Raw genomic sequence first — 57671 nt, forward strand, 5'->3', positions numbered from 1 at the left:
CGGCAGCATGGCCAGCGCCACGGGCGATGCGGTCGGGCCGATGGCCAGGTCGACCTTGTCGTCGGCATATGCGGTGGCCAGCAGGCTCTTGCCCACGTCCGGCTTGCCCTGGTCGTCCTTTTCGATCACGACGATCTTCTTGCCCGCCACCATCATGGTGCCGCCGGTGGCGTAGCTCAGTCCCATCATCAGGCCGGCCTGCGTCTGCTTGGCGTAGGCCTCCAGCGGGCCGGTCTTGCTGTGGATGTGCGCGATGCGGATCTCGCTCTTGTTGGCCTGTGCCGATGCGAGCGTGGTGCCGAGCGCGGCGGTGCAGGCGAGCGCGATGACCGCGAGGCGGCGGGTGCTTGGTGTCATGTCGTTGTCTCCGGGTTGGAAGAATCGTCACAGCGCTCACAGGGATGCGCCGTGCCTGTGCCTTGCAGGCTTCGTGCCAAGGTTTTACATCTTTGATTTCAAAGCGTTTTTTTCAGCATCAGAATTGAATCGTCCAAACTTTGGACAGCGTCCATTGGTTGAATCGCCTGAATTTCAGACAGATGTCTAAATTTCAGGCGACTCGCTTGGAGCGGCAAGGCGGTCGTACAGGCTGGCGCGTGAAATGCCCAGCAGCTTGGCCGCTGCGGTGCGGTTGCCGCCTGTGTGGGCCAGGGCCCGGGCAATGGCGCGCTGTTCGAGTTCGGCGATTTGCTCGGGCAGCGGCCTGAGCGCCTCGGCGTCGTGCACCGCCACCGCGGCACGGGCCGACGCAGGCGCGGCCACCACCAGCGCGGGCAGCCCCGCTTCCTGCAGCACCGCCCCCACCTGCGTGCCCGCGATGTGGTGCGTGTCGCTGCGCAAGGCCAGTTGCTCCAGCACGTTGCGCAGCTCGCGGATGTTGCCGCGCCAGGCTTGCGCGGCCAGCAGGGCCTGGGCATCGGCCGTGAGTTCGAGCTGCGCGCCGCCGCCGCGCGCGGCGATGTCTTCGCACAGGGCCTCGATCAGCAGCGGGATGTCGTCGCGCCGCTCGCGCAGCGGCGGCACGCGGATCGGCAAGACATTGAGGCGGTAGTAGAGGTCTTCGCGGAAGCTGCCTTCGCGCACCATCTGCAGCAGGTCGCGCGAGGTGGCGGCGACCACGCGCACGTCGAAGCGCACCAGCTTGTTCGAGCCCAGCGGCTCGATCTCGCCCTCCTGCAAGGCGCGCAGCAACTTGACCTGCACCGACATCGGCATGTCCCCCAGTTCGTCGAGGAACAGCGTGCCGCCGTCGGCCAGCTTGAATTTGCCGTCGCGCCCCTTCTTGTCCGCGCCGGTGTAGGCGCCGGGCGCCACGCCAAAGAACTCGGCTTCGAGCAAGGTGTCGGGCACGGCCGCCATGTTCACGCTCACGAACGGGCGGCCGGCGCGCGGCGAAGCGGCATGGATGGCGTGCGCCAGCAGTTCCTTGCCGGTGCCGGTTTCGCCCAGCAGCAGCACCGGGCTGGCCGACTGCGCCGCGCGGCGCGCCTGGCGCTTCACCTCCAGCGCGGCGGCGCTGCTGCCAACGAAGCTGGCAAAGGTGTACTTGGTGCGCCGCTGGCTGGCCAGTTCGCGGCGCGCTTCGCTCAGGTCCTGCTCCAGCCGCGCGAACTTGCTGATGAGGGGTTGCAGTGTGGTCTCGGGGTGGTCGAACAGCACGATGCCCAGCACGCCGATCACCTCGCCCGCGTCGTCGCGCAGCGGGATGCGGCTGACCACGAAGGTGCCCGCGCGGTTGGTGAGCAGGTCGATCAGGATCGGCTTGCCGGTGGCCAGCACCTGGTGCATCTGCGTGTTCTGCACCACGCGCGACACCGGGTGGCCGACGAAGTCTTCCTCGCGCTCGAAACCCAGGGCAGGCAGGAAGCGGCGGTATTGGTCGTTGATCCAGACCACCTTGGCGTCGCGGTCCACCAGCAGCATGCCTTCGCTGGCGTTGGCAAAGAGCTCGAACATCGACCTCGCGGCGAGTTCGAGAATGCTTTGGGCGTCGCGCGGCAGGCTCATGCAGGCATGGTAATGCCAGTGGGTACACCCCCTGCGGCGCTTGGAGGGGGGACGGCATCTTGGGCCGGCAAAGCCGTCCCTCGATGCCTCTGGATCGGGCACGCTCTTCGGAGAGGGAGCGGCGTTGGTTGGGGTCGTTGTTTCGTGCGTCGCGGTCGCGCTTCGTTGCGATGAAAAGCTCAGGTGGACTGCGGTGCGGCCCGGTCGGGCCACAGACGAACCGCAATCGACAACAGAGCCGAGGCCACGCACAGCGCGGTCACCGCGCTCCAGCCCCAGTGGCCGAACAGCGAGGTGCCCAGGGCCGCACCCAGGGCCATGCCGCCGAACATCACCACGAACAGCATGGCGTTGAGGCGACCGCGCGCGGCCGGGTCGGCACCGTAGATGATGGTCTGGTGCGACACCAGCATGCCCTGGAAGCCCAGGTCGAAGCCGATCACGCTCAAGACCACCAGCGCCAGCTGTGCCTCGCGCCCGAGCCAGGGCAGCAAGGCCATGAGCGCGAACGACACGAGCGCCAGCACCGCGCCCACCAGGGCCATGCGGCGCCCGCCGTGGCGGTCGGACAGGCGCCCGAACACCGGTGCGGCCAAGGCCCCGGCCGCGCCCGCCACGCCGAAGGCCCCGGCCGCCGCGCTGCCCAGGTGGAACGGCGCGCCGTGCAGCCAGAGCGCCAGCGTCGACCACACGGCGCTGAAGCCCAGGGCCAGCGCGCCTTGCGCCAGGGCCGCGCGGCGCACCGGCGCATGGCGCTGCCACAGGCCGAGCATCGAACCCATCAGCGCGCGGTAGCTCAAGTTGGTGGTGGGTTGGAAATGGGGCAGCCTGCGCCACAGGGCCACGCCCAGCAGCGCCACCGAGGCCGCGGCCAGTACGAACATGGCGCGCCAGCCCAGGTGCTCGGCCACGAAGCCGCTGACCACGCGCGAGAGCAGGATGCCGAGCAACAGACCGGTCATGACCGAGCCCACCACGCGGCCGCGGTGCGCGTCGGGCGCGAGCGAGGCGGCGGCGGGCACCACGTCCTGCGCGGCCGTGGCCCCCAGGCCGATCACCAGGCTGGCGACCCACAGAAGACCGATGCCCGGTGCCGCAGCGGCGCCCAGCATGGCCGCGACCAGCACCGCGCACTTCACGAGGATGAGCGTGCGCCGGTCGTGCCGATCGCCCAGCGGCGCCATCAGCAGGATGCCCAGCGCGTAGCCCAGTTGCGCGAGCGTGGGCACCAGGCCCAGGGCCTGCGGACTGGCGCCGGTGTCGTCGCCGAGCACGCCCAGCATCGGCTGGCTGTAGTAGATGGAGGCCACGGTGAGGCCAGCGCTCGCGGCCAACAGCAGCACGAGCGGGGTGGACAGGCCTGTTGCATTCGACGGTCTGGCCTCGCTGGCCGATGTATTCGTTGCTTGAATGAGTGACATGGTGGGCGTGGGTGCCTTGGAGATCGATGTCACCGAGTGTGCCTTGGAGAATCGCACGCCGGTAGCCCTGCAGCGTGCAGCTTAGATATACGATCAACGCATGAATAAGCCATCTCCGTGGGCGCGCAGCGCCCCCACAGGCACCGGCGACCGCCTCGAACTCATGCAGACCTTCGTGCGCATCGTCGAGGCCGGCAGCCTGTCCCAGGCCGCCGCGCAGATGCACACCACACAGCCCACCGTGAGCCGCCGCCTGCAGGCCCTGGAGCGCTCGCTCGGGCTGCGCCTGTTGCAGCGCTCCACGCGCGCGATGCGCCTGACCGAAGATGGCGAGCGCTGCTACGAACGTGCCAAGGCCTTGATCGACAGCTGGGACGCGCTGGAAGCCGAGGCGCGCGGCGTGGGCGAACATGCCAAGGGCCGCTTGCGCGTGCTGGTGCCGCACGCCTTCGGCCAGGAGCAACTGGTGCTTCCGCTGACCGAGTTTCTGCGCCAGCACCCGGAGGTGGACGTGGACTGGCTGCTGCGCGACGACGTGCACGACCTGATTGGCGCAGGCATCGATTGCGCGCTGCAGGTGGGCGAGATCCGCGACCCCTCGGTGGTGGCGATCAAGCTGACCGACGTGCCGCGCATCGTGGTGGCCTCCCCTGCCCTGCTCAAGCGCTCACGCCAGCCGCGCGAGGTGGCGGATCTGGCGCAGCTGCCCTGGCTGGCGCTGAGCACCTACTACCGCAACGAGGTCTCGCTCACCCATCTGCGCACGGGCGCGGTGCACCGCTTCGACATCCAGCCGCGCATGAGCACCGACAACCTGTACGCGCTGCGCCAGGCCGCCGTGCTGGGCCTGGGCGTGGGCATCGGGTCGAAGTGGATGATGGAGGCCGATCTGGCCGCCGGCCGGCTGGTGCACCTCATGCCCGAGTGGCAGGCGCCGCACCTGCCCCTGCACCTGATCTATCCGCACGCGCGCTACTACCCCGTGCGGCTGCGGCGCTTCATCGACGCGATGCGCGGGGCCATGCCCTCGGCCTGAGGGCGACGCAGGGGGGGGTGTTCAGAATCCAGCGTTCAGGCTCACCGCCAGACGGCGGCCCTCGTCCACCAGCCAGTTGCCCGCAAGCCCTGCGGCGCGCGAGCGCGTGTCCACCGGCATCACGCGGTCAGCGACGTTGAGCAGCGCGAACTTCAGCGAGAGCGTGCGGTTGAAATCGTAGGAGCCGCCGATGTCGAACGTGGCCGAGCCCGGGCGGCGCAAGGTGCCGTTGGCGAAGTTGCGAAATCCCGCCCAGTACTGCTCGGACATGGCGTTGACCCGCGCGAACAGCGCCAGGGCGTGGCTCGCCTTCCAGTCCACCTGCGCGTTGAGCACGTGCTCGGGCGTGCGGTCCAGCGGCTGTCCCGCCAGCGAACTGCCGTTGAAGGCCGGCTCGCCGCCCGCGCCGCGCTTGGACTTGGTATAGGTGTAGTTGCCCGAGAGTTTCCAGTTCTTCGCCAGCGGCGTGGATGCCGAGAGTTCGATGCCCTTGAGCGTGACCTGCGAGAGGTTGTCGTACACGTAGATGTTGCGCGTGGGCACGCGGGGGTCGGTCACGCCGGTGTCGTAGCTGGTCACCTTGTTCTTGAAGTCGTTGTGGAACAGCGTGGCGCTCACGCTGCTGCCAGCGGCGAAGTCGTGATGCAGGCCGATCTCGGTGTTGGTGCTGGTCTCGGGCTTGAGGTCGGGGTTGCCGCACAAGGTGCCCGGCGGCTGGAAATTGGCCACGGGGCCGCCCGAGGTCATGCAATAGCCGGCCGTGCTCTGGCGGATGGTGGGCGCCTTGAAGCCCTTGGACACGCCGCCGCGCAAGGTAGTGGCCTCGCTGAGCTTGTAGACACCGTGCAGGCGCGGCGTCCATTCGTTGCCGTAGCGCTCGTCGTGGTCCATGCGCACGCCACCGGTCAAGGTGAGGCGGTCGGTGAGGAAGTATTCGTCTTCAGCGTAGAGCGCCCAGTTGTTCAGCGACACCTTGTCCACGTTGGCGGCATAGGTCGAGCCGGGAATGGCGTCCTGGCGCGAGATGCCTTCGAGGTCCACGCGGCTGATCTGCGCGCCGAACTTGAACACGCTGTTGCCCAGGGGCGTGGTCAGGCCGGCGTCGAGCACGGTGTTGGTGAGGTCGGGCGACGCAATGGCCTGCACGCCATTGGTCCAGTCGGTGCGGCTGGCCTGCTCCTGCTGCAGGGCCACGCGGGTGGTCCACTGGCCGGAGCGGCCTTCGTGCGTGAGCGCCCAGTGGTCGCGGTCGTGGCGCGTGCGCAGGCGGTTGCCGTTGGCCGCCAGGGTCTTGCCCGGCGTCTGCTCCCAGGTGTATGCCTGCGTGCCCACTTCGGCACTCACGGTATGGTCGGGACCGATCTTGAAGGTGGCCTTGGCGGTGAGGTTGCGGTCTTCGCTGCCATAGGCGCCCTGGAAACCCGAATTGGGGTAGTACGCGGTGTCTTCCCGGCGCTTGGACACGCCGCCGTAGATCTGCAGGCCCACCACGTCGTGCTTGACGGGTCCGCCGAGCCAGAAGTGGGTGTTGCCGGTATTGCCGAGTTCGGAACGCTCCTGCACCACGCTGCCCACCTCCACGCTGCCGCCCCATTTCTGCGGCACCTTGCGCGTGATGATGTTAATGACGCCCCCCATGGCATCGGAGCCGTAGAGCGAGGACATCGGTCCGCGCACCACCTCGATGCGTTCGATGGCGGCCAACGGCGGCAGCAGGTTGGACTGCACCCCGCCTGTGCCCCGGTTCATGGTCTCGCGCGTGCTCTGGCGTTTGCCATCGACCAGGAACAAGGTGTATTCGCCCGGCATGCCCCGGATGGAGATGTCGTTGTCGCTGGGCGAACCGGCGGAGGTGACCACGCCCTCCAGGCGGCCCACCAGCTCGCGCAGGTTGGTCGCGGGCGAGGCGTCGATGTCTTCACGCGTGATCACGCTGATGCTGGCCGGCGCCTCTTTCACGGCCTGCTCGCGCGCGGTGGCGGTCACCACCACCGTGCCCAGGGTGGGCGTCGAGGCCTCGGGGTTCTGTGCGTGCGCGGTGGCGGACAGCGCGCACAGTAGCGCGAGGAACGTGGGGCGGAACGGAGGAAGGCTGGTCATGGAAAAGTGGGTCTGCATGGGAAGGACGTCAGATGAGAATGCTTTGCATTTACCAGGATCCCCGGATTCTTCCACCCGGCGGGCCTGGCTTGCTTTGCGGCGGCTACGAAGATGTTTGCGCGCGCCACGATCTGCGCGCCGGGCGGGAACTGCCGGCCCCGCGTCAGATCCGGCTGCGCGCGTGCTTGGGCATCAGGCCGAAGCGGCGCTTGTAGGCGGTGGAGAAATTTGCCGCGCTGGTGTAGCCGGCAATGCTGGCCGCCTGCGACACCGTCACGCCCTCGCGCTGCAGGGCGTCGCGCGCCCGCTGCAGGCGGCTGGCGCGGATGAAGTCGAACACCGAGGTGCCATACAACGCACGGAATTGGCGTTGCAAGGTGGTGGCGTTCACGCCGGCGTGGCGCGCGATGTCGTCCATGGAGAGCGCATGCGCTTCTGGCCGCGCGAGAAACTCGCGCAGATCGCTCAGGCGGCGCTGTTCCTGGGGCCGCAAGGCCGTGCCCGCCGCCAGCGCGCCGGGTTGTGCCCCGGCCAGGTGGCCCAGCGCCTCCAGCACCAGCTCCAGCGCGCGCGATTCCAGGTAGATGTTCTGCAACAGCGGGTCGACCATGGGCGGGCGCACCATCTGCTCGGCCAGGGCCACCGCACGCGCGGAGGCCTGCCACTGCGCCATGGCGAGATGCCGGGTGAGAAAGTCCCGCACGCCCTCGCCCGCGTCCATTAGACCGGCCTGCGCGAGCCACTCCCGACCCAACCCCATGGTCACACGTCGGGCGTAGTTGCCCTGGTGCGCCCGCCGCGTGAACACGTCGGGTTCGGCCACGGAAACGGCCAGCGCCTGTGCCGTCGGCCGCCGCCCGCCCGCACTGGAGAGCTGCACGCGGTGCTGGCCATACGACACGTCCACCGACCCCTCCAGCAGCAGCACGATGCGCAGCGCTTCGGTCAGGTCGCCCTGGCCGGTGAAGCCGACCGTATCGCGCACATCGTCGGCATGCACTTCCAGGCCGGGGCGCAGATGGCGTACGCGGCGCAGGTGCTCGGCGAGCGCGCGCGGTGTGCCCTGCTGGGCCGCTTCGGCGGGGGCAATGGGAGTGAAGGAAGACGACACTGGGTGCAGAGGAAAGACGGGGGCGCAGAGGGCGCAACCAGGGCCACCAGTCTAATGACCGCGCCCCTCAAATGCAAATAATTCTCAATAACATGCTATGACCGGTGCGGGCGATGGCTGCCCTCGCCAAACAAGACGGCACTGCGGGCCTGCACCCGAGGAAACCCCAGTTCCTGGCCTTGCTCATTTCTGCAATATTACAAACCACTTGGTCGGTTTGTTAATAGCCAAGACCACCACCCGGAGTGAGACATCACATGCCCAAGAACGACGACACCGCCCTGCGCCACCTGCTGGTCAAAGAACGGTTGCACGAACTGGAAATGGCTTACTGCCGCGGCGTGGACCGCCGCGACGCCGATCTGCTGCGCTCGATCTTTTTCGACGACGCGATTGAGGAACACGGCGAGATGTACCGCGGCAGCGCACAGGCCTTTGTGGACTGGGTGTTCCGCGACTTCATGCCCCGCTACGAGCTCACCACGCACTACGTGCTCAACGAGTGGTACCGCGTGGACGGTGACAAGGCCGAAGGCGAAACGCACCGCCTCTCCTACCACCGCGAGCGCGCGCCCGACGGCAGCGCCACCGAAGCGATCGCGGCCTGCCGCACCTTCAACCGCTACGAATGCCGCGAGGGCGTCTGGAAGATCGCCTTTCGCGCGGTGGTGCGCGACTGGGTGAGCGCGCGTCCGGTGGACGACAAGCTCTACCAGGGCCACTTCGGCATGGAGATCAGCGGCACCGGCGCGAGCGACGCCTCGTACCGCCTGCTCTCGATGTTTCCGCGCAACGAGCGCATGTAGGGAAGCCCCATGAACGTCGGCATCATTGGTACAGGCAACATGGGGCGCACGCTGGGCTGCGGCTGGGCGGTGCAGGGACATGCGGTGTTCTTCGGCGCGCGCGGTGGCGACACCGCACAGCAGGCCGCCGAGCTGGCCCGCGCGGCCGGCGCGCGCGAGGTGCATTTCGGCAGCAACCGCGAGGCCGCCGCCTTCGGCGACGCGCTGTTCTACAGCCCGCGCGACATCGCGCCGCTCGACGTGGTCGGGCCGGACCTCTCGGTGTTCGACGGCAAGGTGGTGATCGACCCGAACAACTGGCCCGTGCCGGCCGGTGGCTTCGACTTCGCGCCCATCGCGCAATCGCTGGCGGAAAAACTGCAGGCCGCGCTGCCGCGCGCACGAGTGGTGAAGTGCTTCAACACCATGGCGCAGGAACTGTTCGAAATGCCGGTGGAGACCTTGCGCGCCCAAGGCGTGTCGGCCTTCATCGCCACCGACGACGAGGGCGCGCGCCGCACCGTCGCGCAACTGGCCAGCGACCTGGGCCTGGCTCCCGTCGACATGGGGCCACTACGCAACGCGCGCCTCGTCGAGCCGCTGGGCGACGTGATCCGCTACCTCATCCTCGGCGCGGGCCTGGGCCCCTGGGCCACGCTGAAGGTGGACGTGCTCGAAGCCGCCGCCACCGGCCGCTTCGGCGGCCGCCGCGCCTCGGCCTGGTGGGCACGCAACAGCGCCGCCGAAACGGCCGACGACACCGCACAACCCACCCACTGAGAAGCGGGCTTTTTCCCCTGACCGACCACCCCACGGAGCCACACCATGACCCCATCACGCCGTCCTTTGCTGCGCGCCCTCGCGGCCGCCGCCCTCCTCGCGCTCACCGCCACTGCCGCGACTTCCACGCTCGCGCAAAACTTCCCCGACAAACCGATCCGCATCGTGGTGCCGTTCAGCCCCGGCGGCGGGCTCGACGCCACCGCGCGCGCCCTGGGCCAGGGGCTGACCAAGCGCCTGGGCCAGCCGGTGATCGTGGAGAACAAGCCCGGTGGCAACGGCGTGATCGCCACCAGCTACGTCGCCAGCGCCAAGCCCGACGGCTACACGCTGTACCTGTGCGTGACCGCGCCCTGGTCCATACTGCCCGCGCTCTACAAGCGCCCGCTCGGCTACGACGCCACCAAGGACTACACCGCCGTCGCACTGGTGGCCGAATTCCAGACCGTGATCTTCGTGAACCCCAAGACCAGGATCACGACGCTCAAGGGCTACATCGACCATGCGCGCGCCAACCCCGGCAAGCTCTCGTATTCCTCGACCGGCACCGCGCAGCCCTACACGCTGGCCACCGAACTGATCAAGTCCAAGGCCGGCATCGACATCCTGCAAGTGCCCTTCCCCGGTGCCGCGCCCGCGATCCAGGCGGTCGTGGCCGGCGACGTCGACTCGGCCATGTTCGACGTCGGCGGCTCCGCGCCCTTCATCAAGGCCGACCGCCTCACGCCGCTGGCCGTGCTGGGCAAGAACCGCGTGCCCTCGCTGCCCGAGGTGCCCACCGTGACCGAAGCCGGTTTGACGGGTGTGGACCTTCCCATGATCTGGATGGGCATCGTCGGCCCCGGCGGCCTGCCCCCGGCCGTGGTGCAGAAGCTCAACACCGAGATCAACGCCGTGCTGCGCAGCGAGGAGATGGCCACCATGCTCGCCGGCCAATCGCTCACGCCGCTGCCCGCCACGCCCGAACAAATGGACACCCAGATCAAGGGGGACGTGCGCGCCTGGGGCGGCCTGATCCGCCAGCTCGGCCTGCAACTGGACTGACCATGAACGCCGACTCCTCGTCCTCCTACGACGTCATCGTCATCGGCGCCGGCATGGCCGGCCACTGCGCCGCCATCGAAGCAGCGCAAAGCGGCGCGCGCACGATCCTGCTGGAAAAAATGCCGACCTATGGCGGCAGCACCGCCATGTGCGGCGGCGCCTTCGCGTTCGCCGGCACGGACGTGCAGAAGCGGCGAGGCATCGCCGACACGCCCGAACTGCTCGAACAAGACCTGATTGCCTGCAGCCACCACGCGGGCGACCCGGCCGTGATGCACGCGTATGCCGAGCACCAGTTCGAGGCCTACCGCTGGCTGGAAAACCTGGGCCTGGTGTTCGACAACGTCACGCTCAACGGTGGCCAGTCGGTGCCGCGCTTGCACAGCCTGGACCCCAAGGCCATGCTGCGCCTGCTGCACCAGAAGCTGGCCGACGCGGGCGGCGCGTTCCGTGCGAATGCGGGCGTCAAGCGCCTGCTCACGCGCGGCGAAGACGCAGAGCGTGAAGTCATCGGCGTCGAGCTGCAGAACGGCGAACCGCTGTGGGCCGAAGGCGGCGTGGTAATCGCCACCGGCGGCTTCTCGCGTTCGCGCGACATGGTGGCGCGCTTCGCCCCGCACCTGGCCGATGCCAAGCCCATGGGTGGCGAAGGCAACACCGGCGACGGCCTGCGCATGGCCTGGGCTCTGGGCGCGGACATGGTCGACATGGGTTTCACCAAAGGCACCTTCGGCGCTCCCGCCGACAAGCCCCTGCCGGGCAAGGAAGCCATCGCGCCGCACCTGGTGCACACCATGTACAAGGGCGGGCTCATCGTGAACCGCCAGGGCGAGCGCTACGTCAACGAATCCGAGTCGTACAAGGTGATCGGCGAAGCCACGCTGAAGCAGCCCGAGCGCATCGGCGTGCAGGTGTTCGACCAAACCATCATGGCGCAATCCGCTCCGTTCCCCACGGTGGACGACTACAACGCAGCGCTCGACGCCGGCCTCATCCAAAAGGCCGACACGCTCGCCGAACTGGCCGCGCGGATGGACCTGCCCACCGAGGCCCTGGAAGACACCGTGGCGCGCTACAACGCCGCCGCGCGGGGCCAGGCACCGGACGACATGGGCCGCGATTGCCTCACGGCCGGCTACGGGCAGGTGCCGCCGGTGGCCGTGGCGCCGTTCCACGCCATCGCCTGCACCACCGGCCTGAACTCCACCTACTGCGGCCTGCACACCGACGCGGGCGCGCGCGTGCTCGACGTGTTCGGCGCCCCCATTCCCGGCCTCTACGCCACCGGCGAGGTGATGGGAGGGCTGCACGGCGCGTCCTACCTCAGCGGCTCGTCGCTGGCCAAGGGCTGCATCTTCGGCCGCCTCGCCGCGCAGGACGCGAAGCGGCGCGCCGGCGCGGCGCTGGCCACCGCTTGAACCCAAGGAACCCCCGATGACCGAAGCAACCGTACTCGACGCACCCAGCGCGCGCTACGACGCGATCCGCAACGTCGACGAACTCGTGCGCGCGATCGACACACTCCACTGCACGCCGGGTTGGGTGCGGCGCGAGCAGCCGCTGTTCTGGCCCGCGCCGCGTTCGACATTCCTGCCTGTGCACTGGCGCTATGCGCAGATCCGCCCGGCCCTGCTCGCGGCCGGCCGCGTCATCGGCACCGACCTGGCCGAGCGGCGCAACTTCGTGCTGCGCAATCCGGTGCCGGGCAATCACTTCGCCACCACTCGCACGCTGGTGGGGGCCTACCAGTCGATCCTGCCAGGCGAACGCGCGCGCTCGCACCGCCACTCGCCGCACGCCCTGCGCGTGATCCTCGAGTCGCACGGGTCTTACTCGGTGGTCAACGGCCGCCAGCATCCGATGGAGAGCGGCGACATCGTGCTGACACCGGGCCACCATTGGCACGGCCACGGGCACGAAGGCAGCGAGCAGGCTTTCTGGTTCGATTGCCTGGACCTGCCCTTGGTGCACCTGCTCGAACCCATGCGCGCGGAAGACCACCCACAGCATTGGGAGCCAAACGCCGTGCGCGAAGACCACTCGCCCATGCGCATCGAATGGGCGGACACGCAGGCGCGGCTCGCGGCGCTGGCCGGCACGCCGGCCGACGCGCATGTCGGCCGCACGCTGGACGTGACCTCGCCCCTCATGCCCACCATCACGATCAAGGTGCACCACTGGGCGTCGGGTTGGCGCGGCGGCGCGTTCCGCCACGCGGCCAACGCCATCCACGTGGTGTTGCGCGGCAAGGGCAACACCACGGTGGACGAGGCCTCGTTCGACTGGTCGTTCGGCGACGTGTTCGTCGCCCCGCTCGGTGCGCGCGTGCGGCACACCGCCGACGAAGAGGCGGTGGTGGTGTCCTTGAGCGACGAGGGATTGATGAGGTTCTGTGGCTTCTACAGCCTGGAGGACGTGAAATGAACGACCCGGTTCTCATCGTGGGCGGAGGCCTCGGCGGCGTCGCCACGGCCCTGGGCCTGGGCCAGCGCGGCCATCGGGTGCGCTTGCTTGAGCAGTCCGCCGAAATCGCGCCCATCGGCTACGGCGTGCAGATCGGCCCCAACGTGTTGCCAGTGCTCGCGCAGCTTGGCGTGGAAGACGAAGTACGCCGCGCGGCCTATCTGCCGGACGATCTGCTCTTGCTGGACGCGGTGACCGGCGAGCGGCTCGTGCGCGTGCCGCTCAAGGGCGAGTCCTTCGAGGCGCGCTTTCCCGCGCCCTACATCTGCATCCACCGCGTCGACCTGCACGAAATCCTGTTGCGCGCGGTGCGCGCCGTGCCCGAGGTGGACCTGAACCAGGCCACCACCGTCACGGGCTATTCGCAGACGGCGCACGGCGTGCAAGTGCACACCGAACAAGGCACGCGCATCGAAGGCCGCGCACTGGTGGCCGCCGATGGCCTGCGCTCGCGGCTGCGCGCGCAGATGCACCCGAGCGACGCGACTCGCGACACCGGCTATGTCGCACACCGCACCATCGTGCCGATGGACCAGGCCCCCGCCAGTCTGCGGCGGCGCCAGGGCGTGACCATGTGGACGGGCGATGGCTTCCACGTTATCTACTACCCGCTGCGCGACCACACGGAGATGAACATCGTCGCCGTGTTCCGCGTACCCGACGGCATGGAGGCCACGGACAACGGCGCCTACCGCACCCACATCGAAACCATTGCCGCGCCATCGCAGGCCGAGGTGCGCGACGTGATCTCGGTGGTCAACCTGGAGCGGCGCTGGGCCATTGGCGACCGCAACCCGCTGCGGGGCTGGGCCGATGGCCGCGTGACGCTGCTGGGCGATGCCGCCCATGCCACCTTGCAATCGCTCGCCCAGGGCGCGGGCATGGCGCTGGAAGACGCGGCCGAACTGTGCGCCCTGATGGACGCGCACGGCAACGATCCGCATCGCGCCTTCGCCTTGTTCGAGCGCCGCCGCTTCGTGCGCACGGCGCGGGTGCAGCTCGAATCGCGCGCGCTCTGGCACACCTACCACTGCGGCGGTGTCGACGCGCAGGTGCGCACGCTGCAGCTACAGGAGCGCAGCACCGAAGACCTCTACCGCTGCTTCGACTGGCTGTGGGCACCCGCCACGGTGCGCGTGCCACAGCCGGCATGACACTTCGTTCCCACTTCAAAAAGTACCGCGAGAAACGCCGATGAAATTCTGCCGATTCGACTACGACTGCCTCGGACTGATCGAGGGCGACGTGGTGCACGACATCACCCCCGCGCTCGACGCGCTGCCGCCGCTGCGCTGGCCGGTGCCGCTGGGCGACCCGCTCATTGCCCACCTGCCCGCGCTCATGGAAGCCGCGCGGCGCGTTCCGCGCAGCGCCAGTCCGCGCCTCCTGTCCCAGGTGAAGCTGCACAGCCCCATCACCAACCCGAGCAAGGTCATGGCCGCGCCGGCCAACTACCGCCTGCACGTGCAGCAAGACACGAAGGACCCCGGCGTCGACCCCGGCGGCACGCACATGAAGGCGCTCGAAGGCGTGGAGCGCCCGGCCGAAAAATACGGCCTGTTCCTCAAGGCCACGTCCGCGATCGCGGGCGCTGCCGAGGGCGTGCAGATCGTGCTGCCCGAGCGGCGCACCGACCACGAACTCGAACTCGCCGTGGTGATCGGCCGCGCGGGCCACGCCATCCGCCGTGAAGAGGCCATGCAGCACGTGGCGGGCTATTGCATCGGCCTGGACATGACGGTGCGCGGCACCGAAGACCGCAGCTTTCGCAAGTCGCCCGACACCTACACCGTGCTCGGCCCCTGCTTCGTCACGGCCGACGAGATCCCCGACCCGCACGCGCTGAGCATGTCGCTCTGGGTCAACGGCGAGCGCCGGCAGCACAGCAGCACCGGCGCGATGACGATCGACATCCCCGACCTCATCGCCATCGCCTCCAGCGTCTACACGCTGCACCCGGGCGACGTGATCCTCACGGGCACGCCCGAAGGCGTGGGCCCGGTGCTCCCCGGCGATGTGGTGCGCGTGGCCTGCGACGGCCTTGGAGAGATGACACTAAGGGTTTCGCACCACCCTTAGCCCCTCTCAGGAATTCGCGCATGCCCAAGACCACCGCCGCACCCGCGACACGCCAACCCCGCCGCACCCAGGCCGAACGCACCCAGGCCACGCAGCGCAAATTGATCGACTGCGCCATCGACCTGCTCAAGGAAAAGCGTTACGCCAGCTTCCGCACGGCCGAGGTGGCCGAGCGGGCCGGCGTATCCAAAGGCGCGCAGACGCACCACTTCCCTTCGAAGGACATGCTGGTGCTGCAGGCGCTCGAAGAGGTCTACAAGGACACGATGGAACGGGCGATGGCGCGCATCGACGCCGCTCGGCAAAACCCGCGCCAGTTGCTGGCGCTGCTGGTGGCCGACAGCCGCGAGTTCTTTCTCGGCGACGATTTCCTGCTCTCGCTCGACCTGATGATGGTCGACCCCGGCTCTTCGCTCGGGGCCGACGTCAAGCGGCTGGCGCAGCAGTACCGCCTGCCGGTCGAACAGGCCTGGCTCGAAGCCTTCGTGGCGGCTGGACACCCGGCGCGCCAGGCCAAGGACGTGGTGCGCCTGTCTTTCGCGGTCGCCCGGGGCTTCGGCATCCGCCAGCTCGTGGCCGGCCCCGACGAGGAATTCGATGCCCTCTTCCAGACCTGGACGCGCATGGCCGAAGCCATGCTGCTGCTCTCATCCCCATCCGGCCCCCCATAGGCCATCGCATTTCAAACCACCGGAGACACCCACCATGACCTACCCACTCCACACGCCCACGGCAACCCGGCGCACTTTGCTGCGCGCCATGGCCGCCGGGCTGGCGGCATCCACCGGCCTGCCGGCACAGGCACAGGGCCAGTCCTTGCTGAAGGTGGTGGTGGGCAGCCCGCCCGGTGCGCTGGGTGACGTGATCGCGCGGCTGGTGGCCCAGAAGCTGGGCGAACAGACCGGCATGGCGAACATGGTCGACAACAAGGCGGGCGCCAGCGGTGCGATCGCGGCCGACGCCGTGGCCAAGTCGGCGGGCGATGGCCACACCCTACTGGTGGCGCCGGACGCGGTGATGGTGGTCAACCCCTTCGTCTTCTCCAAACTCTCCTACGACCCCACGCGCGATTTCCGCTCCGTGGCCTTGCTGGGCAAAGCCACGCTGGTGCTGCTGGTGAGTCCCGCGCTCAAGGTGAAGACCCTGCCCGAGTTCGTTGCCCTCGTGAAGTCGCGCCCCAAGGAGGTGAACTTCGGCACTGGAGGCCCGGGCCATCCCTCGCACATGGCCATGGAGCTCGTGGCCAACCGCCTGGGGTTGCAGATGACCCACGTGCCCTACAAAGGCACCTCGCTGGCGCTGCAGGGGCTCATGGGCGGTGAGGTCAGCGCGGTGATCGTGAGCATGGCAGAGGCCATGCCGCAGGTGAAGGCGGGCAATGTGGTGCCCATCGCCACCAGCGGCCCGGCTGCCAAGGAGGTGTTCCCCGACCTGCCGGAATTCAAGCAATCCCACCCCGACCTGGACATCGCCGTGTGGTTCGGCCTCTTCGCGTCGGCCGCCACACCGCCCGAGCGCGTGGCGCGTTTGAATGCCGAGGTCAACAAGATGCTGGCCCAGCCCGACGTGAAGAAGCGCCTGGGCGAGTTCGGGCTCACCGCCTCCAACAGCGCGCCGGCCGAGCTCGACCAGTTGATGGTCGCCGACCGGGCGCGCTTCGGACCTTTGGTGAAGGCGTTGGGGCTGACAGCGAACTAACGGGCCGCTGAGATATCCCGAGCGGCTCCCTCCCCCGCTGGGCTTTGGTATCTACACATGTTGTGGTGCTTCAAATACGCCCTCACCCCAACCCTCTCCCGCAAGCGGGAGAGGGAGTAAGACCCGCGCTCCGGCTGCTTTGCGTGCACGCCAGAATCGCTTGCCGGCGACCGTACCTTACTCCCTCTCCCGCTTGCGGGAGAGGGTTGGGGTGAGGGGAGCGCCGGAAGTGGTCTTCGCGGTAGGTCGCCGCCAAAACTTGTGTAGATACCAAAGCCCAGCGGGGGGAGGAGCAAATTCGCAGCCACGCCCTTGAACGCACGCCCACCCACCACTCGCCGAGGGCTTGGGGCGCTGGGCCGAGGGCGCCTATGCGCAGGCGAGGAGCGCAGCGCACACAGGTTGCCGCGCGCAGCGCGGTCAAGTTCGCGTGTTTGAGCGCAGCGAGTTTGCGAACTTGCCTGTGTGTGCGAGCACCGCAGCGAACCCCGAAGGGGCTGCGCATCGGCGCCCTCGGCCCAGCGCCCCAAGCTCTCGGCGCGCCCACCAGGACACGCCAGAAACAATCCAGCAACCCGTCAACCCAGCTTCCGCTTCGCCAACAAGCGCGGCACCAGCAACACCAGCACCACCACCACCAGCAGCGTGGCCGACATCGGACGCTGCAGGAACACCATGAAGCTGCCTTCGCCGATGGACAGCGCGTTGCGCATCTGCGCCTCGGCCATGGGGCCGAGGATCAGACCGACGATCACCGGTGCGGTGGGGAAGTCGTAGCGGCGCATCACCACGCCGAGCAGCCCCAGCCCGACCATCAGGAACAGGTCGAACGCGCTCTGGCGCATGCCGTACACCCCCACCGTGGCGAAGATCAGGATGCCGGCGTAGAGCTGCGGGCGCGGAATCTTCAGCAGCTTCACCCACAGGCCCACTAGCGGCAGGTTGAGCACCAGCAGCATCACGTTGCCGATGTAAAGCGAGGCGATCAGCGCCCACACCAGCGCCGAGGAGGTCTGGAACAGCTGCGGGCCGGCGTTGATGCCGTAGTTCTGCAGCGCGCTCAGCAGAATGGCCGCCGTGACCGACGTGGGAATGCCCAGTGTGAGCAAGGGCACCAGCGTACCGGTGACGGCCGCGTTGTTCGCAGCTTCCGGGCCGGCCACACCTTCGATCGCACCCACGGTGCCGAAGTCCGCCTTGTGCTCGGGCGCGGCCAGTTTCCGTTCGGTGGCGTAACTCAGGAAGGTCGGAATCTCGGTGCCGCCGGCCGGAATGGTGCCGAAGGGAAAACCGATGGCGGTGCCGCGCAGCCAGGCTGGCCAGGACCGGCGCCATTCGCCACGGGTCATGTGCACCTTGTTCATCTTGTTCATGCTGGCTTCGCTGCGGCCTTCGTACAGCGCGTTGTAGAACGCCTCGGCCACCGCGAACAGGCCCACCGCCACCAGCACCACCTCGATGCCATCCATGAACTCCAGCACGCCGCCGGTGTAGCGCACGGTGGCGGTGATCTGGTCAATGCCGATGAGGCCCAGCGCGAGGCCGAAGAACAGCGCCGTCAAGCCGCGCAGCGTGCTCTGCCCCAGCACCGCGCTCACCGTGGTGAAGGCCAGCAGCATCAGGCAGAAATACTCGGGCGGGCCGAGCTTCACTGCGAACTCGGCCAGCATGGGCGCGAACAGCGTCACCAGAATGGTGGCGATGGTGCCGGCGAAGAAAGACCCGATGGCCGCGGTGGCCAGGGCCGCGCCCGCGCGCCCGCTCTTGGCCATCTTGAAGCCCTCGAGCGCGGTCACCATGGTGCCCGTCTCGCCCGGCGTGTTAAGCAGAATCGACGTGGTCGAGCCGCCGTACATCGCGCCGTAGTAGATGCCGGCGAAGAAGATCATCGACGCCGTGGGTTCCACCTGGCCGGTAATGGGCAGCAGCATGGCCACCGTCACGGCCGGGCCGAGCCCGGGCAGCACGCCGATGGCGGTGCCCAGCGCACAACCGGCAAAGGCCCACAGCAGGTTGATCGGGGTGCCGGCAGTGGCGAAGCCGGCGAGCAGTTGGTTGAGGGTGTCCATCATGGTGGTGCTGCCTTCGGGTTAGATCCAGCCACTGGCGGTCACACCGGGCAAGTTGACCGCCAACACCTTGGTGAAGAGCCAGAACACGGGCGCGGCGATCAACATGCCGGTGACTGCGTCCTTCAAGGTCTGCATGGCGTCGCCCGCGCGCCTGCCCTCGCTCATGCGCAGGCCGCGCACCGCGAGCACGAAGCACAGGGCGCAACTGAGGATGAAGCCAATGGTGGTGATCAAAGCCGCGTTGAGCAGCACCCCGGCCAACACCCAGGCCAGAGCCCGCCAGTCGCCACGCGCCGAGCCCGAGGGCTCCTCCATCTGGCGGTAGCCGCCGGTCAATACCTCGCGGATCAGCATCACGCCGCACACAGCGAGCGCAGCGCTGACCACCCAAGGCAGAAAGTTCGGCCCCACACCCGCGTAGCCCGCATCAGATGGAATGGCGGCCGCACCGAATGCCAGCACAGCCGCAACCAGAAGGGCTCCAACGCCCATGGCCAGCTGACCAGGGCGATGGAGATTCGCGGAACGCGAAGCATCGTTGTTCATTGCGTGAATCCTTGATAAGAGGGCATCGGACCGGCGGGCGTGTCTGCATCCAGGGGCATCGAGGGACGGCTCCGCCGGCCCAAGATGCCGTCCCCCCTCCAAGCGCCGAAGGCGCGCAAGAGAGGGGGGAAGCCGCGTCAGCGGCGCAGGGGGGAGCTACACCATGCCTGCCCTGATCATGGTTGCGCGCAACGAGGAGAAGTCCTTGTCAACGAATTCGTCAAAGGCCTTGCCGGTCAGCAGCGCGGGCGTCCAGTTGTTCTTCTCCACCGCCGCCGCCCACGACTTGCTCTTCGTGGCCTTGACCACCATGTCGGTCAGCGCATCGCGCTGCGCCTGCGTGATGCCGGCCGCGCCATACACGCCGCGCCAGTTGCCGATCTCCACGTCGATGCCCTGCTCCTTGAGCGTGGGCACGTTGATGCCCTTGACACGCTGCGCCGAGGTGACGGCGATCGCGCGCATCTTGCCGCTCTCGATGTACTGCTGGAACTCGCTGTAGCCGCTGCCGCCCACGGTGACGTTGCCGCCCAGAATGGCCGCCGTGGCCTCACCGCCGCCGCGGAAGGGCACATAGTTGATCTTGGAGGCCGGCACGCCCACCGCCTGCGCGATCTGCGCGGCGGCAATGTGCTCGGTGGAGCCGCGCGAACCGCCGCCCCACTTCACGCTGCCCGGGTCTTTCTTGAGCTGCTCCACCACGTCCTTCATGGTCTTCAAGGGCGAGTCGGCGGGCAGCACGAACACGTTGTACTCGGTGCTCAGGCGGGCGATCGGCGTGAGCTGCGTGATGGACACCGGCGGCTTGCCGGTGATGATGCCGCCCAGCATCACCGCGCCCATCACCATCAGCGAATTCGGGTCGCCCTTGTTGGCGTTGTAGAACTGCGCCAGGCCGATCGCGCCGGCCGCGCCGCCCTTGTTGTCGTAGGTCACCGAAGAGGCCACGCCCGCGTCGCGCATGGCGTCGCCCAGCGCGCGGCCCGTGCCGTCCCAGCCACCACCCGGATTGGCCGGGATCATCATCTTGATGTTGGCCGCCGCCCAGGCCGCGTTCGGCAAGGCGCCAGCAGCGGCCAACGCCGCCAGGGATTTGAGGAAGGTGTCGCGACGCATGGTTTGTCTCCTTGAATGGAAAAAATCGACCTGCCTATCTTCTGCCTGCTCGCTGTCAGTTGGCTGTCCGACTCATCGGTGAAAACCCTAGTCAGAGCGGCGCAGCCCACGTGGAAACCACAATCTCGCGGCCGTGGCGCGTGCCCATAATCGTCCGGCATGAAGCTGCTGCTGATCGAGGACAACGCCACCATGCAAGCCACGTTGCGGCGCAGCTTCGAGCGCCGTGGCATGCAGGTGCTCGGGTGCGAAGACGGCGCGCGTGCACTCGGCCTGTGGCAGGCCAGCCTGCCCGACGCGGTGCTGCTCGACCTCAGCCTGCCCGGCCAGGATGGCCTGGATGTGCTGCGCCAGGCGCGCTCGGCCGGCCTGCGCACACCGGTCATCGTGCTCACGGCGCGCGGCACCGTGGGCGACCGCATCCTGGGCCTGAACAGCGGAGCCGACGACTACATGGCCAAGCCCTTCGATCTCGACGAACTCGAAGCGCGCGTGCGCGCCCTGGTGCGCCGCTCGGGCAATACGAGCGACCTGCCGCCCGGCACCAGCGCCGCCTGGAGCGGCATGCACGTGGACCGCGACAACGGTGCGGTGTACTTCCAAGGCGAGCCGATGGAACTCGCGCCGCGCGAACTCGCCCTGCTGCAGGCGCTGCTGGGCAAACCGGGCCACGCGATCGCCAAGGAACGCCTGTTCGAACTGGTGTTCCCCGGCCAGACGCAGGTGCAGCCCGAAGCGATCGAGGTGGTGGCCTACCGCCTGCGCAAGAAGATCGCGCACACCGGTGCGCAACTGGTCACGCTGCGCGGTCTGGGCTATTTGCTGAAGGCCTCGGCTTGAACCGCCCGCGCCCGCTCTCGCTGCGCCGCACGTTGCTGCTGGGCATTCTGCTGCCGGTGCTCGCCTTCATCGTGGTCAACACCGTGGTGCTCTACCGCCAGGCGCTCGCCGCCGCCGACACGGCCTACGACCGCACCTTGCTGGCCACGGCCAAGTCGCTTGGCGAGCAGCTCAGCGTGAGTGGCACGGGGGACAACGTGCGCATCGAGTCCGCCCTGCTCTACTCGGCGCTTGAAGCGTTTGAAGCCGACAACCGCAGCCGCATCTTCTACCGCGTCAGCGGCCTCAAGGGGGAGATGGTGTCGGGCTTCGAGGACATGCCGCCTTGGCGCACCGACATTGCGCAGAAGAACCTGTACGCCGCGCTGGTGAACTTCTACGACGACGAATACCGGGGCGTTCCGGTGCGCATGGCGGTGTTGCTGCAGCCGGTCTCGGGCGTCTATGAACAGGGCATGGCCACCATCCAGGTGGCCGAGACGCTGGAACTGCGCGAAACCCTGGCGCGGCAGATCCTGATCGACACGCTGTGGCGCCAGGCGGCGCTGGTGATCGTGGTCGCGCTGGTGGTGGTGCTGGTGGTGCAGCGCGCCACACGCCCGGTGCGCGCGGTCAGCCACGCCCTGGCCATGCGCAGCGAGAACGATCTGTCGCCCCTGTCCACCGATGGCGCGCCGCGCGAACTGCTGCCGCTGCTGGACGCAACCAACCAGCACATGCACCGCCTGCAACACCTGCTCGAACACCAGAAGCGCTTCGTGCGCGACACCTCGCACCAACTGCGCACGCCGCTGGCGGTGCTCAAGACCCAGGTGCAGTCCGCCCAGCGCGGCGACCTGCCGCCCTTGCAGGCGCTGGACGAGATTGGCCACACGGTCGAGCGCGCCACCGAACTGGCCAACCAGATGCTCGCGCTGGCCAAGGTGGAGCAACTGCGCCAGGAGATGGCTGTGTCGGTCATCGACTGGTCGGGCGTGCTGCGCGCGGTCGCCCTGGACCTCTCGGCCCTCATCGCCGATCGCTCGCTCGACTTCGCCATCGACACCCAGACCACGCCGGTGCGTGCGCACGAATGGGCGCTGCGCGAACTCAGCCGCAATCTCCTGCACAACGCCATCAAGAACACCCCGCGGGGCTCGGCGCTGTCGGTGTCGCTGGTGGCCGACGGGCACAACGCCGTGCTCACCGTGCGCGACAGCGGCCCCGGCATCTCCGCCGCGCTGCGCGAACGCTTGTTCCAACCCTTTGCCACCGAGCAGAACCAGGCGCCAAGCCTCAGCGGTTCGGGCCTGGGCCTGGCGATATGCCGCGAGATCGTGGCATCGCTGCAGGGCGAGATCGCGCTGGAGAACCGCACGCTCCAGGGGCGGGTCGTCGGGCTGGACGCCATCGTGCGCCTGCCGCTGGCATCATCGGCGCAGGCATGAGCGCCGCACGGCCGTTCCGAAGGCTCACCAGTGACCACATCCACCCTCCACGACACCAAGGTCCGCCTGGACAAATGGCTATGGGCCGCGCGCTTCTACAAGACGCGCGGCCTGAGCACCGAAGCGATCGACAAGGGCCACGTGCGCCTCAACGGCCTGCCGGTGAAGCCGTCGCGCGAGGTGAAGATCGGCGACACGCTGGAGCTGCGCATGGCCCAGCAACCACCGCGCACCGTGGTGGTTCGTGGCCTGAGCGGGGTGCGCGGCCCGGCCCCCGTGGCCGCGCTGCTCTACGAGGAAACGGCGGCGTCCATCAACCAGCGGCAAGCCGCCGCCGAACAGCGCCGGCTCGCTCCCGAGCCCGCGCACACGCAGCCCATGGGCCGGCCTACCAAGCGCGACCGGCGCCACCTCGACGACCTGCGCGAGGCGCCACCCCGCGACGGGTGGAACGACCGCTGGAGCGCATCGCTCGGCGACGAAGACTGAGACCGACGGCGATCCGTTCGCGCAAAACCAGCCTTGACACAAAATTTAGATCGATCCAAATTCGCGTCACTTTCAAAAAGGTACACGATGAAACTCGGAGGGGAGGTGGCAATGCCTGCCGGTTTGCGCGAGGAAGCTCCGGTTCTCACCCCGTTCGGGCCGCCGAACCGAACAGGGAGAAAGCCGCATACCCAAGCTCAATCGCGCTTTCAGCGCGTTCAGATCTGGCGGCTGAGAAACCACAGAAGATTCAACAGACCGTGTCTGTTGAATTCCCTGAAACGACTCGAAAAAGCTGCGGCACGAGGGTGTACGTAGTCGGACTCCACGCCCTTGACGTGGGGGACTGCATGCGTCAGCGGCCAGTGAAGGCCGGCTTGGCGCGGGCGAAGAAGGCGTCGACACCAATGCCGAAGTCCGCGCTGGCGGCGCACACCTGGAAGCCCTGGGCTTCGCGATCGAGCTGCGTGGCGAGGTCGTGGTCCAGGCTGCTGCGCATGAGCCGGCGCAGTTGCCCCAGCGCCACGGTGGTGCCGGCGGCCAGGCGCTGCGCCAGCGCCATGGCTTCGGCGGGGAGCGCGTCCGCCGGCACCACGCGGTTGACCAAGCCCATCTGCTCGGCCGAGACCGCGTCCACGGTGTCGCCCAACAACGCAATTTCCAGGGCGCGGCGCAAGCCGACACGCCGCGGCAGCGCCCAGGAGGCACCCACGTCGCAACTCGTGCCGATGTTCACATAGGCCAGGTTGAAGCGCGTGCCTTCGGCCGCGATCACGAAGTCGGCCTGCAGCATCAGGCTCAGGCCCGCGCCGGCGGCCACGAAACCCTTGCCTTCGCCGCGCAGCAGGACGGCGCGCACCCCGCGGTCGGCCGCGATCTCGCGGACCGCAGCCAGAAAGCCCTGTGCCATGGTCACGTCGATGGCGTTGAGCGCCTGCGGCCGGTTGAACGTGATCGTGGCGACCGCGCCCTCGCGGCCCCCATACGCACTCGAACCCAACCGTCGGTTATCGATGTGTGATCAGGCGAAATCCAGCAAGGGTTTTCGCCTTCATTGTCGCCTTGCAGAGGCGAAGAGGCCGCACCTGCTCCAAGCGAGGCACTACAAGCCGCTAACCCTTGCGCAAACCCAGCCACATCACGGTAGCCACCACCACCAACCCACCGACCACTTGCACCGGTGCGATCGCCTGACCCAGAACGGCCCAGGCCAGCACGAGCGCGAAGATCGGCTCGACGTTCATGATCGCGGAATTGCCCACCACGCCGAGTTTGGGCAGCACGGTGAACATGATGGTGAAGGCCGTGCCGTAGAGAAAGGTGAGCCCAGCCAGGCCCCACCAGCCGATCGGTGCCGTCGGCAACGCCAGACCGCCTTGTGCCGTGGCGGCGGTCAGCGCCATCACCGCGACGATGCCCATGGTGCAAGCCGTGCGCAGCCGGCCGTCGAGGTCGCCGGTCTCGTGCTGTGTGAGCACCAGCGCCAGACCGAAGGTGGCTGCGGCAGCCAGGGCAAACGCCACGCCCACACCGATGCGCGCCCAGTGCCCGGAAGCGCCCAAGCCAGACGCTGCGCCCGACACGTCGAGCGCCAGCGCCAGGCCCACCAACATGACCGGCATGGCGCGCAGCACGCTCGGCTGTGGCCGCTGCCGGTACACGACGCGCGCCCACAGTGCCGTCCACAGCGGGTAGGTGTTGAAAGCGAGCAGCGCCAGCGCCACGGGCAGACGCGCCACCGACGCGTACAGGCACAAGCTCTGCACACCCACCAGCAAGCCGATGCCCAGCAACGCCTTGCGGTGCCGGTGTTGCAAGCGCAGGGGCACGCGATAAGCACCGAGCAGAATCGCCACCACGATCGCCGTGACGCCACTGCGAAACGCCACCGCGGTGGTCACGCTCACTCCGTTGTCGAATGCCAGCCGCGCGGCCACGTGGTTGGCGCCCATCATGAAGGCGACCAGCAGCAGTGTGGCAAAGGCAGCGCGGCTCAGGGCGGCGGGCGAGGACGGTGTCGTCATTAGCGCAATTGCTGCCCGAACAGGTAGGTCATGTTCACGCGGCGCCCCTCGTAGCGGTCCACGAAACGAACCGTGTCGGTCTCGTGCAGCAGGGCCGAGTTGAACAGCACCGCGCGGTTGCAACGGTGCGGCACCGTCACGCACCGGGCACCGTGGCGCTGCAGGAAGTCGTAGATCAGCACGCTGTCCGCGTTGTATTGCTCGAAACTCCACTCGGCCGGTGCGGGCACGTCGTACACCTTGAGACCGCCGCTGTCTGGATCCAGGTTGTGCGCATCCGGTGCGATCCAGAAGTTCAGATTCACCTTGGCGAAATCGGCGTGCACATTGATGCCTTTGGTGGTCGAAGGCTCGTACTTGAAACCCCAGAGCTGCGTGAGCCTGTAGTCCTTGAACACGCGCGGCATGCGCTGCCGGAGTTCGCGTGCCAGCTGCAGGTGCAGTGGGCTGCTGAAGCCGCGGTTGGCGAACGCACCCAGGTAGTTGCGGGCGTACTCGCCATGCCACACCCGCGAGGCATGGGCGAAGGCCTGGAAAGCCTGCAGCGCGGGTTCGCTCAGGAAGCGGTCGATGGTCAGGATCTCGGGCGTGCCCGCCAGGTACCGATCTTCCAGCGCCCGCCAGTCGTTGTCGGGGTGAAGCACGTGCGGCAACGACGCGGGCATGGGCAGCAGCCAAGGCGCGCTCAGGAACGGCTGCATGCGGGCCAGCTCGGCGCCCGACACGCGCAGCGCGCCGGCAGCGCCCTGTTCCAGTGCCGTCTGCAACAGCGCCGGACCGGTGTCCAGGAAGGCATCGAGTCCGGGCACCTCGTGACCGTGCTCGCGCAGCCACTGGGCCTGCTGCACATCGTGCTTGAAGCGGGACAGGCCCAGCGCCAGGCCGGCCTGCTTCAGCGCGGGCGCCTGGTAGGTGGCCCGAAGGTAAGCCGTCAGGCTGGCCTGCCCTGCTCCGATCACGCGCGGCGTTTGCGCCACTTCGTCGCTGAGCACCGTGGCGGCCAGGCCGGTGTGCGCCGACAGCAACTCCGGCGCCAGCGCCAACGCCTTCTCGTAGCTGCCCACCGCGTCGGCCGTGCGATCCAGCATCTTGAGCGCGCCACCCCGCTCCACCCAGGCCGGTGCGTGACGGGGATGGGCCTGGGTGGCGTGGTCTGCATGGCGCAAGGCCTCGTCGTAGCGCGCCAGTTCGCGCAACACATTGGCCAGATTGCTCAACACCACCGGGTTGTCGGGTGCGGCGGCCAGCGCCTGCTGGTAGCTGTCCAGCGCTTCGGCGGACCTGCCGAGCTGCTGCAGCACGTTGCCCCGGTTGGTGAGCAGCGCCACGTGTCGCGGATGGAATTCCAATGCCGCGTCGAACACCTCGATTGCCTGCGGCAGTTGCTGCAGACGCTTGTGCAACAGCCCCAGGTTGACCGCGACATCGGCATCACCCGGCTTGAGCGCCAGCGCGCGGCCATAGGCCTGCAACGCCTCGGCATCGCGCTCCAACTGCTGCAGGGTGTATGCGAGGTTGTTCCACGCGTCGGCGTTCTGGGGATCGATCTGCGTTGCGCGCGCGAAATGGCCGGCGGCCTGGTCGGTGCGCTGCGCCTGGGTCTCCAGCATGCCCAGGTGATGGAGCACGGCAAACTCGGCGGGGAACTGCTGGAGCAGGCTTTCGTACAACGCGCGGGCTTCGTCAAGCTGGCCATGCGAATGGAAGTGCACCGCCAGCTGCATTTGCTGGGCAGGCGCGAGACGTGAGGCAGACATGGAGACGGGCTTGCAAAAAATGGTGACAGCGGCGCGTCACTGTCGCAGAAACAAAAAGCCCCACTGCTTGTGGGCAGTGGGGCTTTTGGGTCATATGCCGGCGGGTAAGCCTGGCAAAGATTTGGCGGAGTGAGAGGGATTCGAACCCTCGATGAGGCTCTACACCCCATACTCCCTTAGCAGGGGAGCACCTTCGGCCACTCGGTCATCACTCCGGAAGCTGCGTATTATGCCTTAACTCAAGAGGCATCCGAGCGCTGCGGCACTCAGTTCGTGAGGCTGTCGGCGGCCTGGTCCAGGTCGAATTCGCGGTGCAGCGAACGCACGGCGAGCTCCATGTACTTCTCGTCGATCACCACCGAGGTCTTGATCTCGGAAGTGGAGATCATCTGGATGTTGATGCCCTCCACGCTCAGGCACTTGAACATGCGGCTGGCCACACCCACGTGGCTGCGCATGCCGATGCCGACGATGCTCACCTTGCAGATGCGCGCATCGCTCACCACTTCGGCAGCGCCCAGTACGGGCACGACCTTGGCCTTGAGCAGATCAAGCGTCTTCTGGTGGTCGTTGCGGTGCACCGTGAAACTGAAGTCGGTCAGGCCGCCCTTGCTCAGGTTCTGGATGATCACGTCCACCTCGATGTTGGCATCGGCCACAGCGCCCAGGATCTGATAGGCGATGCCAGGCGTGTCGGGCACGCCGAGCACCGAAATCTTGGCTTCGTCGCGGTTGAAGGCAATGCCGGAAACGACGGCTTGTTCCATGTCTTCGTCTTCCTCAAAAGTGATCAGGGTGCCGGAGGCGGCTTCTTCATTCAGGTCGATGTCCCAGGGCGTGAAGCTGGAGAGCACGCGCAGGGGCACCTTGTACTTGCCGGCGAATTCGACCGAGCGGATCTGCAGCACCTTGCTGCCCATGCTGGCCATCTCCAGCATCTCCTCGAAGCTCACGCGGTGGAGTCGGCGGGCTTCGGGCACCACGCGCGGGTCGGTGGTGTAGACGCCATCGACATCGGTATAGATCAGGCACTCCGCCGCCTTGAGCGCCGCGGCCACGGCCACGGCCGAGGTGTCGCTGCCACCACGGCCCAGGGTGGTGATGTTGCCCTGCGGATCCACACCCTGGAAGCCGGTGACGATGACCACCTTGCCCGCGCCCAGATCGGCGCGCACGCGCACATCGTCGATCGACTCGATGCGCGCCTTGGTGTAGGAATTGTTGGTCTTGATGGGCACCTGCCAGCCGGCGTAGCTCACCGAGCCAATGCCTTCGGCCTGCAAGGCAATGGCCAGCAGTGCGGACGAAGCCTGCTCGCCGGTGGCCGCCAGCATGTCGAGCTCGCGGTTGTAGGCGCTGTCGGTCTTGCTGGGCGCCAGTTCCTTGGCCAGGCCGAGCAGGCGGTTGGTTTCGCCGCTCATGGCGCTGGGCACGACCACGAGCTGGTGGCCCGCGCGGTGCCACTTGGCCACGCGCTTGGCCACATTGCGGATGCGCTCGGTCGACCCCATGGAGGTGCCGCCGTACTTGTGAACTATCAAAGCCATCGGGAGGGATTGGATTGGGTTGATCGCGGCCGCGCAGCGGGCTGTCTGCACGGCATGCCAGGGCTGCTAAGCCCCCTCTGGGCAACCTAGGATTATATGGGTGGTGCGAAGTGCAGCCGGGAACCCTCCCGGGTAACGAAACCATGGGCCACCTTGAGATGGATGCGGTGACCGCGCGTGGTGCAGGCGGCGATCTGGTCGAGCAGCTCTTCGAGCTGCGCGGCGCTGGCCGCCACATTCGCTTGCGTGCGCAGCCAGTGGCGCACGGCGTTGCCCTGCCGGTCGCGCGAGAGCGACTGCAAGGCGCGGATCTCCGGTGGCATGCCGACCTGGGCGAGATCGATGGCCGCCAGCTCGTCGAGCAGCCGCTGCGCCTGCGCGGCGTGGGCAGCGCTGCGTGCCAGCATGGGGCGAAAGCCCGGGAAGCAGGCCTCCCAGGCGGGCATCAGCACGGCGCGGATGCGGTTGCGCGTGTAGCGCCGATCGGCATTGCTCGGATCGTCCACGAAGGCATGGCCGGCCGCTGCCAGCCAGTCGCGCAAGGCGGCGGACGGCAAGCCCAGGATGGGCCGGCCAAACACCTGGCCATGCCGCTCGAACCGCTCGCCCATCGCTGCCAGGCCCGGCAACCCTGCACCGCGGCTGAGCGCGAGCAGCACGGTTTCGGCCTGGTCGTCGGCGTGCTGGCCCAACAAGACGCAGCCCACGCCGGCCTGCCCTGCCATGCGCGCCAACGCAGCGTAGCGGGCCTGGCGCGCCGCGTCTTCGGGACTCTCGCCCACCGCATGCGCGGCCTGCACCCGCTCCGTGAGAAAGGCGATGCCATGTCGCGCACAGAACGCCTGGGCATGGGCTTCGAAAGCATCGGCGGCGGCCTGCAGGCCATGGTGCACGTGCAGTGCCGTCACTTGGCCCGGCCAGCGCTGCTGCGCGGCGAGCAACAGCGCGGTGGAGTCGGCACCCCCGCTGTAGGCAACGGCGACAGGTGCTGCCGCAGGTTCTGATCGCCAGCGGCCACACCACGCAGCCAACGCCTGCTCGCAGGGATTGGCCGGGGTTGGGGAGGCGTTCACCTCACAACCACGCTGCTCAGCGCTTGTCCTTGCTGTCGGCCTTGGTGTCGGTGAAGCGGCCGTAGCTGTTCAAACGCGCGTAGCGCCGGTCGACCAGTTCCTTCACCTTGAGATCGGCCACCTGGCGCCAGGCATCGTTCAGGGCGCGCTTGAGGAAAGCGGCCATCTGCTTGTGGTCCCGGTGCGCGCCACCCACGGGCTCGTTGACGATCTTGTCGACCAGGCCCAGCGCCTTGAGGCGGTGCGCGGTAATGCCCAGTTCCTCGGCCGCCTCGCTCGCGCGGTCGCTGGTTTTCCAGAGGATCGACGCACAGCCTTCGGGGCTGATGACCGAGTACACCGAGTACTGCAACATGAGCACTTGGTCGGCCACCGAGATCGCCAGGGCGCCGCCAGAACCACCCTCACCGATGATGGTGGTGATGATGGGCACTTCCAGCTGCGCCATCTCGAAGATGTTGCGGCCGATGGCCTCGGACTGGCCGCGCTCTTCGGCATCGATGCCGGGATAGGCGCCCGGCGTGTCCACAAACGTGAAGACCGGCAGTTTGAACTTCTCGGCCAGCTTCATCAGGCGCAAGGCCTTGCGATAGCCCTCGGGCTTGGTCATGCCGAAGTTGCGCAGGCCGCGCTCGCGCGTGTCGCGCCCCTTCTGCTGCCCGAGCACCATGCAGGGCTGGCCGTTGAAGCGCGCCAAGCCACCCACGATGCTCAGGTCGTCGGCGAAATGGCGGTCGCCGTGCAGTTCCACGAAGTGCGTGAAGATCTCGCGCACATAGTCCAGCGTGTAGGGCCGGTCGGTGTGGCGCGCGATCTTGGTAATCTGCCAGGGGGTGAGGCTGCTGTAGATGTCCTTGGTCAGTTGCAGGCTCTTGCCTGCCAACTGCTCGATCTCTTCGGAGATGTCGACGGCGGACTCGGTCTGCACGTAGCGCAGTTCTTCGATCTTGGTTTCGAGTTCGGCAATGGGTTGCTCGAAGTCGAGAAAATTCTTCTTGGCCAAGGTGGGCTCCTTTGGTCTTGTTTGCACGACGCGCCGGTGAAAACCGGTGCGCTCAGTAACTCACCGGCAGCGGGTCGAGCGATCGCCAAATATACCAAGTCGCCACGCTGCAGAAAGGCGCCCAGGTCGTGGCGACCTCGCGGATTTCGCTGCGGCTCACCGGCTCGCCCGAAAAATAGGCTTGGCTGATGCCATTCTGAAGACCAAGGTCGTCCAGCGGTAATACGTTGGGCCGCATCAGATGGAAGATCAGGAACATTTCGGCCGTCCATCGGCCAATGCCGCGGATCGCCACCAGCTCACCAATGATGGCTTCGTCGTCCATTTCCGACCAGGCACTCACGTGCACCTGTTCGTTGGCGAAGTGCAGCGCGAGATCGACGAGGTACTCGACCTTGCGGGCCGACAAGCCGGCCGCGCGCATGTCGTCCACCTTGAGCTTGAGCACGTGCGCAGGCGTGAGCTTTCGGGGCAACGCCTCGAAGCGGTCCCACACCGATTGCGCGGCCTTGACCGAAATCTGCTGCCCGACAATGCTGCGCGCCAAGGTGACGAAGGCGTCGCCACGCGATTGCAGGCAGGCGCTGCCGTACTGCGGGATGAGCTTCTTCATCACGCGGTCGCGCTTCATGAGATGGCGGCATGCGTCGACCCAGTACGCGGGCGCGTCCGGGCTGAGATCGGGGAGGATGGAGCTGGCCATCAGTGGCGCTCCCAGGTCGTGCCGGTGGGGCTGTCCTTGAGCACGATGCCCTGCTCGGCCAGTTCTTTGCGGATGCGGTCGGCCTCGGCGAAATTCTTCGCCTGCTTGGCGGCATTGCGCTGGGCGATCAGGGCCTCGATGTCAGCGCCCTCCTCTTGGCTCGCCTCTCCTTGCAGATAGGTCTGCGGGTCGGCCTGCAAGAGGCCGAGCGTGCCGCCCAGCGCACGCAGCAAACCGGCCGTGGCCGCATCCTTGCTGCGGTTGACCTCGCCCGCCAACTCGAACAGCACCGCCACCGCCTCGGGCGTGCCGAAGTCTTCGTCCATCGCGGCGCGAAACTTCTGCGCGTGCGGTTGGTGCCAGTCGATCGCCGCGACCGATGCCGCCGGCACCAGCGAGAGCGCGGTGTACAGGCGCCTGAGGGCCCCGCGCGCATCGTCCAGGTGCGCATCGCTGTAATTGAGCGCGCTGCGGTAGTGGGCACGCAGGATGAAGAAGCGCACGGTCTCCGGGTCGTACTTCGCCAGCACGTCGCGGATGGTGAAGAAGTTGCCCAGGCTCTTGGACATCTTCTCGTTGTCCACGCGCACGAAGCCGTTGTGCACCCAGAAGCGCGCCAGCGGCTTGCCGCTCGCACCCTCGCTCTGCGCGATCTCGTTCTCGTGGTGCGGGAACTGCAGGTCGGCACCGCCGCCGTGGATGTCGAAGGTCTCACCCAGTGTGCTGCAGCTCATGGCCGAGCATTCGATGTGCCAGCCCGGGCGGCCCGGACCGAACGCACTGGCCCATTGGGCTTCTTCGGGCTCGTCGGGTTTGGCCGACTTCCAGAGCACGAAGTCCAGCGGATCGTTCTTGTCGCCGGCCACGGCCACGCGCTCGCCAGCGCGCAGGTCGTCGAGCGATTTTCCGGACAGCTTGCCGTAACCCTCGAACTTGCGCACGGCGAAGTTCACGTCGCCGCTGTCGGCCTGATAGGCCAGGCCCTTCTTCTGCAGCGTCTCGATCAAGGACAACATCTGCGGCACGTACTCGGTGGCGCGCGGCTCCAGCGTGGGGGGCTCGATGCCGAGCGCGCCGATGTCCTGGTGCATCGCGGCCGTCATTTCGTCGGTCAACGCACGCAGCGTGATGCCGCGCTCCAGCGCGCGCTTGATGATCTTGTCGTCGATGTCGGTGATGTTGCGCACATAGGTCACGCGGTAGCCGCTGACCTTGAGCCAACGTTGCACGACATCGAAGGCCATCATCATGCGGGCGTGGCCGATGTGGCAGAGGTCGTAGATCGTCATGCCGCAGACGTACATGCGGACATGGCCGGGCTCCAGGGGTTGGAAGACCTCCAACCGGCGCGACAAGGTGTTGTGGATTTTCAAGGTCATGGAGCGGCGGGCACGGAATTCAGAGGGGCTTTCGGAGGCAGCAAACCGGCGTCAACAAACCGCCAATGACACCCTGTGCGCAGAGGGTCCTGCGGGTGTTCCCTACGGTCTGTCGTGGCCGTTGGAACGGGACCCCTCAGATACAATCCGCCAGTATATCCAGCCCGAGGGCGCGGCTCAGCCGGTCTTCGGTCACCCGATCAACGCACCACTGGCGCCATCTTCAGTTCCACAAGATGCCCAGGCTCGCTTCCGAGGTCCCATGCCCCAAGCCGTGAATCCACAAGCCAGCCTCCACCGCCCCGCCCGCTCTGCCCCCTTGTCTCGACAGGCCCATCGCCTGGCCCTGGCCATCATGGTGGCGCTGGGTCTGTGCGGCACGCTTGCGTGGGCTCAAGGCGACGAGTACGCCGAGGTCAACCGGCTGGTGCGGGCAGGCCAACTCAGCGATGCCTTGGCGAAGGCCGATCAGCACCTGAGCAGCAAGCCGCGTGATCCGCAAATGCGCTTCCTCAAGGGTGTGATCCAGACCGAAAGCGGCAAGTCTTCCGACGCGATCACCACCTTCACCAAGCTCACCGAGGACTATCCCGAGCTGCCCGAGCCCTACAACAACCTGGCCGTGCTCTATGCGGGGCAAAGCCAGTTCGACAAGGCGCGTGCCGCGCTCGAAATGGCGATCCGCACCAACCCGAGCTATGCCACCGCCCACGAAAACCTGGGCGACGTGTATGCCAAGCTGGCCAGCCAGGCCTACAGCAAGGCCTTGCAGCTCGACGCAGGCAACGCAGGGGTGCCACCCAAGCTCAGCCTGATCCGCAGCCTGTTCGCGCCGGACACGCGTGGAGCGCGACCTGCAGCCGCCGCTGTGGCAGCCAACACCGCCACTCCGAGCGCGCCGGCGGCCGCACCCGCGGCGAGCAAGCCGGCTGCGGCCCCTGTCGCACCGGCGTCCCCGGCACCGGCCACCGACGCCACGGCACAGAACGACGTGGAAGCCGCGGTCACTGCCTGGGCCAAGGCGTGGTCCTCCAGGAACATGTCCGCCTATCTGGGTGCTTACGGCCCCACCTTCACACCGCCGGGTGGTCAGGCCCGCTCGGCCTGGGAAGCCGAACGGCGCTCGCGCATCGAACCGCGCTCGCGCATCGGCGTGGACGTCAGCGAGCTGAGCGTCACCACCAACGGCGACAAGGCCACCGCGCGCTTTCGCCAGGCCTACACCTCCGACACCCTGAACGTCACCAGCCGCAAGACGCTGGACCTGGTGCGCAGCGGCAACCGTTGGCTGATCGTTCGGGAATCGACGGGTTCTTGATGGCAGGTCGGCGGTTCGCTCAGCGGGGCCACGCCAGCCTCTCGACCGAGTTCCCCGGCATGGCAGCGGGCTTGGGTCGCCGCACAGTGCCTCGGCCACGGATCTTCGTCGCGGTGGCAGCGTTGGCGCTGGCGGCTTTGGTGGTGGTGTCACTGCGGCATGGCGCGCGCGAACAGCGCGACACCCTCACGGGCACGACCACGACGTCAGCCCCCACCACGCTGATCGCCAGCGCGATGGCCCGTGTGCAGGAGGCAAGCCGCAGTATCGGCAGCCTGTCCACGCCTGCATCGGGCCTGACGCCCGTGCACCTCACCTCGGACCAGTTGGAGGCATCGCGCCATCGAATGGGACAGGCCGAAGCGCGCCTGATCGAGATCTACCAACTCATCGGGCAAGCCCGGCACCGAGAGGCGCTCCAGCAAGCCGAAGCCTTGGTGCAGGCGCACCCCAATTTTCAGCTGGCGCACCTCGTGCTCGGCGATCTGCTGAGTCTGCAAACCCGGCCGCTGCGCCAATGGGGCGATGTGCCCGACACCACGGCAATGGCAGCCGCTGCGCAACTGGACGCCTTGCGCGAAGAGTCGCGCCGCCGGTTGCAAGCGCTCACCGAACGACCACCCGAAGGCAGCGTCCCCCAGCAGTTCCTCACGCTCTCGTCCCAGAGTCGCCACGCCATTGCCATCGACGCATCCCGCTCCCGGCTGTACCTGTTCGAGAACCTGAACCCGGAACGTGGCGCCAACGGTGCCGACCGTGCGCCCAAGCTCAAGCTGCTGGCCGACTTCTACATTTCGGTGGGGCTGTCGGGCATCGAGAAGAACGTCGAAGGCGACAAGCGAACACCGCTGGGCGTCTACTACATCACCAGCAACCTCAACCCGGCCGATCTGCCCGATCTCTACGGGGTGGGCGCACTGCCCATCAACTACCCCAATCCGCTCGACGTGCAGCGCGGGAAAACCGGCAGCGGCATCTGGCTGCATGGCACGCCGAGCGACCAGTTCGTGCGCGCGCCGCAAGCGTCGGATGGCTGTGTGGTGCTGTCCAATCCCGACCTCGAACGTGTGTTGGCCACGGTGCGCATCCGCACCACGCCGGTGGTGATCGCGTCCTCGCTCCAGTGGGTGCAGCCCGAGGCGCTGACGGCCGATCGCGAACAATTCGAATCCGTGCTCGAAGACTGGCGCCGCGCACGTGGCGATGGCGATCTGTCCGGGCTCAAGCGTTTCTACTCCAGCCGCTTCGCCCACCAGGGCCGCAGCCTGGACCAATGGTGGCCGAAAATCGAAGACGAACTTCGCGCCAACAAGGCCCGTGGACTGCACATCAAGGACCTGTCCGTCTTGCGCTGGCAAGACCAGGACGACACCCTGGTCGTGACCTTTGGCGAAGTCGCCGCGGGCCAGAGCCGTGGCGTCACCAAACGCCAGTACTGGGTTCGCGAGCAGGACCGCTGGTCGATCTTTTTTGAAGGAACCATCTGATGACACCGCTTGCCTTCCTCTCGCGCCGCCGTGCCGTGGCCCTTTGCCTGGCCGTCGCTGCCAGCGCCGCCCTGCTGCCCCTGGGCGCCCACGCACAAAGCGCCGCACCACGCGTGAAACTCACGACGTCGGCCGGCGACATCGTGGTCGAGGTCTATCCCGACAAGGCCCCGAAAACGGTTGAAAACTTTCTGCAATACGTGAAGGACAAACACTACGAAGGCACGGTGTTCCACCGCGTCATCAGCGACTTCATGGTGCAAGGCGGCGGCTTCACCGCCGACCTCAAACAGAAGCCCACACGCGCACCGATTCCCCTGGAAGCCAACAACGGCCTGAAAAACGACCGTGGCGCCATCGCCATGGCCCGCACCTCGAACCCGCACTCGGCCACGTCGCAGTTCTTCATCAACACCGTGAACAACGACAACCTGAACGCGCCCAAGCCCGATGGCCATGGCTACACCGTGTTCGGCAAGGTTGTCGCCGGACTGGACGTGCTCGACAAGATCCGCGCCGTGCCCGTGGGCGACCAAGGCATGCACCAGAACGTCCCCAAGACCCCCATCACCATCCTCAAAGCCACCCTGGAGAAATGAACATGGCCAACCCCAAAGTCGAACTGCACATCACCGATCACGGTGTGATCACCCTGGAACTCGACGCCGAGAAAGCGCCGCTGTCCACCAACAACTTCCTCGCCTACGTCAACAAGGGCCATTACAACAACACCGTGTTCCACCGCGTCATCCCGGGCTTCATGGTGCAAGGTGGCGGCTTCGAGCCGGGCATGACGCAAAAGCCCACGGACGCACCGATCAACAACGAGGCCAACAACGGTCTGAAGAACGACACCTACACCGTGGCCATGGCGCGCACCAGCGACCCGCACTCGGCCACCGCGCAGTTCTTCATCAACGTCTCCAACAACGGTTTCCTCAACCACACCGCGCCCAGCGCACAAGGCTGGGGCTACGCCGTCTTCGGCAAGGTGGTCTCGGGTGCCGAGATCGTGAAGGCGATCGAAGGTCTGCCCACCGGCCGCAAGGGCTTCCACGACGACGTGCCCAAGAACGACGTCGTGATCGAAAAAGCCGTCGCGCTGTAATGGCCGGGGCGGCACCGCCCCGGCTCGCCATGACCACAGCCCACACAGACCGCTTCGCCGACCTCATCGCTCCCGCGGGTTGGCAAGCGGTCGATTTCATGTCCGACCTGCATCTGCAGTCGGGCGAACCCGAGACCTTCGACACCTGGACGCGCTATCTGCGCAGCCCGGCGTCGCAGCGCGGCGATGCGCTGTTCATCCTGGGCGACCTGTTCGAGGTATGGATCGGCGACGATGTGCTGAGCGCCCACGCCACCACATCGGCAGAACCCCTTTTCTGGCGCGCCTGCGCCGCCGAGCTGCACGCATTCAGCGCCCATACGCCGGTGTACTTCCTGCACGGCAACCGCGACTTCCTGCTCGGCCCCGCAGCGCTCAATGCCTGTGGCATGCACGGACTGAGCGACCCCACGGTGCTGGCTTTTCTCGGACAGCGCTGGCTGCTCAGCCACGGTGACGAACTCTGCCTGGCCGACACCGACTACATGCGTTTTCGCGCCCAGGTGCGCACACCCGAATGGCAGCGCTCCTTCCTGGCACAGCCCCTGGCACGGCGCGAAGGCATCGCACGCGACATGCGCACGCAAAGCGAAGCGCGCAAACGCAGTACCGGCCACGATCCGAACCTGTGGGCCGATGTCGATACCGCCGCCGCACGTGACTGGTTGCAGCGCGCCGACGCGCACACCCTGATCCACGGCCACACGCACCGACCGGCGACCCACGCACTCGGCGAGGGTGGACTGCAGCGCGTGGTGCTCAGCGACTGGGACCTGCGCGCCGCCCCACCCCGGGCCGAGGTGCTGCGCCTCGATGCCCAAGGCCTTCGGCGCCTGCCGCTGGCCTCAGAACCCACCCCATGATCGATTGGCTTCAACGCTGGCTGCCCCGTTCGCTGCGCCGCCCCCCATCCATTCCCGACGCGCTGTGGCTCGACACACTCGCGAACCATCCGTTTCTGCGGGCCCTCGATGCGCCCGCCCTGCAGCGTCTGCGTGCGCTGTGCACCCACTTCCTCATGGAGAAGGAGTTCCATGGCGCCAACGGCCTGGTGGTGACCGACCGCATGGCCCTGGCCATTGCCGCCCAGGCCTGCCGGCCCCTGCTGTTCATGCGCGGGGTGTGGGGCGGTCCCACGAAAGACCCGCTGAAGCTGCTGGACTGGTACGGCGACTTCGTCGGCATCGTGGTGCAACCCGGCGCCGTGGTGGCGCGGCGCAAGACCATGGACCGCGCGGGCGTGGTGCACCACTACGACGAAGTGCTCGCTGGCGAAGCCATGGACGGTGGCCCCCTCATGCTGAGCTGGGAAGACGTGGAACATGCCGCAGACCGCGCGCCGCAAGGACACAACGTCGTGATCCACGAATTCGTGCACAAGCTCGACATGCACGACATGCAGGTCGGCGATGCACCCGATGGCGCACCGCCCTTGCCGTCGGGCTTCATGGGCACGCGCAGCGCCGTGGCGGCACGCGACCTCTGGCAACGGACCATGCAGGCCAACTACGACCGCTTCTGCGAAGCGGTGGCGATGGCAGAGCGTTTTGGCGGCGAGGCTCCCTGGCTCGACGACTACGCGGCCAAGGACGCGGCCGAGTTCTTTGCGGTGACCTGCGAGGCCTACTTCGTCAACCGGCCCCGGTTCGAAGCCGAGTTTCCCGAACTCGTGCCTCTGTACGACGGCTTCTTCGATCCTGACCGCGCCAGGCCCTGAGGCCCTGATGAAGGCCCCGCGCTCAGCGCTTGAGCAAGGCCTTCAACGCGTTCTGCAAACGGCGTTCAGCCGCTGCGTCGTGGCTGGATGCCAGCACCGCGGCCACATCGTCCACCCAGGTCTCGGCGGGTGAGGCCGCATGGCGACGCGTGAGCAACTGCAGTTGCAACATGCGGCGTTCGCTCAAGTGCTCGGCCGGCGTGGGCACATCTGCAGCCATCTCGAGCCGCAACAGGGTTTCGTCCGCCAAAGGCGCCGCAGGCTTGGACAAGGCCGACGACCAAGCCGAGCGGTTCGTGGCGTTCACGCGCCCACCCAACGCCTGCGCGGTCGGCAGTTGCTGCGCATCGCGTTGCTGCCAGGCACTCATCAGCTGCGTCAGCACTTCGCCGTGTGCCTGGGCCGCGAGCTTGCGCAGGCTGGCCTGGGCCGCCTCAATAGCCTGGCGTTGGGCACGGAAAGCCGCATCGCCCAGACGCGGGCCGCGCGGTTCTCGCTCCTCGCGCCAACCACGGGCATCGACGCCACGGCCACCACGCGCATCGGAGCGGCCCGGCGCACCGTCGCGCCGGCCATCGGGGCGTTCGCTGCGGCGGCCATCGCGCGCGGCCGGTTCGGCCTTCTTCATACCCGGTCGATCGTCGCCCCGCACCGCCACCACCTTCTTGGGCGGAGCGGCGGGTTTGGCAGGCGCTACAGCCGGTGGCGCAGCGCCCTCTTCTGCCAAGGCGTTCTCACTGGCGGCCTGTTCGGCCGGTTCGGACGGGTCGGCCGCCGGCACATCCTCAGCGGGCGCGGTCTGTGGCGCAGGCGCAGGCGCGGGTGCAGCTGCGGAGGCCTGTCCGGCCAGCGCCATTTCCAACTCCGTCATGGCCGCGCGGATGCGCTGGGCGTCGCCGCTGGCGCTTGCGGCTTCCAGCGCACGCGAAGCGTCCAGCACCCGTTGATCGTGCGCGTTCACCGTGCTCGCGGCCTTTTCCCGCTCGCTGCTCTTGCGCGCAAAGGCCTCGTCGATCGGTTGGCGGAAGGCCTCCCACAGCTTTTGCTCGTGCTTGCGCTCCAGGGGAACCGCATGTGCCTCGGCCTGCCAGCGCTGCTGCAGCGCCTTGACGGCATCGATGCGCAGCGTGGGCGCGGCGCCCAGCGCGGTGGCTTCCTCGATCAGCGCCTTGCGGCGCGCCGTGCTCTGCGCCTGGGCACCTTCCAACGGCCCGTGGGCCTTGTGCATCGCGTCCTTCCAGACCGGCTGGATCTCGGCAAAGGCTTTCTCGCTCAGGTGACCGGCTTCGCGCCAACGCTCCGAGAACGCGTGCAACTCGCGCACCTGGGCCTTCCAGTCGGTGCTCTCGGCGTGGGCCAGTGTCCAGGCCTTGAGCTCCTCGATGATCGCCAGGCGCTGTGCCTTGTGCGCCTCGCCCTGCTGGCGCACCTGGACCAGCCAGGCCTCCACCAGTTTGTGGGCTTCGGTGCAGGCTTCGTCGAAGCGCTTCCAGAGCGCGTGGTTGGGCTGGCCGCCCTGGTCGGTGGCCTTCCACTGGTCGCGCAGGCTGCGCAGGGTTTCCTGCATCTTGCGACCGCCCAGGCGCTGGCCTTCCGGCGCTTTCAACAAGGCCTCGGCCTTGGCCACCAGTTCTTCGCGCAATTGGTCGGCGCGCCAACGCTGCCACCCCTCGAGCTCGCCCGCCTGCGCCAAGGCGGCCTGGGCCCGCGCATCGAGCGCGGCCGGCACATGGCGCCCCAGGCCCTTGAGCAGCGCGCGCACGTCACCAGCGGCCTTGGGCGTGGCCTTGCCATGGCCCTCGGCCAGTTCGCGCTCCAGCACGCTCAGCGCCTGATCGAGCTCCGCCGCCAGACGCGCGCGCTTTTCCTGCTGGGCCTGGGCGTCCTGTGGCGACTTCTCCGCCGGCGCGCTCACCTCCTGGCCGCGCGCGGCGCGCAGCTCGTCGGCCCACACGGGCACGGCGGGCAACGGCGCCTGGGCATCGGCATCGGCTGCCACCGTCTGTGCCAGGGCGGCGTCGAAGGCCTCCCACACCAGTTGCAGCTGTTGGAGCGACGCGTCCAGCATCGGCGGGAACTTCACATCCACGCTGGGCCACTGCGGATCTTGCGACAAGGCGCTGGCCTGCTGCTGCCACTGGCCCACGTCGGCGCGCAGCGTCTCGGCGATCTGCTGCGCATCGCGCCACGGTTTGGTCGACAGCACCTCGATGCGCTGTGCGATCAGCACCGCCGCTTCGCGCTCGACCTGAACCTGGTGCTGCAAGTCTTCGATCGCCTTGACGCGTTCGGCCAGCTGCTGGCGCAAGGTCGCCAAGGGTTCACGCGAGAGCGGCGCACCGGCACGCGCCGCATCGCGCTGCCAGGCCAATGCGTCGGCCAGGTTCAGGCGCGACTGGCCGATCAGGGTCTGCGCCTTCTGCGCCCATTCCACCGCGATCTGCTCCTGCGACTTCTGCCGCTTGAGTTCGTCCAGCTTCTCCTTCAGCGGTTTGGCAGCGCCACGGTCGCGGTGCGAGAGCTCCTTGAACACTTCGTTCATCTGCTCCAGCGACGGCTCGGTGTTGAGCCACTCGCGGATGCGCGCGGCGCGTTCGCCCGACGTGGAGGCAGAAAACGCACCGCCGGTCACGGCGTCCAGAGGGTGGGCGGCGTTCGGACTGGCCGGCTTGGGAGAGGTAGGCGTGTTCACGGCAGATTCGGAAGCGTTGGACGGGGACGGGGTTTTGCGCAGGGAAAACAGCGACATGAAAAATGCAACAAGGTCAATTCGGGTCGGCGCCGCATCGGCGCGACGGACGCGTATTGTCGCCGCAGTTGGAGGACAGAAGAACGGACCCCGTTCAGCGCGGTGCGAGCTTGAGTTCGGCCTGCGGACGCCACTTCTCGCCCTGGCGGGTCAGTTGGGGCGCCCCCATGAACATGCGGTCCTCCGGCAACTGGCGACTGGCCAGGTAGTCCTTCACCACCACGCCACGGGCCACGGCGAGCTCGCGCATGGCATCGGCGGTCACGGGAATCGAGGCCAGCAGCAGCGCCTCCATCTCGCTTTGCGGGATGTCCTTGGCCAGGCCAATCACGTTGCGCGGCTTGGGGATGTCGGCACGCTTGTAGACCTCCTTGAGCAAGGCTGGGTACTCTGCAGGCGTGACGGCCAGGGTTTCGCCGACACTGGAGCTTCCCCCATTGCGCGCCGCCTGCCGCCGCTTCTCGGCCAGCACAAGCTCGTCGAGGCGGGCGCGCTGGTAGCCGCTGCGTTCGGCTTCCAGGTCGCTGTGACCCACCACGGTGACCTGCAACGCCGGCCGATCCGCCAGCGCCTTGGCCACCGCGTCCAGGCGCTGCCGGCTCTCGGTGCCCAGCACCTTGCTGCCGGGGTCGAAGGCAACCTGGCTCATTTCTTCGCCCCCGCCTGCGAAAGCACTGCCGATCAAGGCGAACGGCGAGGTAATGGCCTTGCCGATCAAATTGAAGATGAGCCGAAAGATCAGCGGCGCCAGTTTGAATTGCGGGTCGTTGAGCGAACCGCTGACCGGCAGGTTGATGTCGATCACGCCGTTGCGATCGGCGAGCAGGGCCACCGCCAGCTTCACCGGCAGGCTGGGCGCTTCGCTGGTCGCTACGCGGTCCCCGAAGCTGAGCTGGTTCAGGATGATCTGGTTGCTCGCCGTGAGCTGGCCATCGGGCTCGATCTTGTAGGCCACGTTCATGCTGAGCTTGCCGCGCTCGATGCCATAGCCCGCGTACTTCACGGTGTAGGGCGACAAGGGCGGCAACTCGAGGTTGCTCACACGGGCCTGAATGTCCAGCGCCAGCGGCTGCGCCAGCGGGTTGAGCTTGCCGTCGATTTCCAATGCAGCCGTGCCCTCGGCGCGTCCGCGCAGGGTCAGATCCGCCATCTGTGGCGCGCCACCCGGCGGCACGCTGGCGAACGCGCTCAGGCGGCCAGTGAGTTCGCTCAGGTTGGCGGAGTAGTTCGGCTTGATGAAGCGATCGGAGAACAGCACGCGGCCGTTGACCAGGCTGATCGGACCGAAACGAATATCCGGGTTGGGTAGGCCTTCAGCCTTGGCGACCGGAGCAGGCGTCGGGGCGGCTGCAGGGGTGCTGGGTGGTGGGGCGCTGCCGCTGGCGGGCGCCTGCGCTTGCTCGTCGTGCTTCACCAGGTTTTGCAAGTTGATGCGCCCGGTCTCGTCGATGATGACCCGCGCAAAGTAGTCGCTGAGCACCGTTTCAGCCACCGCGACGCGCGTGACCACTCCCGGCGCCATCGCCAACTGGAGGCCGCGAATCTGCAAGGATTTCCAGGCCAACAGGTCCTCGGCGGGCGACGCGGTGTTGGCCGCGAAATCGTCCAGCGCCACGTTGCCGGCGACCGCCAGTCTCAGGCCTGCCGGCGGCAGCGCCGCCTCGACCGTGCCGCGGTAGCTGGTGTCCGCTCGCAACAGGTCCAGGTTCAGGCGGTCCCCGAAATAAGGCTCCAGCGCGTGGAGCGGCAGTCGATCGGCTTGCACGGTGAGCTTGGTGCGCAAGCTGTCGGCATCGCGCTGGCCCGAGCCCGGCAATCGCAGCGTGCCATTGAGCGACACGCGCCCGGGCTCGACCCGGTTGCCCTTGGAGGCCCCCATGCGCAACTGCAGCGCCACGGGCATGTCTGGCTGCGTGGTGGCCAGCGGCTGGAGGTTCTTGAGCTGCAGCTTGAGCTGGCTCAGATCCAGGTGAACGGGCCGGGACGCCGCAAGATCGTCCAGCGACACCGCGCCGCCGTCGACCTGCACGTCGGCCAAGGTCACTTTCCAGGGCGACGGCTCGGCCCGCTTATTCGGGTCCGGCTCGGCAGCAGGCGCATGGGACGCCTTCTTGATCCAGCGGTCCACCATCCAGCGGCCTTCCTTGTCACGCTGCACGCGTACCTGCGGCCGGGCCAGCACCGTCTTGCCCACCATGACGGTATTCGCCGCGAGATCCAGCTGCACGTCCTGCACGTTCAGCGCACCCCAACTGGCCAGGGGCTGGCGACGGGGGCCCAGACGGGCCTCCTCCAGGTCCATGCGAGAGACGCCCACCTTCAGACCCATCGGCTGCTCACCCTGGGCAGCGCGCCAGTCCACCCGCAGGTCAGCGGCCAGTTGCCCAGCCACCTCCGGCTCGAGCACGCTGGCGACGTAGGGTGCGAACGTGGACAACGGCAGCGGCGCCAACGCAAGCTGCGCCGTCGCCTCGGCATCGGTCGCGCTCCCCTTGAGCGTCAGCGGCGTTTCTCCCAGCCGCGCGGACACCTCGAACGGCACCGGCGCCTTCATCGGCCAGGCGAGCGCCTGCATCTGCACGTCCAAAGCCTCCAACGCCAGTTGCGCCGCCGGCTTCACCGACGCATCGCTCCAGCGCACCGTCCCACCATGGAGCTTCACGCTGGCGACACTGACGTTCCACCGCGGACCCGCACTGCCATTGGCCGCAGGCGCCTTGAGCGCATCGTTGGCTGGCGCGGTGGCTGCGCCACCTGCTTTTCCGGCCCAGGCCTGGGCCACCCGCTGCAGGTTCAGCACACCCGCGGCATCGCGCGCGAGAGACACCACCGGCGCCTTCAATTCAACAGAGGCCAGATCTACCACCCCTGCCAGGGGCTCCACCCGGTTCAACACCAGGTCAAGGCGCTCCCAGGCCAACAGGTCGACCGTGTCCGAGGCGCCCAGCTTTTCAACCACACGCAGATCCGAGAGCGCGGCGGTGCCCGACAGCGCAAGGCGCGGCGTGTCCCGCTGTTCGAAGCCGACGTTGAGTGCCAGGTGCAGCACACCTGCTTCGGGTTTGATAGGCCAGACCGCCGGCCAATACGGCAGATAGGGCGCCAGGTTCAACGACGGAATGGACAAACTGGCGTCCGTCTCACGCGTCTGGGCAAACGGCGTCGTGCTCGCCTTCGAATCGAACGCACTGCCATTGAGTTCGAAAGCCAGCAAAGGCTTGGTCACCACTTCGGCACGAGAAGGCAGATTGCTCAGGAAGGGGATGCCTACCGACAACTTTTGCAGCTCGTGTGTCGCACCGACGTCGTCGTCCACAAACGCCAGCTCGCCGTCCGACAACTCTATATTGAAGAAGGCAAACCGCATCGGATCCGAAGGAGGCTCGTCGTCCTTCGGACGCAAGCGAAGCAGAACATCGTCGATGTCGTACCGCCCATTGCCCAAGTGCCGAACCTTTGCCCGCGGATGCTCCAGCACCAGAGCATTGATCACCGGCGCAAGCCGAAACAGCGATTGCAGCTCGGCGTCGACGTAGAAGCGCCCGAGCGAAAACTGCTCACCCGCGCCGTCCGCAGTGGCAACGCGCAACTCCTCGACAGCGACTTCGAGCGACCAGGGGCGGAAGTCGACCCGGCCCACCGTCACATTGCGCCCCAGCGCGGCCGTCGCCTGCTTCTCCAACTGCCACTTCAATAAGGGGGGCATGCCTACCCACGTCACCAACCAGAGCAGCAAAAGACACGCAAGCGCCCACAAAAGGCGCCGCCCCCATCGGGATCGGGGCAGTTTGGAAAAAAGGACGTTCATCTTGCGGTCGGAGGCCAACGTATGCCAGGAGTGTCGCCGAACTCTAAACAGCGGCGGGCGGCTCCTCCATGAAGACCGGAAAAAAGAAACCCCGGCAAGCGTGGCTTGCCGGGGTTGACGGCGGGCAATAGTGCACTTGCCGTCGGTTTTGGCGGAGGGAGTTGGATGTCTCTCCAGCCTGGAAGCAAGAGATTGCTCCCGTGGGTTGCCGACTTGCGGATCACCGCGTCGTCAGCGGATGCCAGTCTTCCGACAGGCAACTGCAGGTTACTCCCCTTGCCAGGGCGGCACAAGACAGCAGAAGCCATCTTCCATGGAGATTTTTTATCGCATCCACACGGGTCATTCGGCGAGACCAAGATGGTGTTTTGGAACGTGAAAGGTGGGTAAAAACCGATAAACGGTCGGACCTTCGCGTCCGCCAGAACGCCTTGTCTTCACTGCCGTTGCCGCTACCAAAGCCCACGCACGGCCTTTTAAATTACTTTTTAGAATTTAAAATTGATTCTTAAACATTGACTTGATATTAATAAATCCATAGGATGCGCCAGTTTTTGCCCTCCCCCGGGGGAACCCTAACCGCTGCCCCACAGGCTAACTCGACCGCTCTCCCGCAGATTGGGCCGTCGATGGCGACCAATCCAGTCGACCGTGCCCCCACGCACCCAGTCGACGCAGAAAGGAGCGATCAGATGACTGCGCACAACGACAGGCCACCCCAGAGCACCACAGGTGCCGTAGCATCTCTCAAAACCGCGGTAGGTGATGCCTACCAAGGCTTCTTCGACATTACCCACAACGGTCTGGCCCTGCTGGGCACCTTGCTGGCGGTGGCCGTGATCACGCTGAGTGCGCGTGCGGACCTGCGCGAGAGCACCGAAGAACGGCTGCTGGGTTGGCTTTTGGAACGGCAGGAAGCAGCCAATGCCTCCGCCCTTTACGCCGCCGAGCCCACGGCGGTCGATCGCGTGACCGCGGCGCAACCCGCCAGCCTGCCCAAGCAGCAAGCCAATGTGACCTTCTGGCTCAGCCGCAAGTACCGCGTGGCCCCAGAACCTCTGAGCGTGCTGGTGGCCGAGGCCTTCGAAATTGGCGAAAAAGCCAAGCTGGACCCCACGCTGATCCTGGCGGTCATGGCGATCGAGTCTCGATTCAACCCCTTCGCGCAAAGTCCCGTGGGCGCACAAGGTCTCATGCAAGTCCTCACCCGTGTGCACACCGAAAAATACAACGACTTCGGCGGTCAACTCGCGGCGTTCGACCCCGTCTCCAACCTACGCGTGGGCGCCAAGGTGCTGCAAGACGCCATTGCCCGTGCCGGGTCGGTTGAAGGCGGCCTGCGCTTGTACGTTGGCGCTGTCTCGCACGATGGAAGTGGCTACATCAACAAGGTAATGGCCGAGCACTTGCGTATCCAAAGCGTCGCCCTCGGCAAGCCCATGCAGCGCTATGCGCCCCCACCCGCTGCGCCCATACCGGTGGTGGCACCGGCCGCACCCAACGCCACACCGGATGCGGAAGCGCTGGCGCCGGCCACCACACCTGCGGGCACCCCGCTCACACAGTCCTGAGCGCCGGAAGGTGCCGCGACGTCGGCTAAACTAGGTCGGTACGCGACTGGCGATAGGCGCGCTCCCCCATCCGCACCCGCTGCGACTGGGTGGCAGCCGCTGACGTGGCCCCCCTGAACGATCCGCGATCGAACTACAGGGACAACCACTGGGAAGCGTGCCGCCCCCACCAATAGGTTGGGGTGTTCAGCCGTTCGCCTGGGCAGCCCTTGTCACCACGCAAGGATCCACGTCTTGAAGGACTGCCATGTACGACCGCAACATTCTCATTGAGCAAACCGACCCAGAACTGTTCGCCGCGATCCAGGCCGAAAATGCGCGCCAGGAACACCACATCGAGCTGATTGCCAGCGAAAACTATGCGTCGCCAGCGGTCATGGCGGCCCAAGGCACGCAACTCACGAACAAATACGCCGAAGGCTATCCAGGCAAGCGCTACTACGGTGGCTGCGAGTTCGTCGACGTCGCCGAGCAGCTCGCCATCGACCGTGTCAAGCAGCTCTTCGGTGCCGAGGCTGCCAACGTACAGGCACACTGCGGCGCCTCCGCCAACGAGGCCGTCTTCCTGGCCTTCCTCAAACCCGGCGACACCATCATGGGCATGAGCCTGGCCGAAGGTGGTCACCTCACGCACGGCATGGCACTCAATATGAGTGGCAAGTGGTTCAACGTCGTGTCTTACGGCCTGAACGAGAAGGAAGAGATCGACTACGAGGCCATGGAGCGCAAAGCCCATGAAACCAAGCCCAAACTCATCATCGCGGGCGCCTCGGCCTACAGCCTGCGCATCGATTTCGAACGCTTCGCCAAAGTGGCCAAAGACGTCGGCGCGATCTTCATGGTCGATATGGCGCACTATGCGGGCCTGATTGCGGCAGGGGTCTACCCCAATCCGGTGCCGCATGCCGACGTCGTCACCTCCACCACCCACAAGAGCCTGCGCGGCCCTCGTGGCGGCATCATCCTGATGAAGGCCCAGCATGAGAAGGCCATCAACAGCGCCATCTTCCCGGGCCTCCAAGGAGGTCCTTTGATGCACGTGATCGCAGCCAAGGCCGTTGCGTTCAAAGAGGCGCTCTCCCCCGAATTCACCGCATACCAACAGCAAGTTTTGACAAATGCCAGCATCGTCGCCGAAACTCTGACGTCGCGCGGCCTGCGCATCGTCAGTGGCCGCACGGAAAGCCATGTCATGCTGGTCGACCTGCGGGCCAAGGGCATCACCGGGAAAGAAGCGGAAGCCGTGCTGGGCAGTGCCCACATGACCATCAACAAGAATGCCATCCCGAACGATCCGGAAAAGCCCATGGTCACGAGCGGTGTGCGCATTGGCACACCAGCGATGACCACGCGGGGCTTCAGGGATGAAGAGGCGCGACTGACCGCCAACCTGATTGCCGACGTGCTCGACACCCCCCGCGATCCGGCCAATATCGAAGCGGTTCGAGCCAAGGTCAATGCGCTGACGGCGCGCTTCCCGGTCTACAAGTGACCGAATCGGGCGGCATCCGGCCATGAAGTGCCCTTTCTGCGGTCACCTGGAAACCCAGGTCGTGGAGACCCGCATTTCGGAAGATGCGGATTTCATTCGCCGCCGCCGCCAGTGTGGCCATTGCGAAAAGCGCTTCACGACATACGAGCGCCCGGAAGTCAGTTTTCCGGCTGTGGTCAAAAAAGACGGCCGCCGGATGGACTATGTTCCAGGCAAGCTGCGGGCCTCGTTTGCGCTGGCCTTGCGCAAACGCCCCGTCAGCACCGAGCAGGTCGATGCCGCCATCGAGCGAATTGAAGAAAAACTCCTCAATCTAGGAGCCCGGGAAGTGCCGGCCACGAGGCTGGGCGAAATGGTCATGCGGGAACTCAAGAAGCTCGACAAGGTCGCCTACATCCGGTTTGCCAGTGTCTACCGAAGTTTCGAAGACATTGACGAGTTCAGAGCTTTGGTGGACGAAGTCCGGCGCTGACGGGAATACATTAAATCGAAAGCATACCCCAGCCCGTTTGTCGCGCCGCCTTTGTCACTTATCGGATCGCCTCAACGTTAGCAGGTGTAACCGGCAGACTTGGGCGATGCCAAGTTCGCGCCAAGCCGTCTTCCGCTTGCATCTACGTCGTCACTCGGGATTCACTTTGGTCGAGTTGATGGTCGTGGTCGCGCTCGTGGCGATTTTGGCCATGTTGGCATTGCCCGGCTGGCAATCCTTGCAAGCGCGCAATGCCATTCGCGCCGTGGTGAACGACTACACGCTGTCGGTCTATTTCGCCAGAACCGAGGCCGTGCGCCAGAACGCGCCGGTCACGGTATGCCCAAGCTCCACTGGAACGGCTTGCACCAACAGCGGCCTTGAAAGTGGCTGGGTGGTTTTTGTGGGCTTGGCAGACAACGCCAACCCAACGCTGCTTCAGGACACGCCCGGCCGTCCTCGCGTCACGACGACCTTTACCGACAACGCGCTGGCCAGCCAAGCGGTCACCTTCCTCCCCAACGGCCAACCTGCTGCGGCGTTCGTGGGCAACACATTGCGCGTATGCCCGACCGATGCGGCCTACAACAGCATGTCTCGCGAGGTGACGATCAATCGATCGGCGCGGATCACTGTGACGAGCCCCAGTACCTGCAACTGATCGACGCCGGACATGTTCACACACGACACCCCATTCACTCCGCCACTCCAGGAAAAAGGTGCATCGCTGATCGAGGTGCTGATCACACTTCTGGTCGTCGCCGTGGGCCTGCTGGGTGCCGCCGGCCTTCAATTGGCGTCGACCCGGTACCAACTGACTTCGTCGGTTCGGGCGCAGGCGCTGGGCCAGGCAGACTTCATCATCGAAAAGATGCGCGTGAACAATGCGAACCTGCGCTTCGCGAATCTGACCGCAGCAGCCGCCGCGCCAGAGACCGCCTATCTGGCTGAAGACGGCTACACAGAAGCCGATCCCGATAACGGCGCGCTGCCGGACGATCCCGAATGCGGACTGGCAGATCAAGCGGTGTGCACGGCCGCACAAGCTGCGCAGCGCGACCTGCGCGAGTGGCGACAGTCCCTGGCCCGGGAACTGCCCGGTGGTCGCGGATCGTTGTTTGCGGTTGCCGCCGGTGGTGTCACCGAACCCAACGCGCGCCGCGTGGTGGTGATGTGGCGCGAGAAAGCAGAGGCAGCGACCCAAAACGATCCAGGGCAAGCGGCAGCCGAAGCCGTCGATGCGGGTTGCCCTGGCGACCAGGTTCCTGGAATCCGGTGCCTCAATCTTTGGGTAACGCCATGACCATGAACATGCACACCCCCTCAAAGCGCCAACAGGGCTTGTCGCTCATCGAGCTCCTGATCAGCATCACCATTGGCCTAGTGATTCTGATTGCCGTGGCAACCGCCTATCTCAACACCACCAACATGACGCGCCAGCGCGAGAATCTGGCCGAACTCGACGATCCGGCTCACAACGCCGTGCGGATGCTCAAGCACGACCTGACGCTTGCAGGGTATGTCGACATGTTCGACCTGAACCCGATCAACGCCAACAACGCCAGAGCCGCATCCCTGTTCGCGCCAGGTCCTCAGAGCAACATGTACATCCGTGCAGTGGGAGGCACCGCACCGGCCATCGTGTCACCGATCAGTCGCTTCTTCGATGGCCTGGCACCGATATTCGGTTGCGACGGGGCCATGACCAGCGCGCCCAACACCATCCTGACCTCCCCTCCACCGGCCGCAATGGCCTGCGGAACCGCCAGCGCCACGCGGCACACCTTGCAAATTGCCTACCAAGGCGTGCCGGCCAGTGCCGCCAATCTGCCCAACAGCCTGCAACCGGCCAACGCCGCCACCGGGGACGGCCTCGATTGTTTGCAACAGACACCGCCCGCCGGGCAGGTCATGGTGGTCAACCGGTACTCAGCGCCCGCCGTGGCGGCCGGCGCAGTGTCTCAAATGAATTGCGAAGGATCCGGTGCCGCAGGCGCGCAGCCCATTGCCAGTGGCGTGGAAGAGTTCGTGTTGCGCTATCAGCTGGCAGCGCCGGGGGACCCGCTCAACCCAACGGCCGCGGGCGGCGGGCAGCAGCGCTACGTCAATGCCGCCGCGGTGAGCGACGTCGCCAATCCACAGGGCTGGGCAGGCGTGACCGCCGTCGAGATCTGCATTGTCTCGGCCACGCCCGTCACCAGTGGTGCGGCAGCCCAAGGCACCGTCGCTCTGCAGCCGACCCGCCCCACCTGCACACGCAATGCAGATGGCGTCTTCGATGCCAACCTGGCCCGCGCAGCGGGCGACAACCGCCTGTGGAAGCGCTACACCGCCGTGGTGTCGCTGCGCAACACCGTATTCGCCACCCCTTTCTGAGCAGCACATGAAACAGCAGCACCTGCAACAAGGCTTCGTGTTGGTCACCAGCCTGATCTTTCTGATCGTGCTATCGCTGCTGGGCGTCATGGCATTGCGGGGAACGCTCTTCGGAGAGCGCATGACGGCCAACAGCCAGGACCTCTTCTCAGCCCGCGAGTTCGCCGAACTGGCGCTGCGCGATGCCGAGCGCGACATTCTTGGACTGCGGTTCGACGGCACCACCTATTGCCGCACGACCTCGACCACCGTCTGCGCAACGGCGCGGCCTGAAAACACGCGCCCGAAGGAAGGCGCCAACGATGAAGCCCCCTTCTGGTTGGCCTCCAGTCCGGAGATCGACGATGTCGCCCTGGAGAACGGTGGCCTGAACGCAGATGTCAGTGTGCAAGGCGTTTACACCGCGGGGTCTGCGGCGGCCTGCGGCATGCCCGTCTGGAGCGGCGCCGATTGGCAGGACAACGCGAACCCGGCGCGCAGTTGCGCAGGCACCATTGGCGCGGCCGTTCCCACCATCGCCTACGGGACCTTTACCGATGCCCCATTCAACGGCCCCAATGGAACCGTTCGCCCACGCTACATCATTGAGATGTTCAAGGCCGACGAGCTCAACATCTCGCCGTCCTCCAACAAGATCTTCTTCCGCATCACGGCGGTAGGCTTTGGCCGCACGCAGGGTGTCGCAGGGCGCACCTCCGTCACCTTGCAATCGGTTTTTTCACCGAACTGAAGCACTTCCAGGGAACCGTCCATGCACACGCCATTTCAACGCCGATTCGCGACAGGGCTGCTGGTCGCCAGCATCACGGCATCGTCTTGGGCCTTTACGCCCAGCACGCAACCACCGTCCACGACGGCGGTGCCCGGCAACGTGTTGCTGGCGCTGTCGGTGGAATTCCCGACCGGCTTGCAGGTGTCCTACACAGCCACGACTTACACCAGCGCGACCAAGTACGAGGGCTACTTCGACAACCGCAAGTGCTACACGTATGACACGACAGCCGAGGTGTTCAACCCCACCAGCGCCACCACGTCGACTGGCTGCGGTGGAAGCGCGGAGTGGAGCGGCAACCTGCTCAATTGGTTGACGATGACCAACATCGATCAGTTTCGCTCGGTCATGACCGGTGGCACACGAGACAACTTCACGAGCAAGGCACTGAGCAACAACAGCTATCACGGTGACACCGTTGACCGCACGATCCTGATCCGCTCGTTCAGCGACCGAAACAGCTACAACCCGAACAAGACCCTGCCCAACACGGCGGCGCTGCCCAGCGCGTTCCGCTCGAAGAGCGTACGGTCCGGCGGCTACGGCTCCAAGTTCATCGTGTCCGACAGTGGCTTCAGCGACATGAGCGACGCGCAACGCAAACAGAGCTGCAGCGAGCACAGCGGCCTGAACCGCCTGGGCTGCTTCAATATCCGTGTCTCCGCCTGTGTGATGTCGGCCGCGCAAGGTGTCACGGGGAACACCCGTGAAGCCAACTGCCAGGCCAGGTACTCCGGTGTCGCCAAGCCTGAGGGCCTGGTTCAGGAGTACGCCGCCACGCTGCGCTTCGGTGCCTTTGGCTACCTCAAGCAGGATGGCAACGATCGCAACGGCGCCGTGTTGCGGGCCGCGATGAAGAGCGTGGGCCCCGTTGCCGCCACCAGCACGGGCGTCGTCGCCAATGCCAACGCCGAATGGAACACCACGACAGGTGTGATCTTGAGCAATCCCAACCCCACGGATGCCACCGCCAGCAATGTCAGCAATTCGGGGTTGATGAACTACCTCAACAAGTTCGGCTACGCCGCTGGCTACAAGAGCAACGACCCCGTGAGTGAGCTCTACTACGCGGCGCAGCGTTACATGCGCGGCTATGCGCTGCCGTCCGACTACACCAGCATGCCGTCCGACGCGGCCACCGCAGCGAGCTACAAGGATGGATTCCCCGTCATCACAGGCAACGCGCACCTGCGTGGAGGTACGCGCGACCCCATGATCAACACCTGCCAGAGAAACTTTCTTCTGGGCATTGGAGACATTTACACCCACCAGGATGGTCAATTGCCTGGCCGGACAGGAGGGCCTTCGGACGGGGACAACCTGAACGTAGAGACCCTGTGGACCCGACTGACCACACAGGAGGGATCCAGCTCCTGGACGGGCGGATCGAGTGGCGGCACGCAGTACATGGCCGGCCTGGCCCACTGGGCCAACACCAACGACATCCGCAGCGACCTGTCGGGAACACAGACGCTATCGACTTACTGGGTCGACGTGCTGGAAAACGGGAACGCTGTGAGTGGCATGCCTGCGGCGGGCACCTTGAAAACGCAATATTGGCTGGCAGCCAAGTACGGCGGGTTCGACACCACGCTCACACCAGGCGACAACCCCAACATCAAACTCAACGAAACCGATCCCGCCGCCTGGGACAAGAATGGCGATGGCGTGCCCGACAACTGGTTTGCGGGCAGTACACCGACCTTGCTCAAATCGAGCCTTTCCGCCGCGTTCAGCAAAATCAACAACGAGGCGGGTGCGGCCGCGGCATCTAGTGCAGCCGTGACCTCAAACCGCCAGACCTCCAGTAGTCAGATCATCTATGCGGGATACAACCCCAAAGACTGGACCGGCAGTGTACGGGCCTGCACGCCCAACCAAACCGCCGTGCAATGCAACACCGCACCGGTATGGGATGCGTCGCACTGGCTCAACTCGGCACCCACGCCGGTGGCCACAGCAGACAAATTGACGGCAACGTCCCGCAAGATCTTCACATCCCACCGTGCCACCACCGCACCGTACGCATTCACATCGATGCGGTTTCAGTGGGACAACCTCAACGCCAACCAACAAGCGGTGCTCAACGCCGACAGCAATGGTGCCAACCGCGTGGACTTCATCCGAGGCAGTCGCACCCATGAGGGCACGCTGTTCCGCGTACGGCCGACCAATCTACTGGGCGACGTCGTGAACGCCGGCGTGACGTACCTCTCCGGCGCGAGCCGAGCGCTGAACGGATCCAATTTCCCTGGGCACGCCGCCTACCGCGACACCACCCGAACCCGCCCGGCCGTGGTGTATGTGGGTAGCAATGACGGCATGCTGCACGCCTTTTCCGGCACGAATGGCAAGGAACTCTTCGGGTACATCCCGGGCAGCGTGTTGAGCAAACTCAATGGCCTCTCCGCGTTCAACTTCCGCCACGAGTATCTGGTCGACAGCACGCCGATGGTCGGCGATTTCGAGAAGACGGGATCGACCGCTGCGTCGCCCAATTGGGGCACCCTTCTCGTTGGAGGCCTCGGCGCTGGCGGCAAAGGCTACTACGCCCTGGACATCACCTCACAAAGCAGCTTCGCCACCAGCAACGAAGCCACGCTGGCCTCGACCCTGCCCCTGTGGGAATTCACGTCCGTCGACGACGCCGATCTGGGATTTACCTTCAACGAGCCTTTCATCGACAACATCACGGGTGCCTACCGACAAATCAACAAGTACGCCGACAGCACCGTGGCATCCGGCGTCTGGCGCATCGCCGTTGGCAATGGCTATGGGTCCACCGCCGGCAAGGCCGCTCTCTTTCTGCTCGATGCCAACACCGGTACGGCGCCCACCAAACTGGTGGCCGACACCAGCGGTGCGAACGGCCTGTCCGCCCCAACCCCCCTGGATACGGATCGCGATGGTTTGATCGACACGGTGTATGCAGGCGACCTCAAAGGCAACCTGCACAAGTTCCAGTTTTCCAAGGAGTCTGGATCCGACTTCGTGCTGGCCAAGTCGGCGGAGTCGGGTGGCGCCTGGCGCCATCTGGGTATCGTCTATGCCAGCGGCCAGCCCATCACGACGGCGCCGTCGGTGGTCGCGGCCTGCGAGGGCGCCGGCTGGAATGTCATGTTCGGAACCGGCAAGCTCAATGAAGATGGGGACTATGCGGACACAGCCGAGCGCGGCTTCTACAACGTCGTCGACAAATCCCCCTCGTCCACCTTGACGGTCCCTGCCGCCGACGTGGCAGTGATCGGCGCGTTCAGTGCCGTCGATCTGGGCGGCGGGGCGGTGGGACGCAATTGGAGCACGCCGGACCTCAATGGAAAGCGCGGCTGGCGCATGAGCTTTGCCGGTGGGGAGCGCGTGTTGAGCAACTCCACCGTTCCGCCCGACACCGGCGCCATCGTATTCGCCACCACCCAACCCAAGGGCGACGTCTGCACTCCTGGCAACTCGGGCTATGTGATGTCGGTCAACATCTGCTCAGGAAAGATCGGCGATCTGATCGTCAACGGCCGCACGGTGGGAGGCATGGCCATCGACTCGTCCGGCATCGTCAAAGTCAGCAACACCTATACGGACAAAGACGGAAAGCCGACCGTGGTCTGCAACCAGGATGACTGCGGCAAAGGCCCCGACGCGGCGAAGCTTCTTCCGTCAAGCGCACCCCGCGGCCGCTACAGCTGGCGCGAAATCCTCACGAAGTAAAGCCATGAAAACCCCTCGTTCAAACCAGCAAGGCTTTACCCTCATCGAGGTCATGATCGTCGTGGCCATCATCGGCATTCTGTCGGCGATCGCCTACCCCAGCTACACGGCTTACGTGCAACGGAGCCACCGCGCCGAGGCCAAGAACTATCTCCAAACGGTCGCGCAGCGCCTCGAACAGAACTACACCCTCTCGGGTCGCTACAACGCCCTCCAGAATGGCGACCCCATCAACAACACCACCACGTTCATTGCCGACACCGGCTTTGCAGTGGTGCCCGCGGGCGGACCGGCGCGGTACAACATTTCCTTCGCACCCGTCACGGCGCCAGCCACCAACCCCGCGCCAGCCACGTTCGTCCTCCAGGCGGTGCCCACGGGAGCACAAGCCAACGACACGTGCGGCACGTTGTTGCTGAACAGCCAGAACATCAAGGGCGCGGGCGGTGTTCTGAACAACCGGGCGACACTGACTTTGGATTGCTGGGGTCGATAGCGAGGGCTCTCCTCTCAAAGCTCAGGTTCGACATACCCCATACGGGTATGTAAAACTAAAGAAATCAACAAATATGTGAATTCAATGGTTATACGGAGAAATTTTAGAAACTAAAGAAACAAAACCCTCGAACAGCCGAAACCTACCGCGTATCTGAAAACGGGAATTCAGAACGCGTGGCGTTCGATACATTGCGCATCGGAGTACCACCTTCGATGCACAAACCTACCTCCCCCCTCCACCCCGCTCACCCAACGCAGGGCTTCACCCTCATCGAGTTGATGGTGACTTTGACCCTGGCGGCCATCCTCCTGGCCGTCGCAATCCCGGGTTTCACGAATCAGCTGCAAGGGTGGCAGCGAGACAGCGCGACGCAGGCCTTCACCAGCCATATACGCCTCGCGAGGACCGAAGCGATCCGGACTTCGCGCCGCGTGGTGATGTGCACCAGCGCCGACGGCTCCTCGTGCGCAAAAGACACCGTTTGGCAAACCGGTTGGATCGTCTTCGTCGACGTCGACGGCAACGACGCCCTGAACACCGGTGACCACGTCCTCGCCACGCGCGGCGTCTCCAGCGGACTCAGATCCATGCAGACGAATGGGAACGTCCAACGCCTCGTGTTCATGCCCAACGGCCTGATGGCATCGAATGCCACAACCCTTGAGGTCATCCCCACCGGCAGTGCCGTCAGAACGAACGAGGTGACGGTGAACCGCGTCGGCCGAGCGTACGTCACCTCGGCAGACCAGAAAAAAACCTGATCATGCGTGCCGACCCGATCTGGACCGCTGCGCCTCGGCGAAAAACAGGTGATTCGCGCCGTCAAAGCGGCGTCGGCATGATTGAAATTCTGGTGGCTTTGCTGCTGGTCTCGTTGGGCCTGCTGGGGATCGGTGGGTTGACGGCCGCCACGTTTGGCTACAACAAGGTCGCCCAATTGCGTCTCACAGGTCTGAATCTGGTCAACGACTACGCCGACCGGGCACGGCTCAACATCTACGGCTACGACCTCGGCAGCTACGCCATCGCACTGTCCGATGCGGCTCCCACGACCCAGGAGATGGCCGACGCAACAACCGCCATGAAGGCCGACGAAGCCGTTGCTGTGACGGCGGCCAGGAACGTCGCCACATTCGACCGTCTCCTTTTCCAACGCACGGTCGCGAACCGCCTTCCCCAGGGTCGCGTCGTTGTGGTCACCACCCCGACAAACCAGGTGCGCAATCTGGATGTCTGGTTGCTATGGCAAGAACCGACAACGAGAGTCGGCGACGCGTTGTTTGCTGCTGGCCAGTTCAATTGCCCCAGCGATTTGACCGACGACGAGAAAACCATCTACAGCTGCATGTACTTCAAGGTGGGTCTATGAAGCGGCCAACCCTTCGTGTCCGGTCACGCGCTGCTCGCTCAGCGTTTGCCGAACGTGGCTTGAGCCTTGTTGAACTCTTGGTCGCTATGACCATCGGTCTGTTTCTGATCGGCGCCGTTGCCGCCCTCTACGTGGCCACGGCCAACGGCTCGCGCGCCAGCACGTTGGAGTCGCAGATGAACGAGGATGCGAGCCTGGCGCTCGACATCCTGCAACAGCAACTCCGCCTGGCGGGCTATTCCGCCATGGGTGCGGACGGCACGCGGCATTTCGACGGCGTCGGTGTGCGTGGTTGCGATGGCGGCTTCGCCGACAAATCGCCAGACGGCAGCTTCGACGCCGTGGCATGTGCAGCAGGCGGCAAAGGGTCGGATGCCATCGCGATTCGCTATGAAGCAACCTTGCTGAACACACAGCCCGTTGCGGACAATTCAGGTGCTGTGCGTCCCTCCAACTGCGGCTTCAACGGCATCACCGCGTGGGACATCGGGACAGGTGTCAACACGACGTTGGCAGACAACCGCTTCTACATCGCACCTGACAGCAACAACAACAACGTTCCAACCTTGTACTGCAAGGGGAAAGATGGCTCCTCAAGCAGCTCTGGATTCGCCAACGCAGAGGCACTCATCCCGAACATCGAGGACATGCAGATCACCTATGCGGTGACCAGCGCCCCCGAAAAAGACAAGCCGCTGCCGCACCAGATCACGGGCTATCTGAATGCCGGC

The 57671-nt window shown here is 66.2% G+C and carries 49 protein-coding genes, 1 tRNA gene and 1 riboswitch (2 of these 51 running past the window's edge); of the genes, 31 read left to right on the forward strand and 19 right to left on the reverse strand.

From position 1 onward, the window contains the following. The 3 genes from F9K07_RS18745 to F9K07_RS18755 all read right to left on the reverse strand — a co-directional run. Positions 1 to 357 carry the 5' portion of a substrate-binding domain-containing protein gene (locus tag F9K07_RS18745; RefSeq protein ID WP_159594867.1) on the reverse strand. Its footprint begins 852 nt before the window's first position, so 357 of the gene's 1209 nt are visible here — the first part of the coding sequence; it begins with the start codon at positions 355 to 357; its stop codon lies beyond the left edge, outside the window. Between the two features lie 186 nt (positions 358 to 543). After that, on the reverse strand, positions 544 to 2007 hold the full coding sequence (locus F9K07_RS18750) for a sigma-54 interaction domain-containing protein (protein WP_159594868.1): 1464 nt from the start codon (positions 2005 to 2007) through the stop codon (positions 544 to 546). 179 nt (positions 2008 to 2186) lie between these two features. Then, the gene (locus tag F9K07_RS18755) at positions 2187 to 3428 is read right to left on the reverse strand and encodes an MFS transporter (RefSeq protein ID WP_159594869.1); all 1242 of its coding nucleotides are present in this window, start codon (positions 3426 to 3428) and stop codon (positions 2187 to 2189) included. Positions 3429 to 3528: 100 nt separating this feature from the next. On the opposite strand from F9K07_RS18755, the gene F9K07_RS18760 reads away from it, so the two are divergent. Then, positions 3529 to 4464, forward strand: coding sequence for a LysR family transcriptional regulator (locus F9K07_RS18760; protein ID WP_159594870.1), 936 nt, complete (start codon positions 3529 to 3531; stop codon positions 4462 to 4464). 21 nt (positions 4465 to 4485) lie between these two features. Here the strand turns inward: F9K07_RS18760 and F9K07_RS18765 are convergent, their stop codons facing one another. Both F9K07_RS18765 and F9K07_RS18770 read right to left on the reverse strand, forming a co-directional pair. Continuing rightward, positions 4486 to 6564 carry a TonB-dependent receptor domain-containing protein gene (locus tag F9K07_RS18765; protein ID WP_236581326.1) on the reverse strand — a complete coding sequence of 693 codons (2079 nt, stop codon included), beginning with the start codon at positions 6562 to 6564 and terminating at the stop codon, positions 4486 to 4488. A 163-nt stretch (positions 6565 to 6727) separates the two neighbouring features. Continuing rightward, positions 6728 to 7675: a helix-turn-helix transcriptional regulator gene (locus F9K07_RS18770; RefSeq protein WP_236581327.1), complete on the reverse strand. Its 948-nt coding sequence runs from the start codon at positions 7673 to 7675 to the stop codon at positions 6728 to 6730. 257 nt (positions 7676 to 7932) lie between these two features. Here F9K07_RS18770 and F9K07_RS18775 point away from each other — a divergent pair, with 257 nt between their 5' ends. From F9K07_RS18775 to F9K07_RS18815, 9 genes are read left to right on the forward strand one after another with little or no spacing between them, the layout of a single operon-like run. Continuing rightward, positions 7933 to 8481 (forward strand): nuclear transport factor 2 family protein, encoded by a 549-nt coding sequence (locus F9K07_RS18775; protein ID WP_159594872.1) that lies wholly within the window; start codon positions 7933 to 7935, stop codon positions 8479 to 8481. A 9-nt stretch (positions 8482 to 8490) separates the two neighbouring features. Then, positions 8491 to 9240 (forward strand): NADPH-dependent F420 reductase, encoded by a 750-nt coding sequence (locus tag F9K07_RS18780; RefSeq protein ID WP_159594873.1) that lies wholly within the window; start codon positions 8491 to 8493, stop codon positions 9238 to 9240. A 45-nt stretch (positions 9241 to 9285) separates the two neighbouring features. Continuing rightward, on the forward strand, positions 9286 to 10284 hold the full coding sequence (locus tag F9K07_RS18785) for a Bug family tripartite tricarboxylate transporter substrate binding protein (protein ID WP_159594874.1): 999 nt from the start codon (positions 9286 to 9288) through the stop codon (positions 10282 to 10284). 2 nt (positions 10285 to 10286) lie between these two features. Continuing rightward, the gene (locus tag F9K07_RS18790) at positions 10287 to 11702 is read left to right on the forward strand and encodes an FAD-dependent oxidoreductase (RefSeq protein WP_159594875.1); all 1416 of its coding nucleotides are present in this window, start codon (positions 10287 to 10289) and stop codon (positions 11700 to 11702) included. A 16-nt stretch (positions 11703 to 11718) separates the two neighbouring features. Next, positions 11719 to 12708: a cupin domain-containing protein gene (locus F9K07_RS18795; RefSeq protein ID WP_159594876.1), complete on the forward strand. Its 990-nt coding sequence runs from the start codon at positions 11719 to 11721 to the stop codon at positions 12706 to 12708. Further along, the gene (locus tag F9K07_RS18800) at positions 12705 to 13901 is read left to right on the forward strand and encodes an FAD-dependent monooxygenase (protein ID WP_159594877.1); all 1197 of its coding nucleotides are present in this window, start codon (positions 12705 to 12707) and stop codon (positions 13899 to 13901) included. Before F9K07_RS18795 ends, F9K07_RS18800 begins: the two co-directional genes overlap by 4 nt. A gap of 40 nt (positions 13902 to 13941) precedes the next feature. Then, positions 13942 to 14826 (forward strand): fumarylacetoacetate hydrolase family protein, encoded by an 885-nt coding sequence (locus F9K07_RS18805; protein WP_159594878.1) that lies wholly within the window; start codon positions 13942 to 13944, stop codon positions 14824 to 14826. 20 nt (positions 14827 to 14846) lie between these two features. Further along, positions 14847 to 15497, forward strand: a complete 651-nt coding sequence (locus F9K07_RS18810; protein WP_159594879.1) for a TetR/AcrR family transcriptional regulator — start codon at positions 14847 to 14849, stop codon at positions 15495 to 15497. 34 nt (positions 15498 to 15531) lie between these two features. After that, on the forward strand, positions 15532 to 16524 hold the full coding sequence (locus tag F9K07_RS18815; RefSeq protein WP_159594880.1) for a Bug family tripartite tricarboxylate transporter substrate binding protein: 993 nt from the start codon (positions 15532 to 15534) through the stop codon (positions 16522 to 16524). Positions 16525 to 17102: 578 nt separating this feature from the next. Here the strand turns inward: F9K07_RS18815 and F9K07_RS18820 are convergent. The 3 genes from F9K07_RS18820 to F9K07_RS18830 form a co-directional block, all read right to left on the reverse strand. Continuing rightward, entirely contained in the window at positions 17103 to 18593 is a 1491-nt protein-coding gene (locus tag F9K07_RS18820; RefSeq protein ID WP_159597002.1) for a tripartite tricarboxylate transporter permease, read from the reverse strand. A gap of 21 nt (positions 18594 to 18614) precedes the next feature. Continuing rightward, positions 18615 to 19142: a tripartite tricarboxylate transporter TctB family protein gene (locus F9K07_RS18825; protein ID WP_159594881.1), complete on the reverse strand. Its 528-nt coding sequence runs from the start codon at positions 19140 to 19142 to the stop codon at positions 18615 to 18617. 156 nt (positions 19143 to 19298) lie between these two features. Then, on the reverse strand, positions 19299 to 20258 hold the full coding sequence (locus F9K07_RS18830) for a Bug family tripartite tricarboxylate transporter substrate binding protein (RefSeq protein WP_159594882.1): 960 nt from the start codon (positions 20256 to 20258) through the stop codon (positions 19299 to 19301). A gap of 159 nt (positions 20259 to 20417) precedes the next feature. Here F9K07_RS18830 and F9K07_RS18835 point away from each other — a divergent pair, with 159 nt between their 5' ends. From F9K07_RS18835 to F9K07_RS18845, 3 genes are read left to right on the forward strand one after another with little or no spacing between them, the layout of a single operon-like run. Beyond that, positions 20418 to 21098 (forward strand): response regulator transcription factor, encoded by a 681-nt coding sequence (locus F9K07_RS18835; RefSeq protein WP_159594883.1) that lies wholly within the window; start codon positions 20418 to 20420, stop codon positions 21096 to 21098. Beyond that, the gene (locus F9K07_RS18840) at positions 21095 to 22525 is read left to right on the forward strand and encodes a sensor histidine kinase (RefSeq protein ID WP_159594884.1); all 1431 of its coding nucleotides are present in this window, start codon (positions 21095 to 21097) and stop codon (positions 22523 to 22525) included. Before F9K07_RS18835 ends, F9K07_RS18840 begins: the two co-directional genes overlap by 4 nt. Positions 22526 to 22555: 30 nt before the next feature. Beyond that, positions 22556 to 23014: an RNA-binding S4 domain-containing protein gene (locus F9K07_RS18845; RefSeq protein ID WP_159594885.1), complete on the forward strand. Its 459-nt coding sequence runs from the start codon at positions 22556 to 22558 to the stop codon at positions 23012 to 23014. Between the two features lie 355 nt (positions 23015 to 23369). Here F9K07_RS18845 and F9K07_RS18850 read toward each other — a convergent pair whose 3' ends face one another. From F9K07_RS18850 to cysS, 9 genes are all read right to left on the reverse strand, one after another. Beyond that, complete coding sequence (locus tag F9K07_RS18850) at positions 23370 to 24014, reverse strand: enoyl-CoA hydratase/isomerase family protein (RefSeq protein WP_159594886.1); 645 nt, start codon at positions 24012 to 24014, stop codon at positions 23370 to 23372. A gap of 112 nt (positions 24015 to 24126) precedes the next feature. Continuing rightward, on the reverse strand, positions 24127 to 25038 hold the full coding sequence (locus F9K07_RS18855) for a DMT family transporter (protein WP_159594887.1): 912 nt from the start codon (positions 25036 to 25038) through the stop codon (positions 24127 to 24129). Beyond that, entirely contained in the window at positions 25038 to 26795 is a 1758-nt protein-coding gene (locus F9K07_RS18860; protein ID WP_159594888.1) for a tetratricopeptide repeat protein, read from the reverse strand. The genes F9K07_RS18855 and F9K07_RS18860 overlap by 1 nt, the downstream gene beginning before the upstream one ends. A 122-nt stretch (positions 26796 to 26917) precedes the next feature. Then, a tRNA-Ser gene (locus F9K07_RS18865) sits at positions 26918 to 27010 on the reverse strand. Between the two features lie 51 nt (positions 27011 to 27061). Beyond that, a complete protein-coding gene (locus F9K07_RS18870; protein WP_159594889.1) occupies positions 27062 to 28342 on the reverse strand; it encodes an aspartate kinase in 1281 nt (426 codons plus the stop codon). Between the two features lie 92 nt (positions 28343 to 28434). Then, complete coding sequence (tilS, locus tag F9K07_RS18875; RefSeq protein WP_159594890.1) at positions 28435 to 29415, reverse strand: tRNA lysidine(34) synthetase TilS; 981 nt, start codon at positions 29413 to 29415, stop codon at positions 28435 to 28437. 16 nt (positions 29416 to 29431) lie between these two features. Next, positions 29432 to 30418 carry an acetyl-CoA carboxylase carboxyltransferase subunit alpha gene (locus F9K07_RS18880; RefSeq protein WP_159594891.1) on the reverse strand — a complete coding sequence of 329 codons (987 nt, stop codon included), beginning with the start codon at positions 30416 to 30418 and terminating at the stop codon, positions 29432 to 29434. Between the two features lie 52 nt (positions 30419 to 30470). Beyond that, positions 30471 to 31121 (reverse strand): DNA-3-methyladenine glycosylase family protein, encoded by a 651-nt coding sequence (locus tag F9K07_RS18885; protein WP_159594892.1) that lies wholly within the window; start codon positions 31119 to 31121, stop codon positions 30471 to 30473. Next, positions 31121 to 32500 (reverse strand): cysteine--tRNA ligase, encoded by a 1380-nt coding sequence (cysS, locus tag F9K07_RS18890; RefSeq protein ID WP_159594893.1) that lies wholly within the window; start codon positions 32498 to 32500, stop codon positions 31121 to 31123. Before cysS ends, F9K07_RS18885 begins: the two co-directional genes overlap by 1 nt. 355 nt (positions 32501 to 32855) lie before the next feature. Here cysS and F9K07_RS18895 point away from each other — a divergent pair, with 355 nt between their 5' ends. Genes F9K07_RS18895 through F9K07_RS18920 form a run of 6 tightly spaced genes read left to right on the forward strand, consistent with a single transcriptional unit; the run spans position 32856 to position 38130 of the window. Beyond that, positions 32856 to 33818: a nuclear transport factor 2 family protein gene (locus tag F9K07_RS18895; RefSeq protein ID WP_201451590.1), complete on the forward strand. Its 963-nt coding sequence runs from the start codon at positions 32856 to 32858 to the stop codon at positions 33816 to 33818. Positions 33819 to 33877: 59 nt separating this feature from the next. Further along, entirely contained in the window at positions 33878 to 35305 is a 1428-nt protein-coding gene (locus tag F9K07_RS18900) for a L,D-transpeptidase family protein (protein ID WP_236581328.1), read from the forward strand. Beyond that, positions 35305 to 35904 (forward strand): peptidylprolyl isomerase, encoded by a 600-nt coding sequence (locus tag F9K07_RS18905; RefSeq protein WP_159594895.1) that lies wholly within the window; start codon positions 35305 to 35307, stop codon positions 35902 to 35904. The genes F9K07_RS18900 and F9K07_RS18905 overlap by 1 nt, the downstream gene beginning before the upstream one ends. 2 nt (positions 35905 to 35906) lie before the next feature. Then, entirely contained in the window at positions 35907 to 36413 is a 507-nt protein-coding gene (locus F9K07_RS18910; RefSeq protein ID WP_159594896.1) for a peptidylprolyl isomerase, read from the forward strand. Positions 36414 to 36442: 29 nt separating this feature from the next. Next, on the forward strand, positions 36443 to 37276 hold the full coding sequence (locus F9K07_RS18915) for a UDP-2,3-diacylglucosamine diphosphatase (RefSeq protein WP_159594897.1): 834 nt from the start codon (positions 36443 to 36445) through the stop codon (positions 37274 to 37276). Continuing rightward, positions 37273 to 38130, forward strand: coding sequence for a zinc-dependent peptidase (locus F9K07_RS18920; protein ID WP_159594898.1), 858 nt, complete (start codon positions 37273 to 37275; stop codon positions 38128 to 38130). The genes F9K07_RS18915 and F9K07_RS18920 overlap by 4 nt, the downstream gene beginning before the upstream one ends. A 22-nt stretch (positions 38131 to 38152) precedes the next feature. Here the strand turns inward: F9K07_RS18920 and F9K07_RS18925 are convergent, their stop codons facing one another. Together F9K07_RS18925 and F9K07_RS18930 are read right to left on the reverse strand one after the other, a co-directional pair. Next, positions 38153 to 40879: a DUF349 domain-containing protein gene (locus tag F9K07_RS18925; protein ID WP_159594899.1), complete on the reverse strand. Its 2727-nt coding sequence runs from the start codon at positions 40877 to 40879 to the stop codon at positions 38153 to 38155. 94 nt (positions 40880 to 40973) lie between these two features. Then, positions 40974 to 44687: a DUF748 domain-containing protein gene (locus tag F9K07_RS18930; protein WP_159594900.1), complete on the reverse strand. Its 3714-nt coding sequence runs from the start codon at positions 44685 to 44687 to the stop codon at positions 40974 to 40976. A 692-nt stretch (positions 44688 to 45379) separates the two neighbouring features. Between F9K07_RS18930 and F9K07_RS18935 the strand changes: the two genes are divergently transcribed. From F9K07_RS18935 to F9K07_RS18990, 12 genes are all read left to right on the forward strand, one after another. Beyond that, positions 45380 to 46258, forward strand: a complete 879-nt coding sequence (locus F9K07_RS18935; protein ID WP_159594901.1) for a lytic transglycosylase domain-containing protein — start codon at positions 45380 to 45382, stop codon at positions 46256 to 46258. Between the two features lie 32 nt (positions 46259 to 46290). Further along, positions 46291 to 46469, forward strand: a riboswitch (ZMP/ZTP riboswitch). A 36-nt stretch (positions 46470 to 46505) separates the two neighbouring features. Next, complete coding sequence (gene glyA / locus F9K07_RS18940; protein WP_159594902.1) at positions 46506 to 47750, forward strand: serine hydroxymethyltransferase; 1245 nt, start codon at positions 46506 to 46508, stop codon at positions 47748 to 47750. A gap of 22 nt (positions 47751 to 47772) precedes the next feature. After that, positions 47773 to 48222 carry a transcriptional regulator NrdR gene (nrdR, locus tag F9K07_RS18945; RefSeq protein ID WP_159594903.1) on the forward strand — a complete coding sequence of 150 codons (450 nt, stop codon included), beginning with the start codon at positions 47773 to 47775 and terminating at the stop codon, positions 48220 to 48222. Positions 48223 to 48328: 106 nt separating this feature from the next. Continuing rightward, positions 48329 to 48883 (forward strand): GspH/FimT family pseudopilin, encoded by a 555-nt coding sequence (locus tag F9K07_RS18950; RefSeq protein ID WP_159597004.1) that lies wholly within the window; start codon positions 48329 to 48331, stop codon positions 48881 to 48883. Between the two features lie 12 nt (positions 48884 to 48895). After that, on the forward strand, positions 48896 to 49525 hold the full coding sequence (pilV, locus tag F9K07_RS18955) for a type IV pilus modification protein PilV (RefSeq protein WP_159594904.1): 630 nt from the start codon (positions 48896 to 48898) through the stop codon (positions 49523 to 49525). Positions 49526 to 49533: 8 nt separating this feature from the next. Then, positions 49534 to 50598: a PilW family protein gene (locus tag F9K07_RS18960; protein WP_159594905.1), complete on the forward strand. Its 1065-nt coding sequence runs from the start codon at positions 49534 to 49536 to the stop codon at positions 50596 to 50598. A 7-nt stretch (positions 50599 to 50605) separates the two neighbouring features. Continuing rightward, entirely contained in the window at positions 50606 to 51328 is a 723-nt protein-coding gene (locus tag F9K07_RS18965; RefSeq protein ID WP_159594906.1) for a pilus assembly PilX family protein, read from the forward strand. A 21-nt stretch (positions 51329 to 51349) separates the two neighbouring features. Next, positions 51350 to 55072, forward strand: coding sequence for a pilus assembly protein (locus tag F9K07_RS18970; protein WP_159594907.1), 3723 nt, complete (start codon positions 51350 to 51352; stop codon positions 55070 to 55072). Positions 55073 to 55076: 4 nt separating this feature from the next. Beyond that, positions 55077 to 55568, forward strand: a complete 492-nt coding sequence (locus F9K07_RS18975) for a type IV pilin protein (protein WP_159594908.1) — start codon at positions 55077 to 55079, stop codon at positions 55566 to 55568. Between the two features lie 215 nt (positions 55569 to 55783). Then, the gene (locus tag F9K07_RS18980; protein WP_159597005.1) at positions 55784 to 56332 is read left to right on the forward strand and encodes a GspH/FimT family pseudopilin; all 549 of its coding nucleotides are present in this window, start codon (positions 55784 to 55786) and stop codon (positions 56330 to 56332) included. A gap of 2 nt (positions 56333 to 56334) precedes the next feature. Next, the gene (gene pilV, locus F9K07_RS18985) at positions 56335 to 56940 is read left to right on the forward strand and encodes a type IV pilus modification protein PilV (RefSeq protein ID WP_159594909.1); all 606 of its coding nucleotides are present in this window, start codon (positions 56335 to 56337) and stop codon (positions 56938 to 56940) included. Then, on the forward strand, positions 56937 to 57671 hold the 5' portion of the coding sequence (locus F9K07_RS18990; protein ID WP_442907337.1) for a PilW family protein. The gene runs 300 nt beyond the window's last position; the window shows 735 of its 1035 coding nt (coding positions 1–735); the start codon lies at positions 56937 to 56939; the stop codon falls past the right edge of the window. Before pilV (F9K07_RS18985) ends, F9K07_RS18990 begins: the two co-directional genes overlap by 4 nt.

Source organism: Hydrogenophaga sp. BPS33 (assembly GCF_009859475.1).
In the GTDB taxonomy this organism is placed as follows: Bacteria; Pseudomonadota; Gammaproteobacteria; order Burkholderiales; family Burkholderiaceae_C; genus Hydrogenophaga.

Bases quoted from the DNA above. Each gene is read 5' to 3' on its own strand.
- F9K07_RS18750 (WP_159594868.1), bottom strand. From the start codon at position 2,007: ATGAGCCTGCCGCGCGACGCCCAAAGCATTCTCGAACTCGCCGCGAGG.
- F9K07_RS18755 (WP_159594869.1), bottom strand. From the start codon at position 3,428: ATGTCACTCATTCAAGCAACGAATACATCGGCCAGCGAGGCCAGACCG.
- F9K07_RS18760 (WP_159594870.1), top strand. From the start codon at position 3,529: ATGAATAAGCCATCTCCGTGGGCGCGCAGCGCCCCCACAGGCACCGGC.
- F9K07_RS18765 (WP_236581326.1), bottom strand. From the start codon at position 6,564: ATGACCAGCCTTCCTCCGTTCCGCCCCACGTTCCTCGCGCTACTGTGC.
- F9K07_RS18775 (WP_159594872.1), top strand. From the start codon at position 7,933: ATGCCCAAGAACGACGACACCGCCCTGCGCCACCTGCTGGTCAAAGAA.
- F9K07_RS18780 (WP_159594873.1), top strand. From the start codon at position 8,491: ATGAACGTCGGCATCATTGGTACAGGCAACATGGGGCGCACGCTGGGC.
- F9K07_RS18785 (WP_159594874.1), top strand. From the start codon at position 9,286: ATGACCCCATCACGCCGTCCTTTGCTGCGCGCCCTCGCGGCCGCCGCC.
- F9K07_RS18790 (WP_159594875.1), top strand. From the start codon at position 10,287: ATGAACGCCGACTCCTCGTCCTCCTACGACGTCATCGTCATCGGCGCC.
- F9K07_RS18795 (WP_159594876.1), top strand. From the start codon at position 11,719: ATGACCGAAGCAACCGTACTCGACGCACCCAGCGCGCGCTACGACGCG.
- F9K07_RS18800 (WP_159594877.1), top strand. From the start codon at position 12,705: ATGAACGACCCGGTTCTCATCGTGGGCGGAGGCCTCGGCGGCGTCGCC.
- F9K07_RS18805 (WP_159594878.1), top strand. From the start codon at position 13,942: ATGAAATTCTGCCGATTCGACTACGACTGCCTCGGACTGATCGAGGGC.
- F9K07_RS18810 (WP_159594879.1), top strand. From the start codon at position 14,847: ATGCCCAAGACCACCGCCGCACCCGCGACACGCCAACCCCGCCGCACC.
- F9K07_RS18815 (WP_159594880.1), top strand. From the start codon at position 15,532: ATGACCTACCCACTCCACACGCCCACGGCAACCCGGCGCACTTTGCTG.
- F9K07_RS18820 (WP_159597002.1), bottom strand. From the start codon at position 18,593: ATGGACACCCTCAACCAACTGCTCGCCGGCTTCGCCACTGCCGGCACC.
- F9K07_RS18825 (WP_159594881.1), bottom strand. From the start codon at position 19,142: ATGAACAACGATGCTTCGCGTTCCGCGAATCTCCATCGCCCTGGTCAG.
- F9K07_RS18830 (WP_159594882.1), bottom strand. From the start codon at position 20,258: ATGCGTCGCGACACCTTCCTCAAATCCCTGGCGGCGTTGGCCGCTGCT.
- F9K07_RS18835 (WP_159594883.1), top strand. From the start codon at position 20,418: ATGAAGCTGCTGCTGATCGAGGACAACGCCACCATGCAAGCCACGTTG.
- F9K07_RS18855 (WP_159594887.1), bottom strand. From the start codon at position 25,038: ATGACGACACCGTCCTCGCCCGCCGCCCTGAGCCGCGCTGCCTTTGCC.
- F9K07_RS18860 (WP_159594888.1), bottom strand. From the start codon at position 26,795: ATGTCTGCCTCACGTCTCGCGCCTGCCCAGCAAATGCAGCTGGCGGTG.
- F9K07_RS18870 (WP_159594889.1), bottom strand. From the start codon at position 28,342: ATGGCTTTGATAGTTCACAAGTACGGCGGCACCTCCATGGGGTCGACC.
- F9K07_RS18885 (WP_159594892.1), bottom strand. From the start codon at position 31,121: ATGGCCAGCTCCATCCTCCCCGATCTCAGCCCGGACGCGCCCGCGTAC.
- cysS (WP_159594893.1), bottom strand. From the start codon at position 32,500: ATGACCTTGAAAATCCACAACACCTTGTCGCGCCGGTTGGAGGTCTTC.
- F9K07_RS18895 (WP_201451590.1), top strand. From the start codon at position 32,856: ATGGTGGCGCTGGGTCTGTGCGGCACGCTTGCGTGGGCTCAAGGCGAC.
- F9K07_RS18900 (WP_236581328.1), top strand. From the start codon at position 33,878: ATGGCAGCGGGCTTGGGTCGCCGCACAGTGCCTCGGCCACGGATCTTC.
- F9K07_RS18905 (WP_159594895.1), top strand. From the start codon at position 35,305: ATGACACCGCTTGCCTTCCTCTCGCGCCGCCGTGCCGTGGCCCTTTGC.
- F9K07_RS18910 (WP_159594896.1), top strand. From the start codon at position 35,907: ATGGCCAACCCCAAAGTCGAACTGCACATCACCGATCACGGTGTGATC.
- F9K07_RS18915 (WP_159594897.1), top strand. From the start codon at position 36,443: ATGACCACAGCCCACACAGACCGCTTCGCCGACCTCATCGCTCCCGCG.
- F9K07_RS18920 (WP_159594898.1), top strand. From the start codon at position 37,273: ATGATCGATTGGCTTCAACGCTGGCTGCCCCGTTCGCTGCGCCGCCCC.
- F9K07_RS18925 (WP_159594899.1), bottom strand. From the start codon at position 40,879: ATGTCGCTGTTTTCCCTGCGCAAAACCCCGTCCCCGTCCAACGCTTCC.
- F9K07_RS18930 (WP_159594900.1), bottom strand. From the start codon at position 44,687: ATGAACGTCCTTTTTTCCAAACTGCCCCGATCCCGATGGGGGCGGCGC.
- F9K07_RS18935 (WP_159594901.1), top strand. From the start codon at position 45,380: ATGACTGCGCACAACGACAGGCCACCCCAGAGCACCACAGGTGCCGTA.
- glyA (WP_159594902.1), top strand. From the start codon at position 46,506: ATGTACGACCGCAACATTCTCATTGAGCAAACCGACCCAGAACTGTTC.
- nrdR (WP_159594903.1), top strand. From the start codon at position 47,773: ATGAAGTGCCCTTTCTGCGGTCACCTGGAAACCCAGGTCGTGGAGACC.
- F9K07_RS18950 (WP_159597004.1), top strand. From the start codon at position 48,329: ATGCCAAGTTCGCGCCAAGCCGTCTTCCGCTTGCATCTACGTCGTCAC.
- pilV (WP_159594904.1), top strand. From the start codon at position 48,896: ATGTTCACACACGACACCCCATTCACTCCGCCACTCCAGGAAAAAGGT.
- F9K07_RS18960 (WP_159594905.1), top strand. From the start codon at position 49,534: ATGCACACCCCCTCAAAGCGCCAACAGGGCTTGTCGCTCATCGAGCTC.
- F9K07_RS18965 (WP_159594906.1), top strand. From the start codon at position 50,606: ATGAAACAGCAGCACCTGCAACAAGGCTTCGTGTTGGTCACCAGCCTG.
- F9K07_RS18970 (WP_159594907.1), top strand. From the start codon at position 51,350: ATGCACACGCCATTTCAACGCCGATTCGCGACAGGGCTGCTGGTCGCC.
- F9K07_RS18975 (WP_159594908.1), top strand. From the start codon at position 55,077: ATGAAAACCCCTCGTTCAAACCAGCAAGGCTTTACCCTCATCGAGGTC.
- F9K07_RS18980 (WP_159597005.1), top strand. From the start codon at position 55,784: ATGCACAAACCTACCTCCCCCCTCCACCCCGCTCACCCAACGCAGGGC.
- pilV (WP_159594909.1), top strand. From the start codon at position 56,335: ATGCGTGCCGACCCGATCTGGACCGCTGCGCCTCGGCGAAAAACAGGT.